Here is a 55250-nt window from a genome sequence, read left to right as displayed (position 1 = left end):
GAGCCTGACACAGCACACCGTCAACCAGCGCGACGAAGTACGTCAGATCGCACGACCACGGATTCTGATGTGGGACCGGCCGAGCGCCTGACCGATGTGGCGTGGCGACCCCGCCCGCCGGGGTCCGAATCGCGCGGTTTCGATCACCCTCCGACGCGCCGTACTCGCGCGTAGCGATTTGACTCGTAAGAATCACACCGTCTGACCACCTCGCGCGTCCCGGATCTCCACTGAGCTGGGTCGCCGCGCTGTACCGTACCTGCGGACCTTCAACCGCACGACGACGACGTGAATGGAGTCGGTGTTGTTTTCTCGTATCGCCATCGTGAACCGAGGTGAGGCCGCGATGCGGCTCATCCACGCCGTTCGGGGCCTGTCGGAGGAGACCCGGCAGCCCATCGAGGTCATCGCACTGCACACCGACGTGGATCGCAACGCCACGTTCGTGCGCGAGGCGGACGTCGCCTACGACCTGGGACCCGCGGCGTCGCGCCCGTACCTGAACATGAAGGTGCTGGAGCACGCGCTGTTGGAGACCGGTGCCGACGCGGCGTGGGTCGGCTGGGGATTCGTGGCCGAGGACCCGCTGTTCGCCGAACTGTGCGATCGGATCGGCGTCACCTTCGTCGGGCCGTCGGCCGAGGCGATGCGCAAACTCGGCGACAAGATCGGCGCGAAGCTGATCGCCGAGGAGGTCGGCGTGCCCGTGGCGGCGTGGAGCCGCGGCGGGGTGGACACCCTGGACGAGGCGGTGGCCGCGGCCGGCCAGATCGGTTACCCGTTGATGCTGAAGGCGACCGCCGGCGGCGGTGGCCGCGGCATCCGCAAGGTCACCAACGACGCCGACCTGCGCGACGCCTACACCCGCACCCGCGAGGAGGCCGAGCGCGCCTTCGGCAGCGGTGTGGTGTTCCTGGAACGGCTCGTGACCGGCGCGCGGCACGTCGAGGTCCAGGTCATCGCCGACGGTCAGGGCACCGCCTGGGCGCTGGGCGTGCGTGACTGCTCGGTCCAGCGACGCAACCAGAAGATCATCGAGGAATCGGCGTCGCCGGTCCTGCCCGCCGACCGGGTCGCCGAGCTCAAGGCCTCGGCGGAGCGGCTCGCCATCGCCGTCGGTTACCGCGGCGCGGCCACCGTCGAGTTCCTCTACCACCCGGGCGAGAACCTGCTGGCGTTCCTCGAGGTCAACACCCGTCTGCAGGTGGAGCACCCGATCACCGAGGCGACCACCGGCTTCGACCTGGTGCGCGCGCAGCTGCACGTGGCGTCCGGTGGGCGCCTCGAAGGCGAGCCGCCGAGCGAGCGCGGCCACGCCATCGAGGCCCGCCTCAACGCCGAGGATCCCGACCGCGACTTCGCCCCCGCCCCGGGCCGCATCGACCTGCTCGAGCTGCCCGCCGGACCGGGCATCCGCGTCGACACCGGCGTCAGCGAGGGTGACACCATCCCCGCAGACTTCGACTCGATGATCGCCAAGATCATCGCCTACGGCCGCGACCGCGACGAGGCGCTCGGCCGACTGCGTCGGGCCATCCGCGAGACCCGCGTGATCATCGCCGGCGGCGCGACCAACAAGAGTTTCGTGCTCGAACTGCTCGACCAGCCCGAGGTGATCGACGGCAGCGCGGACACCGGCTGGATCGACCGCGTGCGCGCCGACGGTGGACTGGTCGCCAACCGGCACTCCGCGATCGCGCTGATCGCCGCGGCGATCGACGCCTACGAGGAGGAAGAACTCGTCGAGCGGCAGCGCCTGATGTCGACCGCCTCGGGTGGTCGTCCGCAGGTTCAGCACGAGAGCGGTCGACCCCTGGACCTGAAGCTCCGCGGCGTCGCCTACCGCGTCCGGGTCGCCGCCATCGGGGCACACCGGTTCCGTGTCACCGTCGAGGCGCCGGGGGAGACCCGCACCGTCGATGTCGACCTCGAGCGCTTCGACGACCACGCCGCGCAGCTCATCGTGAACCGGGTCCGCTACCGCCTGGTCACCGACACCCACGGGCCCGTCCACCTCGTCGACGTCGACGGCGTCACCCATCGCGTCAGCCGTGACGAGGGCGGCGTGGTGCGGTCGCCCGCGCCCGCACTGGTCGTCGCCACGCCACTGCAGGCCGGTGACGAGGTCGAGGCCGGCGCCCCGATCCTGGTCCTGGAGAGCATGAAGATGGAAACGGTGCTGCGCGCACCGGTGCGCTCGCGGGTCAAGGAATGTGCGGTGTCGGTCGGCACCCAGGTCGAGACCGGGGCCACCCTGATGCGGCTCGAGCCGCTCGCCGACGACGAGGACGAGGTCGTCGAAGAGGTGGGTACCAGCATCGACCTCGAGTTGCCGGAGGATCCCCAGCTCGATCCCACCGAACGCACCACGCGCAGCCAGGAGGACCTCCGTAGTCAGCTCCTCGGCTTCGACGTCGACCCCAACGACCGGACGCGCCTGCTCGACGAATATCTCTCCGTGCGACGGGCGGCGATCGACAGCGGCCGCCGTCCGCTGGCCGACGAGCTCGAACTGGTCACCGTGTTCGCCGACCTCGCCGAACTGAGCCAGAACCGGCCATCGAGTCAGGAGGTCGGCGTCGAGCACGTACACAGCGCACGCGAGAACTTCCACACCTACCTGCAGAGCCTCGACGTGGAGCGGGACGGACTCCCGGCGGCGTTCCACGACCAGCTGGGCCGCGCGCTCGGTCACTACGGCGTCACCGATCTCGACCGCACCCCCGAACTCGAAGCCGGGGTGTTCCGCATCTTCCTCGCGCTGCAGAACCCCAACGACTCGGCCTCGATGATCAGCGCGCTGCTGCTCGAGTGGCTCGACGAGCCGACGCCCCGCGACGAACTGCGCGAGGCGGTGGGCACCGCCCTCGACCGCCTCGTCGCCGCCACCCAGGTTCGCTTCCCGGCGGTCGCCGACCTCGCGCGCGGTGTCATCTACGCCTGGTACGGCCAGCCGCTCCTGCTGCGCGACCGCGCACGCGTCTACAGCAACGTGCGCAAGCAGCTGAAGTATCTCGACGAGAACCCCGATGCCGCCGACCGCACGAGCCGTATCGACGACATGGTGCGCAGCACCGAGCCGCTCGTCCGGCTGCTCGGCCAGCGCATCGAACGGCACGCCGACAACACGGTCATGCTCGAGGTGCTGACCCGGCGTTACTACGGCAACCGGGGTCTCGCCGACATCCGGATCCGCCAGGCCGGTGGCGCGACCTTCGTCGTCGCCGAGCGCGACGCCGGGAACGTCGCGTCGGCCGCGGTGGGCTTCGACGCCCTGCCCGCGACCATCGGTGGACTCGGCGAACTCGCCCGCGACACCGCCGCCGTCGATGCCGACATCTATCTCGCGTGGGAGCAGCAACCCGACGACTTCGATGTCCTCGCCGGGACGCTGCACGACATCGTCGCCACCAGTTCGCTTCCGCCGCAGGTGCATCGGGTCACCATCACGGTCGCCGGCAGCGCCGACGCGCGAATGCATCACCACGTCACGTTCCGGCCGTCGGCGACCGGTATGGCCGAGGAGCGCCTGATCCGTGGTCTGCACCCCTACATCGCGCAGCGCATGCAGATGGAACGCCTGCGCAAGTTCGACCTCACCAGGTTGCCGTCGTCGGACGACGAGGAGGTCTACCTCTTCCGTTGTGTCGCAAGGGAGAACCCGTCGGACCGCCGGCTCGTCGCCTTCGCCCAGGTCCGCGACCTGACCGCGTTGCGCGAGCAGGACGGCCGGTTGCTCACGCTGCCGACCGCCGAAGCCGCGCTCGCGTCGTGCGTCGACTCGATCCGGCGTGCGCAGCGCGGTTCGACCAACCTGTCGAGCGCCAACCGGATCATCATGTACGTGTGGCCGCCGATCGACGTCGACGCCGACATCCTCGACCTGATCGCCGATCACATCCGCGGCACGACACAGGGAGTCGGCCTCGAAGAGGTCCAGCTCATCGCGCGTCGCCGTGACCGCGACACCGGCGAGCTGAGCAAGGTCTCGGTCCACTTCTCCGTCAACCCCACCGGTGGATTCGACGTCCGGGTCCTCGACCCGACCGACGAGCCGATCGAACCGGTCGACGAGTACCGCCAGAAGGTCCTGCGCGCGGCGAAGCGCAACACCGTCTACCCGTACGAACTGGCCGCGATCCTCGGCGATTTCACCGAGTACGACCTCGACGCCGAGCAGCGTCTCGTGCAGGTCGACCGTCCCAAGGGCCGCAACTCGGCTGCGATCGTCGCCGGTGTGGTCACCACGCCCACCGAGAAGTACCCGCGGGGCGTGACCCGCGTGGTCCTGCTCGGCGACCCGACGAAATCGCTGGGCGCGCTTGCGGAACCGGAGTGCAGTCGGCTGGTCGCCGCGCTCGACCTCGCCGAACAGATGCAGGTCCCGCTCGAGTGGTACGCACTGTCCTCGGGCGCGCGGATCTCCATGGATTCCGGTACGGAGAACATGGACTGGATCGCCCGCGCGCTGAAGCGGATCGTCGAGTTCACCCAGGCCGGTGGCGAGATCAACATCGTCGTGGCCGGCATCAACGTCGGCGGGCAGCCGTACTGGAACGCCGAGGCGACGATGCTCATGCACACCAAGGGTGTTCTGGTGATGACACCGGAATCGGCGATGGTGCTCACCGGCAAGCAGTCGCTCGACTTCTCCGGCGGTGTGTCGGCCGAGGACAACTTCGGCATCGGTGGCTACGACCGCGTGATGGGACCCAACGGGCAGGCGCAGTACTGGGCGCCGAACCTCGGCGCCGCCCGCGATCTCCTGATGGCCCACTACGATCACACGTACGTGGCGCCGGGCGAGCAGACGCCGCGTCGGGCGATCACGAGCGACCCCGTCGACCGCGACATCTCCGACTACCCACACGTCTTGGCGGGCAGTGATTTCACCACGGTCGGGCAGATCTTCTCGACGGCCTACAACCCGGACCGCAAGAAGCCGTTCGACATCCGCACGGTCATCCGGGCCGTCGCCGACCAGGATCATCCGGTCCTGGAGCGCTGGGCGGGTATGGCCGACGCGGAGACCGCGGTCGTCTGTGACCTGCACATGGGCGGAATCCCGGTGTGCCTGTTGGGCATCGAGTCACGCGAGGTGCAGCGCCGCGGTTACACGCCGACCGACGGCCCCGACACCTACACGGCCGGCACGCTGTTCCCGCAGTCGTCGAAGAAGGCGGCGCGCGCGATCAACGTGGCGAGCGGCAACCGACCGCTCGTGGTGCTCGCGAACCTCTCCGGGTTCGACGGGTCGCCGGAGTCGCTGCGCAAGCTCCAGCTGGAGTACGGCGCGGAGATCGGTCGCGCCATCGTCAACTTCGAGGGCCCCATCGTGTTCTGCGTGATCTCGCGGTATCACGGCGGAGCGTTCGTGGTGTTCTCGAAGGCGTTGAACCCCAACATGACCGTGCTCGCGATCGACGGTTCGTTCGCGTCGGTGCTCGGTGGTGCCCCCGCGGCCGCGGTGGTCTTCGCCGGCGACGTGGCCAAGCGGGTCGGCGCCGACGCGCGGGTGCGTGAACTGGAGGCCGAGACCGCGCAGGCCACCGGCCCCGAGCGCTCGCGGCTCAACGCCGAACTGGCCGACCTGCGCCAGTCGGTGCGGGCGGAGAAGATCAGCGAGATCGCCGCGGAGTTCGACTCGGTGCACAGCATCCGCCGCGCCGTCGAGGTCGGTTCGGTCGATGCGGTCATCCAGGCCGAGGAGCTCCGGCCCCAGATCATCGGCGCCATCGAGAAGTCGCCGGCGTGGGGCAAGCAGGATTCCGAGGTGGTCAGCTCGTAGCGTCCCTGCCTCCTGGGGTGCGCCGAGCCGCGCACCCCAGGAGGGAGCGGGGTCAACCGCGCTCGGCGATCTCCTTGATCGCGGCGAGGGTGGCCGGGATGCCCGCCAGCGCGGCATCGCGACGCTGCTCGAGTTGGGTGTCCGCATCGTCGCCGTACCGCTGCGCGAACAGCTCGAAGCCGGCGGGTTGCACAGCCCACGACTCGGTCAGCGTCGTGCCGTCGCCGTCGGGGGTGATCGTGTACGACCAGCGGACCGCGTTCTCGTTCACCATCCACGCGAACTCGCGGGGTTCCTCCGCGACGACGACCAGCGATCGCGTCTCCCACACGCGGTCGGGGGTCTCGTTGCGGCCGTGAAAGTAGGCGCCGACCTCGGGCCCGGTCGCCGGTTCCGCCCACCAGCACGCCTTGCAGATCGGGCTCCACTCGCCGGTGCGACCGATGTCGGTCACCAGATCCCACACCTGGTGCGGCGTGGCGGCGATGCGAACGGACTCGGAGTGGGTGAATCGAGCTGTGCGGTCGTCGTGGCTGGTCGTCATGGGCCCTTCCTGAGATTCGCGTGTGCATCGATCCTATGCAGGGGTCACGGGACCAAATCCGAGCGTCGTGGTGTTGTGCACGGTGACGCCTCCGATGCACCGTCGATCGACGGAGCCGGAGCGCGTCGGCAGGAGGAGAACGTGAGCAACACCTACCGCAAGACCCCCGAGGCGTTGAGCCGCCTCACCGACGTCCAGTACCGCGTCACCCAGCGTGACGGCACCGAGCGCGCCTTCGACAACGAGTACTGGGACAACCACGAGCCCGGCATCTACGTCGACGTCGTGTCGGGACAGCCCCTGTTCTCGTCGACCGACAAGTTCGACAGCGGGACCGGATGGCCGAGCTTCACCCGGCCCATCGATCAGGACGCCGTGGCGACGAAGGTCGATCGGAGCCTGTTCATGCGGCGTGTCGAAGTGCGGTCCGCGGGAGCCGACAGCCACCTGGGACACCTCTTCGACGACGGGCCCCGCGACGCGGGAGGCCAGCGATACTGCATGAACTCGGCCGCGCTGCGGTTCATCCCGGCCGCCGAGCTCGAGGCCGAGGGGTACGGCGAGTACGCCGTCCTGTTCACCGGCACGAACAGCGCCGATTCCCGCACCACCGACACTCACGAGGAGAACGCATGACGACCGACACCGGCCAGATCACCGTCCGTCCCGGCACCGAGACCGCGGTCCTCGCGGGCGGATGCTTCTGGGGCATGGAAGACCTGATCCGCAAGCAGCCCGGAGTTCTGGGCACCCGGGTCGGTTACACGGGCGGGCAGAACGACCACGCCACCTACCGCAACCACCCCGGGCATGCCGAAGCCGTGGAGATCGTGTTCGACCCGACGCAGACGACGTATCGCGACATCCTCGCGTTCTTCTTCCAGATCCACGACCCGTCGACGCGCAACCGGCAGGGGAACGATGTCGGCACGAGCTACCGCTCGGCGATCTTCCCGGTGACACCGGAGCAGGAGCGGGTCGCCCGGGACACCATCGCCGATGTCGACGCGTCGGGACTGTGGCCCGGCAAGGCGGTCACGACGATCGAGGAGCTGGGCCCGTTCTGGGAGGCCGAGCCCGAGCACCAGGACTACCTGCTCAACTTCCCGAACGGCTACACCTGCCACTTCCCGCGTCCGGGATGGGTGTTGCCGAAGCGGGATGCGGCGTCGACGCGGTGACGCGCATGACCGGCTGAGAGCACCGGCGCCCGTCGGCGGTCGTCCGACAACGATCGTCGACGGGTTCGTCGGCGTATGCTGATGCGATGTAGCACTCTGCTACACATGCGCGGGAGGTCTGCGATGAGCACCGGTACGGACAAGGTGACCCGGCTGTCTGCCGCATTGGTGACCGATGCCGCCCGGGAGGGCGCGCGCGAGCAGCGGTCGGCGCGGCAGCAACTCGAACACTGGGCCCGTCTCGGCCGCAGCGTCTCGCAGCGCACCACCGCGTCGCGTCGGCGGGTCGAGGCCGCGCTGGCGGGCGACTTGCCGGGAGAGGTGTTGACCGCCGAGGAAGCCGTCGTCTACGACGCCGAGATCGACGCGCACCTCGAAGCGCGACTCGCCACCGACGACCACGTGGTTCGTCGTGCATCGGAGGGGTTCTCCTCGGTCGTCGTCGATGACGACGGACGGCTAGTCGAACACCGTCCCGACGGGACGACGGTCATCCTCGGCCGGTGACACCGCGGCTCGACCTGGTCGTCGGGTGTAATGGCGCGGGGAAGTCGACGCTGGTCGAGCATCATCTGCAGCCCTTGCTGCACACGCCCTTCGTGAACGCCGACCTGATCGCCCGGCAGAAGTGGCCCGACGCCGCGGAAGCGCATTCCTACGACGCCGCCCGGTTGGCGGCGGCCACCCGGGACAACCTCATCGAGACCGGCACCTCGTTCATCGCCGAGACGGTCTTTTCGCATCCATCCAAACTGGAACTCATCGAACGTGCGCACGCCGCCGGCTACCGAGTGGTGCTCCACGTCGTGATGATCCCCGAGGATCTCGCGGTTCATCGCGTCCGGTTGCGCGTCGACAGCGGTGGGCACGCGGTCCCGGAGGTCAAGATCCGCGAGCGGTTCCGGCGCCTGTGGCCGCTCGTCCGCACGGCCATCCTCCGTAGCGAGCAGGCAACCGTGTACGCCAACGAGCGACCGACCACGCGCATCGTCGCGCGGTACGTCGACGGTATGGTCGCGGGCATGCCCGACTGGCCGGACTGGACGCCGGATGCGCTGACGCGTTCGGAGCCACGATGACTTCCCACGATCGAGCGACCGGGCTTCTCGTCGTCGGCGCCGTCAACGTCGATCTCGTCGTGGAGACCGACCGATTGCCGGGTCCCGGTGAGACGGTCGTCGGTCCGACGGTGACTCGGCACGGCGGCGGGAAGGGCGCGAACGCCGCCGTCGCCGCCGCGCGTGCGGGTGCCGAGGTGCGTTACTGCGGCGCAGTGGGTTCCGACGACATGGGTGCGGGCGCACTCGACGAACTGCGGGACGAGGGTGTCGACGTCACCGACGTGGCCGCGCTCGAGGATGTGTCCACCGGTATGGCGCTCATCGTCGTCGACCCTCGCGGCGAGAACCAGATCGCGGTGGGCGCCGGTGCGAATGGCCTGCTGACCGCGGACGTCGTCCGTACTGCGGTTCGGCGGGCGGCCGGCTGGGCCGGGTGTGTGCTCGTCAGCACCGAGATCCCGGTCGACGCCGTCGACGCGGCGGTCACGACGGCGGCCGAGCGGGGTCTCCGATGCGTCGTCAACCCTGCCCCCGTGCCGGCGTCGATGGTCGACCTGATGGGGTCGGCGCCGGTGTTCACGCCCAACTCGTCGGAACTTCGTGACCTGCACGCGTTGATCGACGACGGTCGGGACGCCCCGGAGGTGCCGGCGGCCGAGCGGGCAGTGGCGGTGGCCTCACGTACGGGTGCACCCGTACTCGTGACCCTCGGTGCCGAGGGTGTGCTGATCGCGAACCCGTCCGGCGACGTGCTCACCGTCCCCGCTGGGCACGTCGACGAGGTCGTCGACACGACCGGAGCGGGCGACACCTTCAACGGCGTGTTCGCGGCGTCGCTCGCCGCTGGTTCGACGGTCCTCGAGGCGGCGAAGCGGGGTGTCGCGGCGGCGTCGCTGTCGGTCGGCGCCGTCGGCGCCCGGACCGGGATGCCGGGCGACGCGGAGATCCGCCGCGCGGTGTGAGGCACACCCGTCGACCGGGCGGTCAGCGCGTGGCGGGTCTCGGTCGCTTCATGAATCGGTGATGGTCGTCGCTGGGCAGGAAGTAGTCGCCCTGCCCGCCGGCTCGCAGGAGGGGTCGTGCCCCGGCCGTGTCGAAGGTCTGGTCCTCGCGCAGCAGTCCGGTCGCGATGTGGATCTTGACGACCTCGCCCAGGACCATCCAGGTGTCGACGAGTTCGTCTGCGGCCGTGCGCAACTGGAACGACTGGGTGACGCGGCACTCGAAACCGACCGGGCTCTCGGCAACCCGCGGCGCGGCCACGAGGTCGGAGGCCAGCGGGGTGAGTCCCGCGGCCTCGAACTCGTCCTCACCGGCAGGGATCGCCGCCGAGGTGGCGTTCATCTGTTCGCCGAGATCGTCGGTGGCGAGGTTCCACACGAACTCTCCGGACTCCCTCGCGTTGGCGACGGTGTCCTTGTAACCGACGCTGGCAAAGCCGACGATCGGCGGGGTGTAGTTGAACAGGTTGAAGAAACTGTAGGGCGCGAGGTTGCGCACCCCGTCGGCGGTCACGGTGGAGATCCAGCCGATGGGTCGCGGCGCGACGATCGCGTTGACCGGGTCGTGCGACAGCCGATGGCCCTGCGACGGTTCGTAAGAGTGGTAGATCGTCACCGTCGCAACGGTACGTCAGCGGCCCGACGTGCCGCCGCCTGCGTAAGGTGAGGTGCGATCGACCACTGCGCACTTCGACGATCGGGAAAGCTGTGACTCTCTCCTCCGGCCCTGACCTGCGGACTTTCGCCAACATCCGGGATCTGGGCGGCATGCGGGTCGCCGGCGGCGGCATCACGGCCGCCAACGTGCTGATCCGCAGCGACGCCCCCTATCCCGACGACGAGGACCCGGTGGGCATGCCGTGGCCGCCGGCGACCGTCGTCGACCTGCGCGACCCCACGGAGCTGGGCCGGATGGCCGTCACGTGGCCGGCGAATGTGCGGGTGGTGCATCGTCCGGTGTCGTCGGGCGCCCGCGTCGACCGGCTCGCCGACACCGCTCTCGTCGACATCTACACCGCCATGATGCGGACGGGCGGCCACCGGCTGACCGCCGCGCTGAACGAGTTCGACCTCGACGGGGCGACTCTGGTGCACTGCGCGGCCGGCAAGGATCGCACCGGCGTGATCATCGCGATCGCGCTGCTCCTGGCGGGTGTCGACGAAGAAGCCGTGATCGCCGACTACCACCTGACCGAGGCCGGTATCGCGGGCGTGTTCGCGCGTCTGCGGTCCCGCAAGCGGATTCCGGCGGGCACCACCCTGGAGGCCCCCATCCTGCGCACGCCGCGGGAGGCCATCGAACTGGTCGTCGCCGACGTGACCGGCGCCCGCGGTGGCGCCTGGGGATGGTTCGAGGCGCAGGGCGGCGACGTCGAGCACTTCCGGCGGTGGGTCGAGAAGTTCGTACGCGCCGAGGCGGGGGAGGCCGCGCGTGGCTGACGAGAACATCTCGGAGACGGCGCAGTTCGCCCCGGACGTCGTGGCGGCCGTGCTGGCACACATGAACGACGACCACGCCGACGACTCACTGCTGATCTGCCGCACCCTCGGCGGCCGCCCGGACGCGACCGCCGCCGTGATGACCGGGTTCGACCACGAGGCAGCGACTTTCGACGTCTCCGTCCCCGACGGGGTGGTCGGCGTGCGCCTCGCCTGGGATCGACCGGTCCGCGATCGCGCCGACGTTCGCGTCGCGGTCGTCGCGATGTTCCGTGCGGCGCAGGAGCGTTCGGGCGCCCCGTCCTAGGCAGGCGTCGGGACGCGTCACGTACTCCCGCGAGCGATCAATTCCACCGGCAACCGGCGGGATTCGACGTCGCGTCCGATGGTGAGGTCGAGGAGACCGCGCACCGCGGTCTCGCCGATCTCCCGTGCCGGAGACCGGACCGTCGTCAACGGGACGGGAAGCTGGGCGGCCACCGGGATGTCGTTGTAACCGATCAGGGCGAGGTCATCGGGGATGCGCAGGCCGAGGTCGCGTGCCACGCCGAGGACTCCCACCGCGATCGTGTCCGACACCGCGAAGATCGCCCGTGGGCGGTCGGGACGGTCGAGCAGTGCCGCGCCGGCCGCGGTGCCGCCGTCGACCTCGAAGTTCGACGTGACGATGCGGTCGTCCGGGAGCGTGATCCCGGCGTCGTGCAGCTCGGCGGTGAATCCGCGGAGGCGGTCGGTCGCCGTGGTGGCGTGACCGGGACCGGCGATGACGGCGAGGTCGGTGTGTCCCCGATCCAGGAGATGGCGGGCGGCGATGCGCCCGCCGCGCTCGTCGTCGCCGCCGACGAAGGGGAGTCCGGCATCGGCGTGCCGGGTGAGCGTGAGCAACGGCAGGTCGCCGATCCGCAGGGACTCGACGAAGTCGCGACCCGGCCGGTGCAGTCCGCTCAACAGCAGGCCGTCGACCTGCCGGCCTACGAGGAGTTCGATGGCGCGCCGCTGGGCGGCCTCGTCGTCGGGCGGGCTCGACAACAGCACCGAGTACCCCGCGCGGGTGGCGGCCTGCTCGATTCCCTGGTACGTCGTGGCGACCACGCCATCGGTCAGCCGCGTCATCACGACCCCGATCGTGGTCGTCTTGCGGGTTCGCAGACTGGCCGCCCACACGTTCCGCTGATAACCGAGCTGGTCGGCGACCTCCCGTACCCTCAGCGCCGACGCCGACCAGCCGTCGGCCGGCTCGGGCTGACGGAGCACCCGCGACGCCGTGGACACGTGCACGCCGGCACGCCGCGCGATCTCTTTCAGCGTGGGCGCGCGCTGACCACCGACCACGCTGTTCCTCCCTCTGTCCGGTGTCCTCTGTCCGGTGCCCTCTGTCCGGTGCCGCGGCCCGGGTTCGTGCATTGACCGACGACGGCAGAACACCTACCTTAGGCGATGCAAACGTTCGTGCAAACGTTCTCGCGGCGGCGTGGGTCCGCCCGGTCGCCCGACTCTCGACGGAGGTCTTCGATGTCCCGCCCCAGTACGGTGCCCCAGCTCTTCGCCCTGGACTCGTTGCTCGATGCCGACGAGATCGCCATCCGCGAGAACGTGCGGGACTTCGCCGCGTCGAAGTTGCGCCCGCACATCGCCGACTGGTTCTCCGAAGCCCAGCTGCCCGTCCGCGAGATCGCCCGCGAACTCGGTGAGCTCGGCGCGCTGGGCATGCACCTGGACGGTTACGGCTGTCCCGGGATGAGCGCGATGTCGTACGGGCTGGCCTGCCTGGAACTCGAGGCCGTCGACTCCGGAATCCGGAGTCTGGTGTCGGTGCAGGGGTCGCTCGCGATGTTCTCCATCCACCACTGGGGGTCGGAGGAGCAGAAGAACGAGTGGCTGCCGCGGATGGCGGCGGGCGAGGCGATCGGCTGTTTCGGCCTGACCGAGCCCGACTTCGGCTCGAACCCGTCAGGCATGCGCACCCACGCCAAGCGCGACGGCGAGGACTGGGTGCTCAACGGGACGAAGATGTGGATCACCAACGGTTCGATCGCCGACGTCGCCGTGGTGTGGGCGCAGACCGATCTCGCCGACAGTCCCGGCGGCATCCGCGGATTCGTGGTCCCCACCGACACGCCGGGCTTCTCGGCGCCGGAGATCACCAAAAAGATGTCGTTGCGCGCCTCGGTCACCTCGGAGCTCGTCTTCGACGATGTCCGGCTCCCCGCGTCGGCGATGCTGCCCGGCGCGGAAGGCCTGCGCGGTCCGCTGACCGCGCTCGGCGAGGCGCGATTCGGCATCATCTTCGGGGCGATCGGCGCCGCTCGCGACTGCCTCGAGGTCGCCATCGACTACGCGCAGTCGCGCGAGGTGTTCGACAAGCCGCTGGCCGGATACCAGATCACCCAGACCAAGATCGCCGACATGGCGCTCGAGGTGGGCAAGGGCCACCTGCTGGCTTATCACCTCGGCCGGTTGAAGGACCGCGGCGAACTCACCCCCGAGCAGGTCAGCGTCGGCAAACTGAACAACACCAGGGAAGCGATCGCGATCGCTCGCGAATGCCGAACGATCTTGGGGGCGAACGGCATCACCCTCGAGTACCCGGTGATCCGGCACGCCAACAACCTGGAGTCGGTGCTCACCTACGAGGGGACCTCCGAGGTCCACCAGCTCACCATCGGCCGCGCACTCACCGGAGCGTCGGCGTTCCGCTGAGGGAGACCCGATCGCTCGCACGGGATCGGACGGCTGCCGCCGGGCGCCCACGGGGAATCGAACACTGGGCTAGGTTTGGTTCAGCACGCCGAGAAACGCGCGTCCGCGGTCGTTGCGTTCCGGGTCGGGCGTCGGAAGGAGCTCGACCATGACCGATCGGTCTGACGAGGACGTCCACCGCAAGATCGCGGAGCTGGCGCGTGAGCTGCACGGAGACGACTCCGACGAGCAGGTCGCCAAGACGATCGTCGAGAACGCACTGGTCGACATTCCCGGCGTCGAGTACGCGGGACTCACGGTCTCCACCCGGCGGAGATCGATCGAATCGTTCGGATCGACGCACGACGTCGCCGATGTGCACGACCGGATTCAGGCGGAACTCGGTGAAGGGCCCTGTATTTCGGCGGCGATCGGTGACCGGGTCGTTCGCGTCGACGACCTCGAGAAGGAGACGCGCTGGCCCGGGTACCGGCGCCGGGCGCTGGCCGAGACGCCGATCCGGTCGGTGCTGTCGTTCCAGCTCTTCGCCGACACCACCACCATCGGTGCGCTGAACCTCTTCGCCGACCGACCGCGGGCCTTCGATCTCCATGCCGAGGACATCGGCGTGATCTTCGCGACGCACGCCGCACTCGCCTGGAACAAGGTGAAGAAGGACAAACAGTTCCACAGCGCCTTGGCCAACCGGGATGTCATCGGTCAGGCCAAGGGCATGCTGATGGAAAGGTTCGACATCGACGCGGTCGCCGCGTTCGACCTGTTGAAGCAGCTGTCGCAGGAATCGAACACGAAGCTGGTCGAGGTGGCCCGTCTGGTCACCACCAACCGGTGACCCTTCGAGGCTCCGCGCACCTCAGGGGGGGCGTTACTCGGGGACGGTGAACTCCATCGTGCTCGGACCGACCCGATCCTGGGTCAACGCGCGCCCGGCGTCCTCGATCGTCTCGAAAACCTTGACATAGGGCGCCATTCCGCAGAGTTCCAACGGACGGGTAACGGTGCGACCACCGACGACCACGACCGGGATGAAACGGCGGCCGGCGTCGTCGATGAACGAACGCAGGAGCACCAGCCCGACGGTTCCGAAGAAGTTCAATCCGGAGAAGTCGAGGACGATGCCGTCGACGGATCCGCTGCTCACACGGTCGAGCGCGGCGGCGAAATCGGCTGCCGAGTCGCGATCGACGCTGCCCGAGAAGCCCTGTACGCAATAGGAATTCGGTGAGACGAACTGGGGCTGATGTGCCTTCGCCTCGGGTTCCTGAGTGGGATCGAATGCTGACCGAAAAGTGGTCGAGGAAGTGAGACTCATGGTGTTCTCGTTTCAGTAAGATGCGTCGTGTGGCCGACCGTCACCTCTTGGGTGGAAAGCGTTGCTACTCCGACGAATTGAAGCGGAGCAACCCAAGTTCACGAATGTCTGTGTGCAGAATCGACCGTGATGGTGGGAAGCGATGAGGCCCTGGGCGCCTGTCACTTGGAACGCAGCTTCTACCTGAACCGCATTACCCACCCTACGTTGCCGACGCAGTAGGTACAAGGTTGTGCCGAGTTCGGCAGATTTTGTGCGATGCCTTCCTGCCACACGGCCACTCTGACCAGCCCCGGTCCGGCGCAGCTGGACGCAGTCGGGCGACCGTGGTTGGCTGGACTCGGATATGCGTCGAAACCGGTGCGCACATCATTCCTGTTTCGGATGCGACACGAGGTCTGCGCATCGAATCTCGAGCTGTATGCGAAGTCTGGTGGTGAGAATGGCGTCGGGTGACCGGGGCGATCACGACGACTACAGCGATGTCCTGCCGTCTCTCCGCGCGATGCGCGACGAGGTGGACGACGATCGCCGTACCCGGCTGCGAGAGGATGTCATCGCGCGGTGTCTGCCACTGGCAGACCATGTCGCCAGGCGCTTTTCCGAACGCGGCGAGCCCATCGACGATCTGCGTCAGGTGGCGCGGATCGGGCTCATGCACGCTGTCGACCGTTTCGACGTCGAGCGCGGCAACAACTTCCTCGCCTTCGCGGTGCCGACCGTCATGGGTGAGGTGAAGCGCTACTTCCGCGACAGCACCTGGTCCATCCGGGTGCCTCGCCGGGCGCAAGAGGCCTCACTCAACATCGCCAAGGCGAGTGAGGAGTTGTTGCAGTCGCTCGGACGGTCGCCGCGCCCGAGTGAGATCGCCCAACACCTCGACCTGCCCGTCAGCGAGGTGATCGAGGGGATGGTCGCGCGGTCGGCCTACACCGCGAGTTCGATCGACGCCGAAGCCGGCTCCTCGACCGACGGCTGGACTCTGGCCGACACACTCGGCGACGAGGACTCGCGCCTGGAGCTGGTCGAGGAATTCGTGACGCTGCAGCCGGCACTGGAACGGCTCACCGAACGGGAGCGCACGATTCTCACGCTTCGATTCTTCAAATCGATGTCGCAGAGTGAGATCGCACGCGAGGTGGGCATCTCGCAGATGCATGTGTCGCGATTGCTGACGCGCATCATCGAGACCTTGCGCGCAGAGGTCGTCGTCGAGGGTCCGGACGGCGACGACGTGCAGGCCGATGCCGGGCGTGCCGCCACCAAGGGCCGCGGCACGCCTCCGGGCGTCACGGCTTGAGGATGACCTTGACCATGCCGTCCTTCTTCTGCTGGAAGGTCTCGTAGGCCTGCGGGGCCTCCTCGAGCGGCAGTTCGTGGGTGGCGAAGGTGTCCACGCCCAGCGGATCGTCGTCGGTGAGCAGCGGCATGATGTCGTCGACCCACCTCTTGACGTTCGCCTGACCCATGTGGAGCCGGATCTGCTTGTCGAACATGGTCAGCATGGGGAGCGGGTCGGCCGCGCCGCCGTAGACCCCGGAGAGCGAGATCGTCCCGCCGCGCTTGACGATGTCGATCGCGGAGTACAACGCACCCAGCCGGTCGGTGCCCATCTCGGACATCGCCTTGCGGGCCACCGCATCCGGTAGCAGTCCGACCACGCTCTGCAGCGCCTTGTTGATCGGTGATCCGTGAGCCTCCATGCCGACGGCGTCGATGACGGAATCGGTGCCCAGGCCGCCGGTCAGGTCGCGGATGGCATCGCCGACGTTGTCGACTGCGTCGAAGTTCACCGTCTCGATGCCGCGGGCCTCGGCCCGTGCCAGCCGTTCGGGCACGCGATCGACGCCGATCACCCGCGCGCCCTGGTGGGCGGCGATACGGGCGGCCATGTCGCCGATGGGGCCGAGACCCAGCACGGTGACGGTTCCGCCCCGCGGGATCTCGGCGTAGGCCACGGCCTGCCAAGCCGTCGGCAGCACGTCCGACAGGTACACATAGCGCGAGTCGGGCTTCTCCAGCGGCACCTTGATGTGTGTGAACTGGGCCTGGGGCACGCGGAGATACTCGGCTTGCCCGCCGGGCACCGACCCGTAGAGCTGCGTGTACCCGAACAGTGCCGCGCCCGTCCCCTGGTCGGTGACGCGGGTCGTCTCGCACTGCGTCATGAGGCCGTCATGACAGAAAAGGCATGTGCCACAGGAGATCTGGAATGGAATCACCACCCGGTCGCCGACGCGGAGATCGCCGGTGTCCTTGCCGACCTCTTCGACGATCCCCATCGGCTCGTGTCCGAGGATGTCACCGGCCTGCATGAACGGGCCGAGCACTTCGTACAGGTGCAGGTCGGATCCGCAGATGTTGGTCGAGGTGATCTTGATGATGGCGTCGGTGGGCTCGATGATCTTCGGGTCGGGCACGGTGTCGACCGACACCTGTCGTTTGCCCTGCCAGGTCACTGCACGCATGCTCAGGCCTTTCCATCGTTGTGTCGACGACCGTCGTCCTGCATCTCTTCCAGGCGGTCGTCGCGTCCTCGCTCCCGCTTGCCGGCGTGTTCCACCGGGAAGTCGTGGAAGCGCTCCTCGTACCGTTCGGCTTCCTCGGCGGTCGTCTCCGGCTGGATCGGGTCCTGATGGGCCCGATCGCCGTCCCTGGCCGCGCGACGTCGAAGCAGGACGCGGCTGCTGATGAGCAGGCCGATCGCCAACAGCCCGACCAGGACGGCGCCGATCGCCAGCCACACGGTCGCATCGCGGTCGCCTGCTCCGGCGGCGATCGCGAGGCCTGCGAGCACCAGCATGAGTCCGAGGCAGACGAAGCCGAGGAGGCCGATGGCCTTCAGTCCTCGTGACTTTCGTGCCGGGCGGCGGGCGATGGCCTCTCGTGAGGCGACTTCTCGTTCGGGTGTCAGATCTGGCATGGTGCACTCCCTGCGCTGTCTGGTGGTGGTTCGGTGGTCAGCGGCTGGGCAACCGACCTCGGTGCGCTCGGTGTACCGCTACAGGCCGGAGATGAAACGTCGACGTGCCGACACCTTCGTCGGAAATGGGACGTACCGAGACGTGCATCTCATCGAATCCGACCGCCGGCCGGAGCTCTGCTACCGTGTCGAGACGTGTTGGGGGCACTGACGGGCGCGGCCACTCCATTCGAGCCGCGGTTTGGAACACGGAATCACGGGGCACTCATGACCAGACCAGCCGAGATCGGCACCACCAATCAACGGGCGAAGAAGACTCATTTGATGACCGATTCCGATGCGACCTCCCAGCTATCGATCGCCGGCGGTACGCCGACGGTGCTGCGGGTGCCGGCCGCCACCGATCGTCTCGCACTCGTGCGCGCCCTGGTCGAGACCGCTCTCTACGTCGATGACTGGGCGCTCGACGACGTGATCGACGCGAAGGTGGCCGTGGACGAGATCTGCTCGCAGATCATCTCCGCCGCCGCCGACGGATCGTCGATCGAGCTCACTCTGTACCTGTCATCGCAGGGCGTGATCGGCGAGATCCGTGGCGAACTCCTCGGGGACGTGACCCTCAAGCAGTCGACGTTCGGATGGCGGATCGTGCAGACCGTCACCGACACCCACACGATCACCTACGACGAACCGGGCCCGGACGCCGCGTCCCGAGGCGTCGTCATCGCGTTCTCGAAATTCCGCCGCTGACCGGTCGCCAGTCATCGCCGGCGGCGTCGTAGGCGGCCAGGCCGCGTTCGGCGAAGGCCCGCAACCATCCCTCCATGGGCCACGTGCCCCAGCGCCGGTGGAAGACCCGGGCGTTGCGGAGGATGTCCTCGAGATGCTCGACGGGCGGCTTCGAGACCGGGTGGTGCTGGTGATAAGCGTGCGCTCCGCCGACCCAGGCGATCCGGAATCCGTTGTCGCGCGCGCACATCGCGAAGTCCGTGTCTTCACCCCCGTAACCGCGGTAACCGGGGTGGAAGCCGCCGAGGGCGAGCCAGTCGCAGGTCCGCACGGCGAACGACAACGACCAGAACAGCATCAGTTCCGACGACAGCTGGGTCTGCCCGCATCCCGGTGACGGGCGTGCCGGATGTGGATCGGTGAATCGGGGGAGTTCGCGGGCGTCGAAGGTCGGCTGGTCACACGGCAGATAGGTGACCGGACCGCAGTAGAGGAGAGTCAGGTCCGGCGTGGCCGCGCAGGACCGCAGGTAGCGTTCGAGCATGTCCGGGCCGGGTATGCAGTCGACGTCGAGGAACACCAGGATCGACGCTCCCGCCGCGATCGCGGCCGCCGCCCCCGCGTTGCGCGCGTCGGCGAGTTGCAGAGTGCTCGGGTCGTCGTTGCGGAAGTGGATGACACGCACCGGATGTCCCGCGACGACCGTGGCGATCACCGGATCGTCCATCGCCACGATGAGGTGTATGTCGGGCCGGTGGGTCGAATGGGCGAATGCATCGAGCTGGCGTCGCAGGTGGAGGTGTCGCCCCGACACGATCGTGATGACCGCGACCACCTCGGGGGAGCCGGTCATCGGTGCGCGACCGCTTCGATGGCCCGCGCGGCCCGCTCGGCGGCACCCTCGGTCTGCCAGCGCGACCACGCCGGCGCCGAGTCCCCGACGGTGTCGAGGATCGACCGCCAGCTCTCGGCGTCCGGCCACGACGACGTGACGAGTGCGAGTTCGGAGCGTGCGAGCGTGTTGCCGGTTGCCCGCTGTTCGGCGAACGGTCGGTCCTCGGGGATCACCACCGCTGGCCGGCCGGCTGCGGCGGCATCGGCGACGCTCCCCTGACCTGCGCCGATGACGGTGACCCGGGCGCTGCACAGGAACGGCCACGGGTCGTCGACCCAGGTTCCGAAGGCCGGACCGAGCCCGACGACGGTGCGGCCCGGAAGCTCGTCGGCGAGGGTGGTCGCGGGGTGAGGTCCACCGGGTTTCCCGCCGGCACCGGTCAGGACGAGGACGTCGGTGGCGAACGTGGGGTGCGAGACGGGGAGTCGCCCGTCGAAACGGGAGATTCCGCCGGTGAAGACCGTCTTCGGCAGATGCTCTCGAAGCCAGTCCGGCTGATAGAGCTCTGCGGGCCAGGGCGCGATGATCGCATCGGCAGCCCGGTAGGCGAGCTGATGCGGTAGGTCGTCACGAATGCCGGGCTGCGCCGTCACGATCACCGGTACGCCGAGCAGCCGGAGGAACAGGGTCACCTCCACCGACACGTCGACGACGACGGCCGCCGGGGTGCGTTCCGCGACGAACTCGGCCAGTTGCGCCATACGCGTCCGCAGACCGCCGTCGTGTCGTGGCGCCCAGTGCAACAGACCGCCCGCGTCGACGTCGCGCGGCTCCGGCTCGGCGTCGTCGCGCTCGAGGGTGATCACCTCGCTGAACGCCGGATCGGACAGCGGGGCGCTGGTCAGCGCGACGACATCGGTGCCGATGCGGCCGGCGATGGCGGTGGCACGCGAACAGTGGCCGCGTCCCTGATGATGCACGTAGTAGCCGATCACACCGGTACCTCCCGAGCGAGCGGCTCGGTGCCGGTGAGCGGACGTCCGGCGACCAGATCGGCGTAGATGTCGGTGTACCGGTTGATCATCGCGGTGTCGGAGCAATGATCCTCGGCGCGGCGTCGCACGAGATCCCGGTCGATGGTGAGCGCCTCCTGCGCGGCGAGGGCCATCGCGTCGACGTCGCCCGGCGGCACCAGGACGCCCGCGTCGTCGCCGACGATCTCCGGGATGCCGCCGCGGGCGAAGCACGCCACCGGGGTTCCGCAGGCGAGCGATTCCGCGACCACGAGGCCGTACGGCTCGTCCCAGACCGGGGTGACCAGCGTCGCGCCGCACGAACCGACCAGGCGGGCCAGGTCGTGCTGGTGGAGGTGACCCTCGTAGTGGACGAGGTCGCCGAGCGATGGCGCGATGTGCTGCTCGAAGTAACGCGCATCGCTGATCGGGCCGGCCAGCCGGAGCCGGCGACCGGCACGGTGCGCGGCCTCGATGGCGAGGTGAGCGCCCTTCTCCGGGACGAAGCGACCGAACCAGACCAGGTCGTCCCCACCTGGACCGGCAGGCCAGCGATCCAGCTGAACTCCGTTGTGCACCACCGGTATCTCGCCGATCACATGCGACCACGACCGCGCTGTGTGCCTGCTGACCGCCACGCAGCGGGTGTCGGGTGCGAGGGCCAGCGCCGACTCGAGCCACGGCGTGGGCGGGGTGTGCAGCGTCGTGACCATCGGCGTCCGCACCGCCGGACCCATGGCAACCGGGAGATAGTGCAGGCTGTGGTTGTGGATCACGTCGTATTCACCCGGGTTGCGGGTGAACGAGAGCATCAGCGACAGATACGAGTGATGATCCTGCAGCGCTTCGAGCTGGGGCATCGACACGTCCGAGCGTGCGGCCGCGGAAGGTTCGAACAGCTCCGCGCGCAGGCGATCCGAGTCGACCGGGAGGTCGCTGCCCGCGCCCGCGAACAGCGTGACCTCGTGGCCGGCGAGTGTCAGGGCGCGCGTGAGATGCCAGACATGGGCCTCGAGTCCGCCGGCGAAGGGCTGTGCGATCGGATAGCGGCTCGACGCGACGATGGCGATCTTCAGGGTGTCACGCATCCATGATCCGGGTGTAGAGGGCGGCGTGGTCGTCGGCGAGAGACCGGCGCTGTGCGCGCCGCTCCGGCCACAGGGCTGCCGACGGCCGGGCCGTATAGGCCTGTGCCAGAGCCGAAACCAGCGAGTCCGGATCGAAACGGTCCTCGGTGAACTCGTACGACAGGCAGTCCTGTTGCTGGTGGTAGTAGCCGCAACTCGGTGCGATGACGGTGGTGCCGAGATCGTGGCAGGCCTCGAGCCAGCCCGAGTGGGTGCCGAATCGGTACGGAAGTACCGATACCGACAGGCCCCGCAGGTAGTCCCACAGCTCGTCGTCGGTGAAGTAGTCGTGGACCCGCACGCGCGCATATGGATGCCGGGACAGCGCCAGCGCGGTCGTGCCGAAGTCGGGGTTGTAGGCGTGTGTGCCCGGGACGAACACTTCCTCGTGCAGGTTGATCGCGACGGTCATGTCCGGGTAGTCGGCGGCCGCTTCGAGCAGGGTCATGATCACCGGCAACGGGTCCATGTTGGCGCGGATGCTCTTGGCATGGACGCCCACGACGAACTCGTCGGTGTGCGGTCTGCGCGCGGCGAACCGTCCCGGCGGGACGACATGGGGATGGGGGAGCACGGTCGCCTCGCGCTGCCAGCGGCGTGCGATCTCATCGGCCGCACCGGGGGTCAGCGTGATGACCTCGTCGGCTGCGGGCACCAGGATGTCCAGGACCGCTTCGTGATGGCCCGGCTCGGGGTGGTGCGGATTGCGCAGATCGTGCAGCGTGTACACGAGCGGTTTGCCGTGTGTGCGCAGTTCGTCGACCACCGCGGACATCACCGCCGGCTCGATGGCGTCGAACCCGAAATGGAGGTGGAAGACGTCGAACTCGTCGTGGTGCCGCGCGATCCAGGCGGGATCGAGCATCAGCGGAGGCCACCAGCCCCCCGGAACCGTCGCGCCGTCGGCGGGCTCCGGATCGGGCAGGCGCACCACCGAGACCGGCCCGGTCTCGAGGTTGCTGACCGTTCCGTTGAGCGGGGACAGGTGGCGGACGTACACATGGGACTGCGGGACCGACGCGACGCGCACACGCGCGACGCCGGTGCCCGTCCGCGCGCGCAGACCGGTCGACATCGCCGTCCGGCCTCGTGTCGTGCTCGCCCCCGCCGTCTCGAGGGTTGCTGTTCCGCTGGGCTGCCCACTGCTCACTGCCACATCCGTTCACTCGGGTCCGAACGGCTGTCTACTCAACCGGGCCTACGCGATCGCGGCTTCGCGAGCCGCAGGGACCACCGCCGATCTCCGGCGAGTCGTCATGCGGTCTCTGATACCCCAGATCGCCTGCGACGAAACCGCCGCGGGGCGATGAACGAACGGTGTGGTGATCAGTGTGAGTTCGAGTGCGGAGAGCTCTGGTTGTCCGTCTGGTGGGCGTTGAGCAGCAGGTGGTCGAAGGACTGCCGCACCGGGTCCGGCAACACCACGTACTTGTGAACGCCGGTGACGATCGACCGAGCGAGCTCGTTCACCTTGACGTTCGCCGTCTGGGACCGCCACCGCATGACCTCGAATGCACGATCGGCGCTCACGCCGTAGGCCAGCGAGATCATGCCCTTGGCCTGTTCGATGACTCCCTGATGCTCCCGGAACCGCGCGACGTGCTCGTCGACGCGGTCCTTGACGGCCTTCTCCTCGATCGCCGTCAGGTCGAGGTAGAAGCCCTCCGCGCCGATGACCGTGCCGGACTCGTCGGTGAGTTGCTGCGAGACGACAGCGACATGACGGACCTGACCCTCGGTGTCGACGATGCGATGCCGGCTCGAGAACGGAATCCGCCGGTCGAGCATGGTCGCGAGCAGTTCCTCGAACGACTGCCTGTCGTCCGGGTGCTTGTGCCCGGCGATCAACTCCGTCGTCGGAGTCACCTCACCGGGCCGATAGCCGTGCATCTCGGCGACCTCGTCGGACCACTCCCACTCCTGGGTGTCGAACAAGAACCGGAAGCTGCCGACGTGACTGATGCGGGACTCGCCGGCGGTGTGATCGTTGGCGTCTGTCACCCTCACCCCTACAAACCACAAATCAACAAGGAAGCCAGCGGTCTCGGGCGAAAAATGAGCTTACCTGGCCGTCGCGCCGGGCGGGAATCGACCTGGTCGTGTCACCGATGCCGGACTCGCGGAGATCGTTTCGGGTCGGTGTCACCCGGGTATCTGCGAGCCGCTCGGGCCGGCGGCATCGAGGCGCCGACCGCAACGGGCACCGATCCCGGTTACGACGAGGAGGACGAGAATGAGCACCGAGAACGCGGGTGACAGCGCGACGGCGGCAACCGAGGGCATCAACCCCGATCTGACGTCGACGGCCGGTTTCGAGGACCTCGACGAGGACCGACTCGGGCAGGACCCGCTCGAGGAGGGCATGGATCCGCCGGAGGACTGGTCGGCCAGTGACCGGACCGGCACGACGGCGCGGGAACAGCGCGAGGGGGAGTCCCTCGACGAGAAGCTCGACCAGGAGATTCCGGACGAGCACCCCTGACGCTCACCGACCCGGGGCGCGTGGCGATGTTTCCGCGCGCGTCCGCGCGGGCAAACGTCGGACATGAGTGACGAGAACCCCGAGCACGTGGCGAAGACGATCCCGTACCCCGGTGAGACCGATGAGATGGGTGACCGACCGCGGGACGAGATGCGCGAGTACCGCGGTCGCGATCTGCTGGCGGGCAAGACCGCGCTCATCACGGGTGGTGACTCGGGTATCGGTCGGGCGGTCGCGGTCGCCTTCGCGAAGGAGGGCGCCGACGTCGCCATCGCCTATCTGGAAGAGGACAACGACGCCCGGCACACCGTCGAACTCATCGAGGCGCAGGGACGGCAGGCCCGTGCCTACCGCGGCGACCTCGCCGATCCGGCGCACTGTGCCGATGTCGTGAAGCGGACCGTCGACGAGCTCGGGGCGTTGGACATCCTGGTGAACAACGTCGCCTATCAGGAGATCGTCGACGACTTCATGGAGTTGACGCCGGAGCAGTGGCGGCGGACGTTCGACGTCAACATCGACAGCTTCTTCCACACCACCCGCGCGGCGGTCCCGCATCTGACCGGCGGCGGCGCCATCATCAACACGTCGTCGATCAACGGCTTGCGCGGCAACGACAGCCTCATCGACTATTCGGCGACCAAGGGGGCTGTTCTCGCGCTGACCTATTCCCTGGCGCAGGCACTGATGGAGCGGAAGATCCGGGTGAACTGCGTGGCCCCGGGACCGGTGTGGACACCGCTCATCCCGGCCACGATGCCCGCCGACGCGGTCAAGGACTTCGGCACGCAGGCGCCGATGGGACGCGCCGCCCAGCCCGACGAGATCGCACCGTCGTATGTGTTCTTCGCGGCCGAACAGCTGTCGTCGTACTACACCGGCGAGGTGTTGGCGCCGATCGGCGGTGAGACGCTACCGGGGTGATCCCCGAGGTCAGGGCACCGGAAGCGGTGCCAGGCTGTTCCCGCGTGGCAGCGAACCGCAGTTGCTGTGCGTCGGCGCGCCCGCGAACCTCTCCGTGAGGTACTGCAGGGCGAGGGGCTCGAACGGCAGGAACGCCTCCTGATGCGTCAGGCCGTTGAGCTGTCGATAGGTGATGTCGACGCCGCGCGAGCAGTATTCGTCCGCCAGGCCGATGACATCGCCGGTGATCATGAGGGTGTCGCCGATCGCGTTGTAATGACCGACCGCGAGGAGCATCTTCGTCGACGGAGTGCCCGAACGGCCCATGATGTTGTCGTTGATCGCCCGCACCACCTGCGGCACATCGAGCAAACCGGTGTACGGCGGCTTGACCATGTCCGCGCTCGTGAGGCCCGCATACTTCGACGCGAACTCGGAGATGCACTCGTCGCTGACGTCCTGGGCGACCTGCAGGCCCCGCGCCGACAGGAAGGTCGAGGTGTCGAGACGGTACGTGCGCTGATAGGCGACCACCAGCGCGGGGATGACGCCCGCCCACTTCGCGCTGCCGTTGATGTAGGGCAGGTTGTGCGCGAGGTCGACGGGGAGACCGCCCGCGGCCGCACCCACGATGTTGAGTTCGGGGGCGTACCGCGGCGCGACCTCGGCTCCGAACTGCGTGGGGATCGACCCGCCGGAGTAACCGACCAGGCCGACCGGGGTCGATCGCGGCAGCCGCAGGAACGATTGGGCGGCGCGGACGCCGTCGAGAGCGGCGTATCCCGACTGCCGGCCGATGGTCCACTGCAGCTTCTCGCCCTCGTAGTCGGGGACCACGACGGTGTAACCGGCAGCGAGATAGCCTGCGATGACGCCCTGTTCGGCGGTTGCGGTGCCGTTGGTGTACCCGCCGCTGAGGGTGTACGACGGGTCGCACTGGGACCCGAGCGCGTCGTACGCCATGTGGTAGGAGACCAGGCGGGCGGGACCCGGGGTCAGCGGCCGGAGCACGGTCGCCACCGTCACCACGCTCGCGCCGAACTGGTCGGTGGTGCGGTAGAGCACCTGCGAGCCGGTGATCGGTGTGGACATCGTGGGTGTCCGGAACTGCATGGGACGGCTGCGGAGCACCGCGCCGGGTGCCACCCCGGCCAGCGACGCGTCGTAGGAGTAGAACGGATCGGCCGACGGCAACGGTGAACCCGGGCCGGGTGCCGCCTGCGCGGGAGGCGCGCTCGCGAGCACTCCGGCGATCACGCCGAGGACAAGACCGATGACACCCACGCGCAGCCAACTCGTGCGCAGCCCGAACGACATGGCTCATCTAAACATCGAACGGGCCGGCATGGGGCGACTTGACCTGTGGGCCACGGACCCCGGGCCCCGTCTGCAGAGCGACGCTCATGCGGCGATCTTGGCCAATGCGGGCTCGAGGGCGTCGACAGCCCACGGAACCGAGTAGACCGTCGGCGTCCCGAATGCCGAGGCGGTGTCGTTGGTCAGGAACACCGTCGCGCCGGATCGGACCGCGGGCAACGAGTCCCATCCCGGGATGGTCCCGAAGACCTCGGGTCCGCCGACCAGCGGCCAGAAGATCAGCAGATCAGAGCCGAGCAGATCCACTCGTTCACTCGATACGACGACGCGCTGACCGTTGTCCGACAGCCCGGTGACAGCGGGGTCCAGCCGCAGGCCGACCTCCGCGAGCAGCTTGGCGGAAGGATCGTTGTCGGAGGTGACCACACCGAACTGCCGCTCGGGTGTCAGCTGACCGAAGGTTGCCGTCTTGTCCTGTGCCGCAGGGTATTTCTTCTTGATCGCGTCGATCTTCTCCTCGACCTCCGTCTGCGCCTGCGACGCCTGGTCCTCCTTGTCGAAGATCTTGCCCGCGGTGCTCAACACCTGCTGCCAGGTGTCGTTGACCGTCTCGGTGCTCATCACCGGGATTGTCGGCGCCACCTTCGCGAGGACGTCGTACGCCGCTCGATCGGGCAGGTATCCCGCGAGGATCAGATCCGGCTCGAACTCGGCGACCTCGGCGACGCCCGGCGAGGCGCCGACATCGACCGGGATGACGGTGGACTCGTGCGGCGGGGTCCATGCGAACCGGTTGTCCGGACCCGAGTATCCGGCGGAGACGAACTCGGCGGTGATCGGGACGTCGAGCTTGATCAACGAGTCGGTCCAGGCGGTCGCACCGGTGAGGGTGACCACCCGCTTCGGGACGCCGTCGATCACTGTCGATCCGTACTGGTGGTCGACGGTGGTCGTCGCCGTGGCCTCCGCGGAGTCCGCGCCGGAGTTCCCGTCGTCCCCGGACGAACATCCCAGGGCGAACACGAGTACGGCGATGAGCATGAACGGGACGGCGAGATACCGCTTCGGTTGCATGGTGGTTAGGTTAGGGTAACCAACCATTTCTGATCAACCGTGGGCATCTGCCGTGGGTTGGGCAGACGCCGCCGAGATCGCGACTGCGGTACAGGGTTTCCTGAATACAGGAAATTCTGTACTGTCATGTCCCATGGAATCGGCGGCGGTGGCTCAGCGTGACGCATTGACGAGGTTCGGGTACGCGTTGTCGGACTCCACGCGTACCCAGGTGCTGCTCCGGCTGCGCTCGGGTGGGGCCTTCCCGTCCGAACTCGCGGACACCATCGGGGTCTCGCGTCAGGTGTTGTCCAATCACCTGGCCTGCTTGCGCGGATGTGGCCTCGTCGTCGCAGTGCCGGAGGGTCGTCGAACCCGATACGAGCTGGCGGACAGCAAGATCGGGCATGCATTGGATGATCTCCTCGGGTTGGTCCTGGCGGTCGATCCGGCATGCTGTCCCGCATCAGGCGAGGAAGGCTGCTGCTGATGGCCGCCGAACCGGGCTCCCTGTCGGTGCGGCGGCCCGGCCCGGGCGCCGCGCGACGGACGTTGTTGCAGCGCCGTATTCGCTGGTTCGTCGCGGCGACCATCGCCTACAACGTGATCGAGGCCGTGATCGCGATCAGCGAGGGGATGCGTGTCTCCTCGGGTGCCCTGATCGGGTTCGGTCTGGACTCCGTCATCGAGGTGTCCTCCGCGGCTGCGGTTGCGTGGCAGTTCGCCGGTTCCGACCCGGAGCGGCGGGAGAAAATGGCGCTGCGGATCATCGCGATCTCGTTCTTCGCCCTGGCGGCATACGTCGGCGTCGACTCGGTCCGTTCGCTGGTCGGTCTCGGCGACGAGGCGCGGCACTCGTCGATCGGTATCGCGCTGGCCGCGGTGAGTCTGCTCGTGATGCCGCTGCTGTCGTGGGCCGAACGTCGAACCGGCCGCGAGCTCGGCTCGCTGAGCGCTGTGGCCGACTCCAAGCAGACGCTGCTCTGCACCTATCTGTCGGCGGTGCTGCTGGTCGGGTTGGCCCTCAACGGATTGCTCGGCTGGTCGTGGGCAGATCCGGTTGCTGCCCTGGTCATCTCGGTGATAGCGGTCCGGGAGGGGATCAACGCGTGGCGCGGCGACGCGTGCTGCGTCCCCGCGATCGGTGTCGACGGCGGCCGTCCGGCGGCCTGCGACTGCTGTTCCGCTGAGAGTTCCGGTCGGGTCACCGAAGCCGGTGCCCGCGCGTCTGGCTGCTGACGCCGCGGTCGCAGGGGGCCGGGACGCCACGGTCGGACGGGGCTTAAACATGGGATGTTAGGTTGTTTCGGTGTCCGGACAGATCACCCCACCGCGCAGGACCAGCGAGCTCGTCGTGCAACGGATGCAGGAGCTGATCACCGACGGCACCTGGCCGCTCGGCGAGCGGATTCCTGCCGAGCCCGAACTCGTGGCGCAGTTCGGCGTGGGCCGGAACACGATTCGGGAGGCCGCCCGGGCGCTCGAACACGCCGGCATGCTGGAGCCGCGGCGCGGCGACGGAACCTATGTGCGTGGTCGGAGCCCGCTCGCCGGTGCCATCGCCCGACGCTCTGCGCCGTCGGAGCTCCGGGATCTGCTCGAAGTGCGTCGCGCGCTCGAGAGCGAGGCGGCGGCCGGTGCGGCCGGTCGGGCCGACGCAGCCGACGTGGAACGGCTGCGCATGCTGCTGGCGCGCACCGAGGCTGCGCTGGCCGACGGCGACCTCGATCGATACACCGAGGCGGACATCGCCTTTCACGCCGAGATCGTCGTCGCCTCGCGCAACGCGCTGCTCATCGAGATGTATGACGGAATCGCCGAGGTGATCGCCCGAACGCACCCGTCGGTGGTGCGAGGTCCGCTGGCCGAACAGACGCACCCGCGTGGCCATCGCGACGTCGTCGACGCCATCGAGCGCGGCGACGCCGGTGCGGCGCGCGCGGCCGTGTACGCCTACGTCGACTTCACCGAGGTGCCGGAGTGAGCGGACAGGCCCTGTCCGCCCACGAGAAGACCGGCGTCGGGGTGATCGTCACCGCCGTCGGGGTGATGCTCGTCGCCGCCAATCTGCGGCCGGCCGTCGTGGCCGTCGGGCCCCTCATCGGCACGATCTCCGACGACGCCGGATTCAGCAGTGCGGTCGCCGGTCTGCTCACCGCGCTGCCGGTGCTCTTCTTCGGGATCTCCGCGCCGGTCGCGCCGCGCCTCGCCAACCGCTTCGGCATCGAGCGGGTCATCTTCGGCGCGTTGCTCGTGCTGATCGTCGGCATCCTCGTGCGCCTGATCCCGTCCGCGGCGGCCCTCTTCGCCGGCTCGGCCGTCATCGGAGCAGCCATCGGGACCTGCAACGTCGTGCTGCCGGCGTTGATCAAGCGAGACTTCGCCCATCGCTCCGGGCTGCTGACGGGCCTCTACTCGATGACGCTGTCCGGCGGGGCCGCGGTGGCATCCGGGGTGAGTGTTCCCATCAACGACGCGCTGGGCGGGAACTGGCGCCTCGCTCTCGCGACGTGGGCGCTCCTCGCCCTGGTCGCCGTGGTCGTCTGGATTCCGCAGCTGCCGATGGTTCATCGGGTGACCTCGGCCGGGCAGGCGACGTCGTTGCTGAAGAACCCGATCGCGTGGGCGATCACGGTGTTCATGGGAACGCAGTCGTTGATCTTCTACACGTTCGTGGCCTGGTTGCCGCAGTACCTCGTCGAGACCGGGATGTCGCCGCTGCGGGCGGGCGCCGTGCTGGCGTCGGCGCAGGTGGTCGCCCTGATCATGTCGCTGCTCGCGCCGATCGTCGCCGGTCGCTTCGCCGATCAGCGTGCCGTGACCCTGTCGGTGATCACCGTCTGCGCCGTCGGTTTCGTGGGTCTGCTGAGCACCGACGTGTGGCCGGGGTTCTGGGCGGCCTGCGTGATGGTCGGGCCGGGCTCGTCGATCAGCCTGGCCCTCCTCTTCATGGTGTTGCGCAGCTCGGGGTCCGAGCAGACGGGCCAGGTGTCCGGGATGGCGCAGTCCGTCGGCTATCTGGCGGCGGCGGCCGGTCCGATCGTCATCGGCGCGATCCATGACGTCACCGGGTCGTGGACGCTGGCGATGGCGGTCCTGGGCCTCGTCCTGGTGCCGCAGGCCCTGTCCGTCCTCGGCGCCGCCAAGGACGTCAAGATGACCGGGTGAGCGCCGGCCGTCGTCGGGAGGGGATGGGAAACAGCGCATTCCCGGTACCGGTCAGCACTGACCGCTAATCTGTGGCGCATGCATTGCGTGGTCGTGGGCGGGGGACTCGCCGGTCTGGCGTCGGCGGTGTGGCTCGCCGAAGCAGGTCAACGGGTCACCGTCCTCGAACGACGCGGTTCTCTCGGTGGTCGCACCATCTCGATGCCGCTGCACGTCGTCGACGATGTCCCCGACAACGGCCAGCATGTGTTCGCCAGCGGATACGAGCACCTCATGCGTTACCTGGACAGCGTCGGCACTCGCGAGCATGTCGCCTTTCCGGGACACATGACCGTCCGGATGCCCGGCGGAGCGACCCGCAGGTCGGGCTTTGCGGGCCTGTCCGGGCTCCGGGCGGCGCTCGGCGATCTGCCGGGAGTGACCGGTCTTGACCGGTTGCGGACCGTGCGTGCCCAGATCACGCTGATACGCCAGGCTTTTCGGCAGCCCGACTGGCTCGACGACGTCACCGCCGACGAGTGGTTCCGCCGTATCGGGATGCCGCAGTCGGCACGGGATGCGCTGTGGGACGGCATCGTCATCGGCCTGACCGGTGACAAGCCGGACATCTCCTCGGCCAAGGTCCCGGCGGATCTGCTGGTGACGGGTGCCCGGCGGGCGCGGGAGACGCGGACGCCGATCTCCATCGGTTACCCCACCGTCGACCTCGACACCTTGTTCATCCACGGTGCCGAGAAGCGCTTCGCCGATGCCGGTGTGGAGGTCCGCCACCGCGCGGTGGTGTCGTCGATAGACGTGACCGACGGGACCGTGACCGGTGTGACCCTCGCCGGCGGCGAGAAGGTCGCCGCCGACGCCGTCATCTGCGCGGTGCCGGTGTGGGATGTGAAGGGACTCCTCGATCAGGTCCCGGGACACGACCGGATCTACCGCGCCGTCGAGAACCTGACCCCGGTGCCCATCGTGAGTGTGAACCTCTATCTCGACCGCTCGATCGGGATGGCCGACTGGGGCGAGATCCTGTACGGCGGTGAGGGTGTGCTGGAACAGGTGTGGGACCGCCAGCGCATGCACGGGCGCGAACCGCGCGACAATCACTTCTATTCGACGACGGTGTCGGCGTCGTATGACCTGATCTCGAAGACGAACGCCGAGATCACCGAGATCCAGATGGACATGTTGCGTCGGTACTTTCCGCAGGCGGCCGACGCCGAGGTCGTCCACAGCCACGTGGTCCGGATGCCGAAATCGACTTTCGCACAACGACCCGGAACCGCGGGCCTGCGCCCAGACCAGCGCACCGAGGTCGGCGGACTCGCGCTCGCCGGAGACTGGACCCGTACCGACTGGACCACGACGATGGAGGGTGCGTGCCAGAGTGCCGCCCGGGCCGTCGAGGTGATCCTGGAGTACGCCCGGCGCGGCTGAGTCGATGACGGTGTCCGCCCCGCATACCAGCATGGTTGCGGGGCATCGTTGTTGCTGGCAGGGTGCAGATATACGGACGAACCCGGCATGCGTGAAGACCGATCGCGCCGCCGACGCCGTACGAGATCGCGACGCATGGTCGTCCGACGATCGCACAACACAATCACCTTGCCTGCCGCCGAGGCACATTCTGCTTCGAGAGCGGCCGCCGGATGAGGGAAAGGATCGAACAGATCGTGGGAACTCACACAGCAACACGAACTCCAGAGGCCGGGCATTCCGCGAACACGAGTGTCGACGTCTACCGCACCCGGCTCGCCCGGCGGAGTCAGATCGAGCCGCGCCCGCACAACACGGTGTGGGGCAGCATGGGCAATCCCGGGCCCCTGTCGGCGCCCGAGCTCCGACGCTACGCCGACCGTGGATATCACACGGAGACAAACATTCTCGCCGACGCCGACATCGCTGCCTGTCTCCGCGAGGTGGAGTCGATCACCGAGCGACTGGGCGACGACGAGCGGGTGATCCGCGAATCGTCCAACGGTGACGTCCGATCGCTCTTCGCGGTGCATCGGCTCAGCGACGTCATCGCCGAGATCTGTTCGCGGGAAGCCATTGTCGGGGTTGCCCGGCAGATCCTCGACGACGACGTGACGATCCATCAGAGCCGGATCAACTTGAAGCCGGGTTTCGCCGGCGGACCGTTCTACTGGCACTCGGACTTCGAGACATGGCACGCCGAGGACGGCATGCCCGCGCCGCGCGCACTGAGCGTGTCGCTGGCACTGACCCCGAACTACTCGACCAACGGTCCACTGATGATCATTCCCGGTTCCCACCGCCGGTTCGTCAGTTGTGTGGGCTCGACACCCGGTGACTACCATCGTGAATCGCTCACCTCGTACCGGCCGCCCGTCGGGACGCCGGAGGAAGAGGACGTCGCGAGCCTCGCCGACGAGCTCGGCATCGACACGATCACCGGACCGGCCGGGTCGGCGCTCTACTTCGACTCCAATTGCCTGCACGCGTCCGGTGGGAACATCACGCCCTACCCGCGCAGCAACCTGTTCGTGGTCTTCAACGCGAAGTCGAACGCGCTGCAGGAACCGTACGGTGGGACGCCACCACGACCGGACCACTTGGCGCACAGGTGACTTGGGCTGCTCCCTGAGGAGCGAGCTCACCAAACCCTTCGTGGCTCGTCGCTAGCGCTCCTCGCACCTCAGGGAGCAGAAAGGCCGTGTATTGCTCTGTTCCCTGAGGAGCGAGCTTGCGAGCGTCTCGAAGGGTCAGAACCCGGTCGACGAACCCAGGTCGGGGGCCGGCCCGGCGAATAGGTGCTCACCGTCGAACCTCGCGGGCAGGCCCGCTGCCAGGTAGGTGCCGATGCCAGGCTGGTCCAGCTCGGCGAACAGCGGATTACGCTGCAGAACACCTGATTCGACGACCTCGCCGAAGGTGCGGTACCGCTCCCAGAGGACGGACGAGTTGGCCAGCTCGGCCTCGACCTCGGCGGTGGTGTGCCGCGCGAACCACGCGGCGAACAGCGGTGTGAGCACACCGCGGTGGAGGAACCGGTCGTCCTCTCTGCCGAAGTCCGCGTCGAGTGCCCGTTCGACGGCCGCGACCGCGTCACCGGTGCCGGTCATCTCGACGAGGCCGCGGAAGTGACGGGGTGTGAGGGCGACGAGCATGAACCGACCACCGTCGGCGGCCACGAAATCGGTGCCGTACGTGCCGTAGACGTCGTTCCCGGTGGCCGGTCGGCTGCCGCCACCCAGCTGGGGCTCGGTGAGGTATCCGAGCGTCCCGGCGATGGCGAGGGCGGTGTCCTCGAGTGGCAGGGTGATCTGTGCCCCGGCACCGGTCTGGTCCCGGCGCCGGACGGCGGCCGTGATAGCCAGTGCGGCATAGAGACCGCACGCGATGTCCCATGCCGGCAACGCGTGGTTGACGACGCCGGCGTAATCGGTGGGTCCGGTGATCGCCGGGAATCCCAGCCCCGCGTTGACCGTGTAGTCGACGCCCGGAGTGCCGTCGGTGCGGCCGAGCAGCTCCAGTGTGATGACGTCGGAGCGTCGGGCGGACAGCGTCTCGTGGCTCATCCACGACCGCCCGCCCGCATTGGTGACGAGGATTCCGCCGCCCGGTCCGCTGTCGGTGACGAGGTCCTGGATGGCATTCTGGCCCTGGGGATCACGGAAGTCGACGGTGACGGACTTCTTGCCGCGATTGAGCCCGGTCCAATAGATCGAGGTGCCCTCGCCGGTGACCGGCCACCGGTGGATATCGGCGGCGCCGCCGATCGGGTCGACGCGGATCACCTCGGCGCCGAGCTGGGAGAGGGTCAGGCCGCACAGCGGTGAGGCGACGAAGCTCGACACCTCCACGATGCGGAGGCCTTCGAGCGGGCGGGGGATCGGGCTCATGTGAAGAGACTCCTCGGGGAGAGACGGCTGTGCGCGACAGGGTGTCAGGCCATCAGGACGCGGTAACGCCAGTCGAGGACGTCGCGGTCCTCGTCACCGTGCGCGACGACCTTGGAGTGCAGGTGCAGGATCCCGCCGCCGGCGGCGAGCGGGGTGGCTTCTGCGACAGTGATCTCGGAGCTGAGGGTGTCGCCCTCGTGGACCGGACCGGTGTGGTCGCACGAGTCCCAGCCCAGAACGGTCACCAGATTCGGAAGCGCCCGATTGGCCTGGGAGAGAGCGAGTCCGATGGTGTGCCCGCCGTAGACCAGACGACCACCGGCGGCCGCACCGGCCACCCGCTCATCGTGGTGTGTGGCCGCGATGTTCAGTGAGAGCCGGGCGAGTTCGGGTGCGCTGGACACCACGTCGGCACTGGAGGTGAAGACGCGGCCAGCCAGCTCAGGTGAAAAGTGCTCTCCGCGCACGGACGTCCGGTAGGTCTCGAGGTCCCACTCGGGGATGGACGGTGGCGCGTCGGTCCCAGGTCCGATGGTGCCCAGGTCGTCCGCGTGCACGGTCCGCTCGGGGTCGGCATCGGGGGACAACGGCAGCATCGCGCAGCGGTGGAAGTCGAGAACGGTGGCGCCGTGCTGATCGGTCGTCACCATGTGCAACGCGGCCAGACCGGTGGGGGCACGACCGGGTCTGGGCGTGTTCTCGCGCAACCCGACCACCTCGGTGACGGTCGTCAGCGTGTCGCCGATCCGGGGGTGGCTCAGGAACCGCAGGCCGCGGTAGAAGAGGTTTGCCTTGACATGATGTGTGGCCAGGGTGGATTGACCGATCGCGATGTCGGTGACCAGCCCGGGATGTGCGAGAGTGCCGCCGCCGGTCACCCGTGTGGACAACTGCGCGTCGAGTGCGAGGCGCAGACGATCGCCGAGGATCATCTGATGTGACGCGGCGAGGCCGTCGGTCAGCGTGAGCGACGGGGCGTCGTCGAAAATCTGCCCGTGTGCGAGGTCGTCGAAGTGCGGGCCGCCCACGGTGATCGGCTCAGACATCGATTCCGCTCTTTGCCAGAACGCGTCGCGCGGAGACGGCCAGCGCCTCGTCGAGCATCCGGCCGTCGAGCTCGGCAGCGCCCGCTCCCGCGGCGGCCGCCTTCTCGAGCGCGTCGAGCACGCGTCGCGCGTCCTCGATGGCCGCGTCGTCGGGTGTGAAGATCTCGATGGCACTGGCGAGCTGGGCCGGGTGGATCACCCAGGTGCCGTCGAAGCCGAGGTCGCGGACCCAGCGTTTGGAACCTCGGAAGTCCTCGTCATCGGCGATGGTCAGGTGCGGTCCGTCGATGACGTCCACGCCGGCCGCGCGCGCGGCGAGCAGCACCGAGTCCTGGACGACGTGCCAGGTGTGCATGGGCAGGCCGGGGCTGCGTCCCAGGGAGGCGGCGAGATCGGCGTAACCGATCAGGACGGCGTCGAGCCGCTTCGTCGCCGCGCAGATCGCACCCGCGTCACGGATGCCGCGAGGTGACTCGAGTAGCGCTTGCAGTCGGACCGGCGCTCGGCCGAGCTGTTCGTCGGCGGACCGGAGATCCGCGGGCGAGTCGGCCTTCGGCAGCACCACCGAGGTCAGATTCGGCATCTGGGCGCACGCGGCGAGGTCGGCGGCAGCCCACTGTGTGTCGATGGCGTTGATGCGCAACGAGATCGCACGATCGGCGCCGAACTCGGCGACCAGGTCGGCGGCCGCCGCGCGAGCCGAGTTCTTGTTCTCCGGGGTCACCGCGTCTTCGAGGTCGAGGACCACCTCGTCGGCGATCGAGGCCAGCGCCTTGCGGGCCTTGCGGTCGTCGGAGGCCGGTGCCACCAGAACGGCTCGTCGTCTCTGCACTGTTGCTCCAGGGGGTCGGATTCAAATGTGCGGCCAAATCATGCCCTCACGGTTCTATCAGACTTCAGTGGCCGTTGTGAAGCTTGACAGCGATCCGCAGTGGCCACAAAATGGCCGTACAAATTGAGTCCCCACGCAGATCGCAGGTGAACCCCCTCATGAGCACCCTCTCCGCCGAAGAGTCCTTCCTCGTCGAGACCGTCCGGTCGTTCGTCGACCGGGAGGTCAAGCCGTCCGTGCAGGAGGTGGAGCACGCCAACACCTACCCCGAGAAGTGGATCGAGCAGATGAAACAGATCGGGATCTACGGGCTCGCCGTGCCCGAGGAGTTCGGCGGCTCACCGGTGTCGATGCCGTGCTACGCACGCGTCACCCAGGAACTCGCGCGGGGATGGATGAGTCTGGCGGGCGCGATGGGAGGGCACACCGTCGTGGCGAAACTGCTGACGTTGTTCGGTACCGAGGAGCAGAAGCGGACCTATCTGCCCCGGATGGCCACCGGTGAGATGCGGGCGACCATGGCGCTCACGGAGCCGGGCGGCGGCTCGGATCTGCAGGCGATGTCGACGGTCGCCAAAGAAGACGGTGACGAGCTGGTCATCAGCGGCTCCAAGACGTGGATCAGCAACGCCCGACGTTCGGGGCTCATCGCGTTGATGTGCAAGACCGATCCCTCGGCGACCCCGCGACACAAGGGCATCTCGATCGTGCTGGTGGAACACGGTCCGGGACTGACCGTCTCGCGCGACCTGCCCAAGCTGGGCTACAAGGGTGTCGAGAGCTGCGAGCTGTCCTTCGACGGGTATCGCGCACCGAAATCGGCGATCCTCGGTGACGTCCCCGGCAAGGGTTTCGGTCAGATGATGAAAGGCCTGGAAACGGGTCGAATTCAGGTGGCATGTCGCGCACTCGGTGTCGCGACGGCGGCGCTGGAGGACTCACTGGCCTACGCGCAGCAGCGCGAGTCCTTCGGGCAACCGATCTGGAAGCATCAGTCGATCGGCAATTATCTCGCCGACATGGCAACCAAACTCACCGCTGCTCGTCAGCTGACGTGGCATGCGGCCGAGCAGTTCGACAGGGGTGAGCGCTGTGACATGGAAGCGGGCATGGCGAAGCTCTATGCGTCGGAGGTGGCGATGGAGATCGCCCTGAACGCCGTCCGTATCCATGGGGGTTACGGTTACTCGACGGAGTTCGACGTCGAGCGGTACTTCCGCGACGCGCCGCTGATGATCGTCGGTGAAGGCACCAACGAGATCCAGCGCAATGTGATCGCGGCGCAACTGGTCTCGCGCGGGGGGATCTGAGGCGGACGACGCCGTGTGAGTCGATCGGAGCGGAGGCGGTGGGATGAGTGGGTGACGCGGGCCAGTCCGAGCCGGCGTACAAGACGCTGGCAAACGAACTGCGATCGCAGATCGTCGCGGGCAAGTACGCCGGCGGCGTGCGGCTGCCGACCGAATCCGAACTGTCCCAGGAGTACGCGCTCAGCCGGCAGACCGTCCGTCGGGCCTTCCTGGAGCTGGTGACCGAGGGGGCGGTGTACCGCGTACCCGGTCGCGGGACGTTCGCGACCGAGAACGCGGGCCAGTACCTGCGCCAACTGGGTTCGATCGAGGACCTGATGAACCTGTCCACCGACACCGAGATGCAGGTGCTCGAATCGCCCGCGCGCCGTGTCGATCTCGAGGCCGCGGGCCGGTTGCGGCTGGACACCGACGTGGTGTACCGCATCGTCTTCCAGCGCTTTCACGACGGTGTCCCGTTCGTCGTGACGACGGTGTCGTGGCCGGAGCCGGTGGCACGTCTGGTGATCGACGCACCCGAGGTCGAGCAGGGCGCGATCAGCGACCACACGATGATCGGTCTGCTCGAACCGCACCTCGTCGATCCGATCGAGGAATGCGCGCAATCGATCACGGCCACGACCGCCGACGCCACGACCGCGGACCGGCTCGGTTGTCCGGTGGGACACACCGTCTTGCGGGTCGACCGGTTGTACACCGATTCCCGCGGGCGGGCAGTCGAACTCGCGGTCAGCCACTTCCTGCCGGAGCACTACACCTACCGGGTGACGCTGCGGCGCAGTGGGATCTGAGAGCTCGCTTCGCTCGCACCTCAGGGAACGGGATCCCGTCAGTGCCGAGCCGGAAGCGGCTGCTCCTCGGGCACATTCGACGATCCACGGCGCGCCGGGATGGTGAGTGTGATGGCCATGCCGACGAACGCCGCGGCGGCCGCCACCAGGAAACACCACGTGAACGTCGATTCGTCCGGTACCTCGGTGCCGCCGAGCGAGATGGTGGCACTGGCCAGGATCAGGGCCATGACAGCCGATGCGATCGTGGTACCGAGCGAACGCATGAGGCCGTTGAGTCCCACGGCCGCACCGGCCTCGGTCGCCGGCACCGACCCCATGATCAGGGTCGGCATCGCCGCGTAGCCGACACCCACGCCGATCGCGCACACGATCGAGGCCAGCATCAATTTCCAGGCGGCGTCCATGAGGAAGAACGCGAGCAGGTAACCGCATCCCAGGATGGCGGCGCCGATGGCGAGCGTGATCTTGGCGCCGATCCGGTTGATGAGGATGCCCGAGACGGGTGCGAAGATCATCATCATCAGACCGCCCGGTGCCATCCACAGGCCCGCGGCCAGGAGGGACTGTCCCAGACCGTATCCGGTGGCCTCCGGTAGGCGCAGGAGCATCGGCAGGACGATGGACTGCGCCATCATTCCGAAGCCGATGGCCGCGGCGGCGATGTTCGTCAGCAGGACCGCGGGGCGTGCGGTGGTCCGCAGATCGACCAGCGGATCCCGTTGGCGGAGTTCGAAGACTCCCCACACGAGTAGCACGGCGATGCCGCCCAGTCCGAGTCCGAGGGTGCGTCCCGAGGTCCAGCCCCAGTCGTTGGCCTTCGACACCGCGATGAGGAACGCCGAGAGTCCCACGGCCAGGCCGATGGCGCCCGGGACGTCGATGCGCCCGCCCACCGCGTCGTTCACGCGAGGTACCAGCACGAGAACCGCCACGCTGATGAGCACGCCCAGACCGGTCGCCACGTAGAACAGGGCGTGCCAGTCCCAGGTCTGCACGATCCAGGCCGCCAGCGGCAGGCCGATCGCGCCGCCGACGCCGAGGGTCGCGCTCATGGCGGCCACGGCCATCGAGGTGATCCGGGGTGGGGTGATCTCGCGGATCAGGCTCATGCCGACGGGGATGAACCCCATCGCCAGGCCCTGTACGCCGCGGCCGATGATGAGCGGAACCAGGGTGTCGCCGAGTGCGCAGATCAACGACCCGAGCGTGAGCAGGACCGCGCTGACGAACAGCACGCGCTGCTTGCCGAACATGTCGCCCAGTCGCCCGGCGATCGGCATGGCGACGGCCGCGGCGAGCAGGGTGGCGGTGATGATCCACGACGCGTTGCCGATCGATGTCCCGAGCAGCCGGGGCAGGTCCGGCTGGATCGGGATGATGAGCGTCTGCATCAGCGACGCGACGAGGCCGCCGAAACAGAGCACCACCACACTGCCGACGGCGCCGGCAGGGGCCTTGTCGACGGCTTCGGCGGCGTCACGGGTGAGTCCCGGCGTGGCACCTCGTACTCGGCTCATGGGAGACCTCCTTCGAGGTATGCAGCATACATATGTAACGTACACATGCAAATCGGACAGTAGATTGTGTCCGTCGAGGGATGGAGGACGAATGTCGGAGGAGCATGCGCCGTGGCAGTCGGCGGTGCATCGTGATCTGGCGCAAGAGCTGCTGCGGATGTCACGGCGTCGCAGCCTCGTCCATCCGGCCGCCGGACTGGAACGATCGGCGTTCGCCATCCTGTGGGTGCTCTCCGATGGCAGGCCACGCACTCTGAGAGAGCTCACCGCCGAGCTCGGCCTCGAGCAGTCGACCGTCAACCGCCAGGTCAACGCGGCCATCAAACACGGTTACGTCGAGCGCTTCGAGGTCGAGAACTCACTGTCGAAGCTGATCCGCCCCACCGAGGAGGGCAGCAAGGCCTTCCGGCGGGACGGGCTGCTGCGCGCCCAACGGCTCGAGCAGGTCTTCGCCGACCTCGATCCGGGCACGCCGCAGGCTCTCCTGCACGAACTACGGGCCTTCAACGACGCCTACGAACGCACCCAGCACCGGCACGGCACCACCGACAGCGTCGACCCCTACAAGAAGGGTCTGGGGTGACCGTGGGCGGGACATACGCGGTGACCGGATCGGCGTCGGGCATGGGGGCGGCGGTGGCGCGGTCGCTGCGGGCCGAGGGTCACACGGTCATCGGCGTCGACCGGCAAGACGCGGATGTCGTCGCCGACCTGTCGACGCCGGAGGGTCGCCACACGGCGGCGGCAGAGGTCATGGCCAGGGCGGGCGGCACGCTCGACGGTGCGGTCCTGGCCGCTGGGATGGGCCCGGCCAAGGGGCGCGAGCGGACGATCGTCGAAGTCAACGTCCTCGGTGTCACGGAGCTGCTGACTGCGTGGCGCCCGGCGCTGGCTGCTGTGGACAACGCGAAAGTCGTTGTCTTCGGCTCGAATTCGACGACGGTCACGCCGCTGGTGCCGGGTGGTGCGGTGCGCAGGCTGGTCAACGGTGACGCCGAGGGGGCCACCCGCGTGATCCGCCGCCGACGGGGTGTCACCGGGCCGGTCGCCTACGCGTCGTCGAAGATCGCGGTGACCCACTGGTGCCGACTGCACGGAACCGCACCCGAGTGGGCGGGAGAAGGAATCCGGATCAACGTCATCGCACCCGGACCGGTGATGACCCCACTGCTGCAAGCCCAGCTCGACGGCCCGCAGGCCGACAGCGTGAGATCCTTCCCGGTCCCGGTGCGCGAGTTCGGGACGCCGGAGCAGCTCGCCGCGTGGGTGATGCTCATGCTGTCGCCCGCGGCCGACTTCATGGCGGGCGCGGTTATCACCGTCGACGGCGGCACCGAGGCCCTGATGCGGGCCCGGTCCTGGCCGAGGCCGCTTCCGGTCCAGGGGATCCCGAAGCTGCTGTGGGCGATGTATCGCGCCCCCAAGAAGGGCCAGGTCGCGCGGTACCGGGAAGCCGCCGCGGACGACGGGCGTCCGGCGGCGTCCTCGGATGGAGTCGTCTACTGAGGCCGGTGGAAGAGCGCGAGTTGCGCCCCGGCCGCGGTCAGCCCGACTCCGGCCGCCACCGCAGCCGCTTGTCCCGACGTCAGTTTGGTGTCGATGCCGAGTGCACGATCCACACTGAAACGTCCCGGACCGATGGCCGCGAGGGCGATGGCCGCAACCGACAGGTTGGCGACGTATTCCCACCCCTCCGACGTGATGAAGAATCCGTTGGGCTGGTGCACCGAGCGGGCGGCGACCGCCATCGTGCCGACGATGGCGGCCGAGGCGAGGGGAGTGCCCGCACCCGCGACGACGGCGGCACCCGAACCGATCTCGACGACGGCCGAGGCCTGGGCCTGCAGTTTGGGCTGCTTGAACCCGATCGAACCGAACCATCCGGCGGTTCCGGCCAGGCTGCGAGCGTGTTTGACCCCGTGGGCGATCATCGTCCCGCCGATTGCAGCGCGCAGGAGCAGCTGTGCGGCAGTGTGATTCGAGGTCGGTCGCGGGGTTGTGAACAGGCGCGCCACTTCGGGATCCTTCCGGCGATGGGTAAGCCACCGGCGGCAGCTTCGGCGAGAACTACAAGCAATTATCTAACTATATACCTCAGCCGCGCCGGACGGCTCGTCCGGTCTCACAGTCCCGCCCGTTCGAGCGCTTCGTCGAATTCCTCTGAGGCCTGCTTCTCGCTCTTGCCGTCGGCGAGCGCCTCGCGGTAGACGGCGAACAGTTCGGCGCCGTGTTCGGCGTAGGCCCGCGTCCAGCGTTCGGCGTCGACACGCCAGTAGCCGATGACGTCGTAGGACCGGCGGTCCCAGCGAAGGTCCCCGCGTAGGTGCTTGCGCACCGCGCGCGACTCCGCGGCCTCGCCGGCGAACCAGCAGTAGGCGCCTGAGGTCGGCAGGTCGAGGCCGCAGACGGTGTCGGCGAGCCGGCTCGGGGTGCGGGAGTTCCCGCCCACGAGGGTGATCAGCTCGACGTCGCGCTCGGGCAGGTACGACAGTTCGGTCGGAGCGGGCACCTCGACCACGGCGGTGACCCCGTCGGTCGAGGGCAGTTCGTCGAGGATCCGGGCCAGGGCGGGGAGTCCGGCGAGGTCGGCGGCGAGGACCAGGCGCTCGACGCCGGCGGGTGGTGCGTACCAGCTCCGGGCGTGCGTCATCACCACGTCGTGCCCTGCTTCGGCGCGCTGCGCCCACAGCGTCGCGGGTCCGGCGGCGTGGATGACGAAGTCGACGACCATCGTGCCGGCGGAGTGGTCGACCGAACGGATCGAGTAGTTCCGGCCATCGGGGGCCGGCTCGATGTCGTAGTAGGCCCACGTGCCGTCGCGACATTCCATATCCGGTGTGACACGCTCGGGTTCGTGTGGGAAGTAGATGCCCACGGCTTCGTCGGCGCCGCCCGGTAGGCCGAGTCCTGGCAGATCGGTCACGTCGAAGACGATGCGACGCAGATTGGGCGTCAGGTCGGCGACGTCGGCAACGCGTGCTCTGGAATAGCCCATGAGGTAACCCTAACCTGACTGTGGCCGAACCTGACTTGGGGCTGGACCCGGGTTACTAGGATATGCAACCATCTGAGGAGCCTGTCGGTGTGGAGAGGAGTTCGTCCGTGTCGGAACCATCGGTCTTGACGGAGAAGAACGGGTCGGCGCGGTCGCTGGTCCTGAACCGTCCGAAGTCCATCAACGCGATCGATCACGAGATGGTCGGCTCGATGGCCGAGCACCTCGAGGCCTGGGCGGCCGATGACGCGGTCGAGGCCGTCGTGCTCTCGGGAGCCGGCGAGCGTGGGCTCTGCGCCGGTGGTGACATCGTCGCCATCCATCGCGATGCGGCCGCGCTGAGCGGGAATCCGGGGTCGACCGACACCGAGGCCGAGCAGTCGCCGTCGGCGAAGTTCTGGTTCGACGAGTACCGGCTGAATGCGCTGATCTCGGGCTATCCCAAGACGTACGTCGCCATCATGGACGGCATCGTGATGGGCGGCGGTGTCGGGGTGTCCGCGCACGGCGACGTCCGCGTCGTCACCGAGCGCACGAAGCTCGCGATGCCCGAGGTGGGCATCGGGTTCGTGCCCGATGTCGGTGGCACACATCTTCTCTCACGCGTTCCGGACGGACTCGGAACCTATGCCGGTCTCACCGCCGGCCACCTGCGCGGCGCCGATGCCCTCGCGATGGGTCTGGCCGATCATTTCGTGCCATCGGAGTCGCTGCCGGCGTTCCTCGCCGCGATCGGCGAGTCGGGAGTCGAGGCGGCACTGTCCGCGCACGCCGTCGACGCGCCGGCCTCCGAACTCGCCGAACACCGTGAGTGGATCGCGGAAGCGTTTGCGGCCGACTCTGTCCCGGAGATCATCGAACGATGCCGCGCGGTGGGTTCGCCGTTCGCCGACAAGACCGCCGACGCGATCGCCGCGAAGAGCCCGACCGCGCTGGCGGTCACGCTGCGGTCGCTGCGCGAGGCGGCCGGTGACGCGACCCTCGAGGACTCGCTCGTGCGCGAATTCCGCGTCTCGGTGCGCTGCCTGCTGCATCCTGACATGGCCGAGGGGATCCGAGCCCAGGTCATCGACAAGGACCGCAACCCGAAGTGGGCTGCGTTCTCCGAGGACGCCGTGGACGCGTTCTTCGCGCCGCTGCCGGGCGACCTCACGTTCCCGACCGTCTAAACCGAGACCTTCCCCGGGTGGGGGTCAGCCCGTAACATCCCGCCCGTCATCGAACCGAAAGAGGACTCACCGTGACCGAACACCAGACCATCGTCGTCGAGACCAGCGGCCGGGTGGGCATCATCACCCTCAACCGCCCGAAAGCGCTGAACGCGCTCAACACCGAGTTGATGAACGAAGTGGTCGGCGCCGTCAAGGAGTTCGACGTCGACCAGGGGATCGGCGCCATCGTGATCACCGGTTCGGAGAAGGCGTTCGCCGCGGGCGCCGACATCAAGGAGATGTCATCGAAGTCCTACGCGGATGTGGTGAACGAGCAGTTCTTCGGCGCCTGGGATGAGCTGTCGCGGGCGCGTACGCCGATCATCGCCGCGGTGACCGGCTACGCCCTCGGCGGCGGCTGCGAACTCGCGATGCTGTGCGACACCATCATCGCCGGCGACAACGCCGTCTTCGGTCAGCCCGAGATCAACCTCGGCGTCATCCCCGGCATCGGTGGTTCGCAGCGCCTCACCCGCGCCGTCGGCAAGGCCAAGGCGATGGACATGGTGCTCACCGGCCGGCAGATGAAGGTCGACGAGGCCGAGCGTCTGGGCCTGGTCTCGCGGGTGGTGCCCAAGGAGGACTGCCGCGCCGCCGCGATCGAGGTCGCCGAGGTCATCGCCTCGAAGTCGCTGATCGCCGCCGCGGCCGCCAAGGACGCGGTCAACCGTGCCTTCGAGTCGAGCCTGGTGGAGGGTGTCCGCGCCGAGCGCGCGCTGTTCTACTCGACGTTCGCGACCGACGACCAGACCGAGGGCATGGCCGCCTTCGTCGAGAAGCGGGACCCGAACTTCACCCACCGCTGATCCGAAACATTCGCAAACCCACCCTTTTTCGGTATTTCCACCCCCTATGTGGTGGGTGGAAATACCGAAAAAGGGTGGGTTTGCGGCGTTCAGGAGAGGGTACGCAACACCGCCAGGGCCCGGTCGACGAGTGGGGTTCGGCGCCCGTCCGGGAACGCCACGGCCAGTTCGACCTCCTCGGGGGCATCGAGCGGCCGGTACACGACGCCGGGTACGCCGAGCGCCGAGGTGGGTTCGGGGACCAGGGCCACCCCCACCCCGGCGGCGACCAGTGTCAGGAGCGTCGACGTCTCCTCGACCTCGTGCCGGATGTTCGGGACGAAACCCGCGCGTCCGGCGGCGGCCGACAGGACGCCGTGCATGAGCGACTTCCCGCCGCCCGCATGCACGACGAAGTCGTCACCGGCCAGCAGTGCGAAGTCCACGGTCGCATCCGGTGCGCCGTGGGCGAGCCGATGATCGTGAGGCAGTGCCACGATGAGGCGGTCGCGGCGGATCGATTCGACCTGCAGGCCGGTCGTGTCCATCGGGACGCGCAACAACGCGAGGTCGATGTCCCCGGACGCGAGCGCGGCGATCTGGGCGGGTGCCAGCATCTCGCCGCGCACGCTGACGTCCACGTCGGGTAGTTCGACACTCAGGGCGCGCACCAGCGCGGGCAGCAGCGAATAGGTCGCCGAACCCACGCACCCGATCGCGAGGTTGCCCTGGCGTCCGTCGGCGATCCGTTGCGCCTGCCGTGTGGCGGCGTCGACCGAGTCCAGGATCGCTTCCACTCGCTGCAGGTAGTCCGCACCCGCGGGGGTCAGTTCGACGCGACGCGTCGACCGGACCAGCAGCGCGACCCCGAGCTCGTCCTCGAGTTGGCGGATCTGCTGCGACAGCGGTGGTTGGGCCATGTGGAGTCGCTGCGCGGCCCGGCCGAAGTGCAATTCCTCGGCGACGGCGCGAAAGTACCGCAGATGGCGGAGCTCCATACCGCCAGTGTAGTCGTTTGATATCTATTGCATATCAAACTCTGCGATACGAGTACTTCTCCATATCGACGACAGTTCCTAAGGTGGAGCGCATGGCTCCTCTCACCATGGACGCGGGTTCCGATGTCGTCGTCTGTTCGCCGCTGCGTACCCCGGTCGGGCGCATGGGTGGTGCGCTGGCATCGGTTCCCGTCACCCGGCTGGCGACCGACCTGCTTCGCGTACTCGCGGAACGCACCGGGCTCGGCGAGGGCGATGTCGATGACGTGATCCTCGGGCAGGGTTACGCCAACGGAGAGTCACCGGCGCTCGGCCGGATCGCGGCGCTGGATGCCGGCCTCGGTGTCGGAGTACCCGGAATGCAGGTCGATCGTCGCTGTGGTTCCGGCCTGCAGGCGATCCTGACCGGCGCCGCAGCCGTGGCGACCGGGGGTGCCCGCCTCGTCGTCGCCGGCGGTGCCGAGTCGATGTCGACCGTCGAGCACTACGCGCTCGGCCTCCGGTCGGGGATCAAACAGGGCGGCGTCGAACTCCGCGACCGTCTCGATCGCGGGCGTCTGACGGCCGGCGGCGAGTCGCACCCGGTTCCGGGCGGGATGATCGAGACCGCCGAGAACCTGCGTGCGAGATACGGCATCTCGCGGACCGAGCAGGACGCCCTGGCGGCCCGTTCGCACGAACGGGCGATCGCGGCTCACGACAGCGGACATTTCACCGACGAACTGGTGCCGGTCACCATCCCGGGACGGCGGGGCCGGCCGGACACCGTCGTCGATCGCGACGAGCACCCGCGGGCCGACGCGACCGCGGAATCACTCGCCGCCCTGCGTCCGATCCGAGTCGGCATCGACCCCGACTCGACGGTCACGGCCGGGAACGCGTCCGGCCAGAACGACGGCGCGGCCATGTGCGTGGTCACCACGCGCGCAGAGGCAGAGCATCGCGGGATCGAACCCCTTCTGGCGCTGCGCTCCTGGGCGGTCACCGGGTGTGAGCCCGCGACCATGGGCATCGGTCCGGTCGGGGCCACCGCCGCCGCACTCGAACGCGCCGGCCTCACGCTCGACGAGATCGACCTCATCGAACTCAACGAGGCATTCGCCGCCCAGGTGCTCGCCTGCCTCGCCGAGTGGAAGATCGACCCGACCGACGAACGGCTCAACCCCAACGGATCCGGCATCTCCCTCGGCCATCCCATCGGTGCCACCGGTGCGCGCATCCTCGCCACCGCGGCCTACGAAGCCCGCCGCCGCGACTCCCGGTACGTCCTGGAGACGATGTGCATCGGTGGCGGACAGGGTCTCGCGGCGATCTTCGAGGCGATCCGATGAGCGTGCAGGTCCATGCCGTCGTCACCGGGCGACCCGACGGGCCGGCGGTCGTGCTGTCCAATTCACTGGGGTCGACGCACCGGATGTGGGACGCCCAGATCGCCGCGCTCGAAGAGCGGTTCCGGGTCGTACTCTACGACACCCGAGGGCACGGCGATTCGCCTGTGCCACAGGGCCCGTACTCGATCGACGAGCTGGCCGACGACGTGATCGCCCTGCTGGACCGCCTCGACATCGAACGCGCACACCTCGTCGGCCTCTCGCTCGGCGGGATGACCATGATGCGCGTCGCCGCGCGTGATCCCGAACGCGTGGACCGCCTGGCCCTGCTGTGCACCGCGGCGTACCTGCCGCCCGCACAGGGCTGGACCGACCGTGCCGCGCTCGTGCGCGCCGACGGCACCTCGGCGGTCGCCGCGGCCGTGGTCCAGCGGTGGTTCACCCCCGGATACCTCGCCGCGAACACCGAGGCGCGACAGGGGTACGAAGCCATGGTCGCCGCCACCCCGGCCGAGGGATACGCGGCCTGTTGCGAGGCGGTCGCCCTGATGGATCAGCGGCCCGACCTGCCGTCGATCATCGCGCCCACGCTCGCCATCGCCGGCGCCGACGACCCGGCCACCCCGCCGGATCTGTTGCGCGAGATAGCCGACGCCGTGCCGCACGGTCGACTGCTCGTCGTCCCGGAATCGGCTCATCTGGCCAATGCGCAGCAACCCGACATCATCACTCCCGCACTGATCGAACACCTGGAGCAGCCATGAGCACTCTCGACAGCTCGGCCACGACGACGGTCGTCGACCGTCCCGGCGGCCCGACCAAACTCGCGGCGTCGGCGGCACACGCGGTGGCCGACATCCCCGACGGCGCGAGCATCGCGGTGGGCGGCTTCGGGCTGGCCGGCATCCCCGGCTTCCTCATCGACGCGCTCCTCGAGCAGGGTGCGGCGAACCTGACCATCGTCTCCAACAACTGCGGAACCGACGGCGCTGGCCTGGGATTGCTGCTGGAGGCCCGTCGCATCGACCGGGTCGTCGCGTCCTACATCGGGGAGAACAAGGAGTTCGGGCGCCAATTCCTGTCCGGCGAGGTCACCGTCGAACTGACCCCGCAGGGCACGCTTGCCGAACGCATGCGCGCCGGCGGAAGCGGGATCGGGGCGTTCTTCACCCCCACCGGGGTCGGCACGCTCGTCGCCGAGGGCGGGCTGCCCTGGCGCTACCACTCCGACGGCACCATCGCGGAGGCGTCGCCGCCCAAGGAGGTCCGGACCTTCCACGGTCGCGAGATGGTGCTCGAGGAGTCGATCGTCACCGACTACGCACTCATCCGGGCCGCGGTGGTCGACACCGACGGAAACTGCCGATTCCACGCTGCCGCACGCAATTTCAACCCGCCGGCAGCAATGGCCGGGCGCATCACGATCGTCGAGGCGGAGAAGGTGGTCGAGGTCGGCGAACTCGGACCCGACGAGATCCATCTGCCGGGCATCTTCGTGCAGCGGATCGTCGAACTCGCCCCGGACCAAGTTGCGCGCAAGGGGATCGAGAAGCGCACCGTCCGTGAACGTCCCACCGCATCGCCGTCAGCCTAGGAGTGTCGACATGACCTGGACCCGTACCGAGATGGCCGCCCGCGCCGCCCGTGAACTCACCCCCGGCGACTACGTCAACCTGGGAATCGGGCTGCCCACCATGATTCCCGACCTCATGCCCGACAACTCCGGTGTCCACCTGCACGCCGAGAACGGCATCCTCGGCGTCGGACCGTTTCCCTACGACGACGAGGTCGACCCCGACCTCATCAACGCCGGCAAGCAGACCGTGTCGGTGTTGCCCGGAGCGTCGTACTTCGATTCGGCGACGAGTTTCGCGATGATCCGCGGCGGTCACGTCGACGTCGCGGTCCTCGGTGGCATGCAGGTCGCGATGAACGGCGACCTCGCCAACTGGATGGTGCCGGGTGCACTCGTCAAGGGCATCGGCGGCGCCATGGACCTCGTCAACGGTGCAGGCCGGGTCATCGTGCTGATGGACCATGTCACCAAGAATGGTGAACCCAAGCTGCTCGAGGGCTGCGCTCTCCCGCTGACCGGGCGCGCCGTGGTGAGCCGGGTCATCACCGATCTCGGCGTGTTCGACATCGCCGGAACGGGATTCGACGTCGTGGAGTTCGCCCCGGGCGTCGACCTGGGGATCGTCGAGGCCAAGACCGGTGCACCCGTCACCGACCGGACGGCGGGCTACGCAGCGGCCGGGGTGTAGATCGCCTAGATGGTGATGCCGAGGTGCTCCCGCCAGCCGCCGGCGACGGTGATCTCCTGGGCTTCCATGTCCACCGGCTCGCGGCGGCAGACCATACTCAACGAGTGAGATCCGTTCTCCAACTGGACCACTGAGAGCTCGAGCTCTTCCGGTTCGCGGGGAAGCAGGTCACGGTACAGGTCGGCGTACGTCACTTCGTACAGTTCACCCGGCACGTGCCAGCCCTCGTCGCCGTCGGCGGTGCACAGCCCTGGGAACTCGTCGTTGAACGAGTAGAACCGGTACTTCGCCGCTGTCCGCGTCGGGCCTCGGAACGTCGCGTTGACCAGCGCATCGTTCAACGGCCCGCCGCGCATCGCCTGTCCGTTGACGAACATGCAGACAGTGTTCTGTTCCCGACTCATTCGTGGTTTCCTTCCGGATGGGTGTGGTCGTGCGGACCGGCGGATTCGGTTGCCCGGATCGCATGTACGCGTTGGGCTTCCCGTGCGCGCGTGAGGTCGCCGCTGGACAGGTCCTGCAACAGCTGATGATGTTGGGCGATGGGGTCGATACCGGGTTGCTGTACGTAGTCATCCGACGGATACAGGAATGTCTGCCGTTCGATGTATCTCGAGGTGAAGGCGCTGAAGGCAGCACGGTTGATCGCGTTGTGCAGGTCGAGGTGTGCCATCGCGAACTGCGGGCTGCCGACACCGTGCTGGTGGTAGGCGTCTCGGAGTGGTTCCAGCAGCTCGTAGAGCGATTGCCAGTCGACGGTGCCGGCCTTCTCGGTGAGCAGTTCGGCTGCCACCTGATCGAAGGCGATGCGTATCTTGTGCAGTTCGGCACGGGTCTCGTCGTCGACCGCGGCGACGATCATCTGTCCTCGGCGTACCCGCACCACCAGACCGTCGCTGACCAGGCGTTGGAGCGCTTCCCGGATGGGGGTTCGACTGATCCCCAGTTCCTGCCCGATCTGCTCCTCGACCAACCGGATCCCCCCGACGAGCTCGCCGGTCGTGATCTTCTGTCGCAGATAGAGATACACCCGCTCCCGGGCATCGGTCGCCTCGTAACCGAGGGACGATCCCAGCATGATGTCGCCACCGTTCATCTGAAGAGCTCCTTGATCAGCGCCGCCCGGCAGGCGTTGGTAGTACGTTGCATGTAGACGCCCGACATCACCGGCATACCAGCTGACAGCGCGATTCGTTGCAGTTCGGACACGCGATTGTTCAGGTCGAACAGGCTTGCCTCCAGTTGGAACATCGTGTCGAGGTCGAAGCCGAACGGCTGCTCTTCGGACTCGTCGGTCTCACCCCAGGTCGTCGTGTTCACCACGACGAGGCGCCGGAGACCCGACAGGGCCGCGTGCAGATCGCCGGCGGCCACGACTCGCGCGCGGTAGGTCTCCGGCCAGTGTGACAGCTGTTCCGGCCGCCGGGCCGCACCGACGATCTCGGCATCAGGCCAGAGCCGCATCACGGCGGCTGCCACCGAGTTCGACGAGCCACCCGATCCCAGGATGACGATGTGCGATGGCGGGGTCCCGCCCGAGAGTGCTTGCAGCGCAGCCTCTGCTGCAAAGGTGTTCGTGTTCACGCCGACCGAACCACCGCCATGCCGGACGACCGTGTCGATGACCTCGGTGAGCTTCGCACTGTGCGTGACGGCATCGACCTGCGTGGCGACTTGCTGCTTCCACGGGCTGAGCACCAACGCGAGATGCCAATCAGGATCGTCGAACAGGACTTTCGGTTCGTCTGCGTCGGAGACGCCACCGATCGTCAGTCGTTCTGCTGCCAGTGCGTCGTGCAGCAGGCTCCCGCGGACCGCCCGGGCGGCCGTCGTTCCCACCCCCGACAACCTGACCGCGTCCGAGGCGCCCAAGTGTGCGTCGGCGGAGGCGGCCGCACGGAATTCGGCGATGCAGTTGGCGACCGCCTCGGCGCGGATGGCGTGACCGTCGGTCATGATCGACCCTGCCCGACGGCACCGACCACTGCGCGAGGTGCCACTGCGCGGGCGGGGGACACCTGCCGCCCGTGGCGTTCCCGGGTGAGTTCTCCCTGCGCGTAGATCTCCTGACCCCGTAGATAGGTCGCCTGGATCTCGCCGACGACCGTCCATCCGTCGTACGGCGTGACATTGTGACGGGAATGCAGGGCGTCGGCCGAGAGCTTGTGTTCCTTCGCCGGGTCGACCAACACTAAGTCGGCGTCGAAACCGGGTGAGAGCTGGCCCTTTTGGGCCATCGACCACCGTCGTGCCGGGGTGTACGAGCACAAGCGGGCGATGTCCTCATACGTCATCCGGCCCTCGGCGCTCGCGGTGAGCATCAGGGGCAGCATGGTCTCGACCCCGATGAACCCGCCGAAGGCCTTCCACACATCGGTTTCGGCCTGCTCGTCGCATGTGTGCGGGGCGTGATCGGTGGCGATCATGTCGATCGAGCCGTTGGCGATCCCGTCCCACAGGGCGGTGACATCGGAGCGTGGGCGAATGGGGGGATTGAGTTTGATCAGGTTGCCGTAGGTCTCGTATGCGGTGTCATCCAGGAGCAGGTGGGAGACCAGCACCTCGGCAGTCAGCTCGTGCCCTTCTGCGCGCAGGGCCCGCACACGTCGCAACCCCGCGGCCGTCGAGAGGTGGTGGATGTGGAGTTTCGTTCCCGCCGCCGATGCGAGCGTCGCGATCCGGGTGACGGCCTCGACCTCGATGAAGTCGGGACGACTCAGCAGGTGCGCGCGTGGGTCGGTCCGTCCGCTGGCACGGAGACGCTCGCCGAGCAATCGCAGGATGTGGTCGTTCTCGGCGTGGACGCCCACCACGAGATCGGCTGCATGGGCCGCCTCGAGTCCCCGGAAGATCGCATCGTCGGTGGGACAACGGTTGTCGCCAGTCGTTTGCCCCATGAAGAGCTTGAGACCCATGGCGCCCAGCTCGGCCATCCCGGCTATGTCAGCCGAGTTGTCCTGGCCGATCATCCCGTAGAGGCCGAAGTCCACGTTCGCCTTCGGACTCACCATGTCCAGCTTCGACCGGAAGAGTTCAGCAGTTGTCACCGGGGGGTAGGTGTTGGGCATGTCGACGACGGTCGTGACGCCGCCGGCAGCGGCGGCCCGTGTCCCGGTGTAGAAATCCTCCTTCTCGGTCATTCCCGGCTCTCGCAGGTGGACGTGCACATCGATCAGACCGGGGAAGACCAGCAACCCCGTGGCGTCGACAACGCGTGCTGCGGGCGTGACGAGATCCTGACCGACCGCGACGACCTTGCCGTCGCGGATACGGATGTCCACCTGGGCGCGGCCATCGTGGGAGATGACCGTGCCTCCTGTGACGACGATGTCACCGGTGTTGTCGTACATGTGTTTCCTCCGGGTTGTGTGCGAGATTGGTGCGGGCGCGACGAGTGTCGGGATCAGGCGGTGAAGGTGAGGGCCGGATCGTCCTGGTGAACCTGCTGAATGATGCTGAGGTCGAACAGGTCCTCGACGGACAGGTTCATACCGCCCTTGGCGACGGCCCGGGCACTCTCTTCGGCCTGTGCCTCGGTGATGGAGATGGGTTGGCGGTGCGCTCCGTAGTCGGTGATCAAGTCGTTGCCCACGATCGCGGCGGCGTACTCCTTCGCCGGGTCGAGCCCGAGATCTTTTCCGTACTGGTTCACGGTGAGGTCGGTGGCGTACTGCGGTTCGGCGAGAACATCGAGCCATCCCCGGATCTCGGCCCGCAGGAAGCCCACGAGCGCATCGCGGTTGGTTTCGATGTTCTCGGTCGTGGTGATGTACGTCTGGCCCACCTGGGGGTATCCGGCATCGGTCAGGGTCAGCGTCGTGACCTCGAAACCCTTCTGCTGCAGATCGATCACCTGGTTGTTGAGGAATCCGAGATAGGCGTCGAACTCTCCTGCCGTTATCCCGATCGGGTTGCCCTGGACCGGGATCGTACGGAATCGGCTCTCGTCGAGACCGACCGACTTGATGAAGTTCTCCCAGATCGGTTGTGCCGACGACGCCACGCCGATCGTCTTCCCGTAGATGTCGTCGACCGACGCTATCGGGTTGTCGGCCATCGACAGCAGGCATCGGGCGTTCTTCGGGTACAGCGCACCGATGATCTTCAACGGCGCGCCCTTGTCGATCGCGGCACCCACCAGCGCAACCTGCGACACCCCGATCAGGGCGCGGTCCAGGACGTCGGATTCGATGGGCGGCGCAGTCGGCCCACCGGGGATGAGCTCGACGCCACTGAAACCCTCCTCGATGAAGTAACCCTTGCTGTCGGCGACGTACGCGCCGGCGAACTGTGAGTTGGGAACGAATGCCAGGCGTTGCGACGCAATGCCGAGTCCGCTCGCGCCGCCGTCTCCGCTGCTGCACGCGGCCAAGACCGGGGCCGCTGCCGCCAGACCTGCCAGGGTGGCTGCACCGCCGAGGAACCTTCGCCGGCTGAATCCGTTGTTCACTGGTTGCTTCCTTTGTGTCGTGGGAATCCGAGAGTCGGGGGTGATTCGAACGAGGTGTGACAGATCGTCACTGCGACAGGGACAATCGCGCGTTGACCGCCTTCTCGGCGATTCCGGCGATGTTGTACAGGGCGATACACGTGACCGTCAGGATGGCCACCGCCGCCCAGAGCCGGTCGAACTCGAAGGTGTTGGCGTCGCTCAGCATCTGGCCGCCCAGTCCTTCGCCCGAGGCCAGCCACTCGCCCAGGAGCGCGCCGATCACACTTGTGGTCACCGCGATGCGCGCGGCCATGATCCACGTCGGAACAGCGTGCGGTAGAGAGACTTTGCGAAAGATCGCCCACGGCGATCCGCCGAATGCGCGGCACATCAGTACATCGGATTTCGGGGCCGTGTGAATCCCCTGGATCATGAGGAGCAGGGCCGGAACGAACACCACGACGGCTCCGATGACAGCCACGCCCAGGGTCTCCCGCCCGAAGATCAACACGAGAATGGGTGCGAACGTGATGGTGGGGATCGTGCTGAGTGCCGTGACCGTCGGCAGGAACATGTCCTCCAGGATCCTGGTGAAGTAGAAGACCAGGGTGACCGACGCGGCCGCCCCCATACCCAACAGGTAGCTGAGCGCGGCGTTGCCGAGGGTGTGAGTCAGGCTCTGCAGGATCGAGTTCCGGTGCTCGGCGGCCGCATCATCGGTGATGAGATACTGCCAGATGTCGAGTGGTGTCTTGGCCACGAACGGGCTGACGTCGATGACTGCGATGAAGGCGGTCCAGATCGCCAGGATAGCTACGACCGACACAGTGAAGGTCACGAGACTGCCGGCGACTCGATGCGCAACACCACGGGACCGGCTCTGCCGCGGAGCCGCAGGCGGTTTCGGTGTGACCGGGGATGGCGTACTTTTCACTGTGATCGTCACGTCAGACCTCGATTCGTGCTGGGAGCCCATGGGGTGGCGAGGCGTTCGACGACCGCCAGGAGGATGAACAGGACGCCGGTGAGCAGCGCCGCGATGGCTGCGAGCGCCCAACTCCGGGTGACGTCGCTGCCCTGCTGGGCCACGACCAGGGCAGCTCCCAGACCGCGTTGCTGACCCATGAGCTCACCGACGATCGCGCCCAGAAACGCGGCGGGGATCGCGATCTTCAACGCCGTCAGCATCCGGGGGAGGGCAGAGAGCAACTGTGCCTTGCGAAGCACCATCATGCGGTCTCCGCCGTAGGCGCGGATGACGTTCTCGGTGGTCTTGTCGCTGCTCTTGAGGCCGCTCACGG

At 68.0% G+C, this 55250-nt stretch carries 58 protein-coding genes (2 of these 58 running past the window's edge); 31 read left to right on the top strand and 27 right to left on the bottom strand.

Annotation, left to right across the window (positions count from 1 at the left end; genetic code table 11):
- Together AC3B6C_RS04150 and AC3B6C_RS04145 are read left to right on the top strand one after the other, a co-directional pair.
- Positions 1 to 91, top strand: partial view of a MaoC/PaaZ C-terminal domain-containing protein gene (locus AC3B6C_RS04150; RefSeq protein ID WP_488375079.1) — the 3' portion only. The gene continues 383 nt to the left of window position 1, outside the view; the window shows 91 of its 474 coding nt (coding positions 384-474); its start codon lies off the left edge, out of view; its stop codon occupies positions 89 to 91.
- A gap of 201 nt (positions 92 to 292) precedes the next feature.
- Positions 293 to 5788 carry an ATP-binding protein gene (locus tag AC3B6C_RS04145; RefSeq protein ID WP_055474509.1) on the top strand — a complete coding sequence of 1832 codons (5496 nt, stop codon included), beginning with the start codon at positions 293 to 295 and terminating at the stop codon, positions 5786 to 5788.
- Positions 5789 to 5840: 52 nt separating this feature from the next.
- Here the strand turns inward: AC3B6C_RS04145 and AC3B6C_RS04140 are convergent, their stop codons facing one another.
- Positions 5841 to 6332, bottom strand: a complete 492-nt coding sequence (locus AC3B6C_RS04140; RefSeq protein WP_488375077.1) for an SRPBCC family protein — start codon at positions 6330 to 6332, stop codon at positions 5841 to 5843.
- A gap of 141 nt (positions 6333 to 6473) precedes the next feature.
- Between AC3B6C_RS04140 and msrB the strand changes: the two genes are divergently transcribed.
- The 5 genes from msrB to AC3B6C_RS04115 all read left to right on the top strand — a co-directional run bounded on the left by msrB (position 6474) and on the right by AC3B6C_RS04115 (position 9536).
- On the top strand, positions 6474 to 6968 hold the full coding sequence (msrB, locus tag AC3B6C_RS04135; RefSeq protein WP_488375075.1) for a peptide-methionine (R)-S-oxide reductase MsrB: 495 nt from the start codon (positions 6474 to 6476) through the stop codon (positions 6966 to 6968).
- On the top strand, positions 6965 to 7513 hold the full coding sequence (msrA, locus tag AC3B6C_RS04130; RefSeq protein WP_014928190.1) for a peptide-methionine (S)-S-oxide reductase MsrA: 549 nt from the start codon (positions 6965 to 6967) through the stop codon (positions 7511 to 7513). Before msrB ends, msrA begins: the two co-directional genes overlap by 4 nt.
- A 123-nt stretch (positions 7514 to 7636) precedes the next feature.
- Positions 7637 to 8020, top strand: a complete 384-nt coding sequence (locus tag AC3B6C_RS04125) for a TA system antitoxin ParD family protein (RefSeq protein WP_010842694.1) — start codon at positions 7637 to 7639, stop codon at positions 8018 to 8020.
- The gene (locus AC3B6C_RS04120) at positions 8017 to 8592 is read left to right on the top strand and encodes an ATPase (protein ID WP_010842695.1); all 576 of its coding nucleotides are present in this window, start codon (positions 8017 to 8019) and stop codon (positions 8590 to 8592) included. Before AC3B6C_RS04125 ends, AC3B6C_RS04120 begins: the two co-directional genes overlap by 4 nt.
- Positions 8589 to 9536 carry a PfkB family carbohydrate kinase gene (locus tag AC3B6C_RS04115; protein ID WP_488375074.1) on the top strand — a complete coding sequence of 316 codons (948 nt, stop codon included), beginning with the start codon at positions 8589 to 8591 and terminating at the stop codon, positions 9534 to 9536. The genes AC3B6C_RS04120 and AC3B6C_RS04115 overlap by 4 nt, the downstream gene beginning before the upstream one ends.
- A 22-nt stretch (positions 9537 to 9558) precedes the next feature.
- On the opposite strand, the gene AC3B6C_RS04110 is transcribed toward AC3B6C_RS04115, so the two are convergent.
- Entirely contained in the window at positions 9559 to 10191 is a 633-nt protein-coding gene (locus AC3B6C_RS04110; RefSeq protein ID WP_010842697.1) for a flavin reductase family protein, read from the bottom strand.
- A 92-nt stretch (positions 10192 to 10283) separates the two neighbouring features.
- On the opposite strand from AC3B6C_RS04110, the gene AC3B6C_RS04105 reads away from it, so the two are divergent.
- A complete protein-coding gene (locus AC3B6C_RS04105) occupies positions 10284 to 11015 on the top strand; it encodes a tyrosine-protein phosphatase (protein ID WP_084817176.1) in 732 nt (243 codons plus the stop codon).
- Entirely contained in the window at positions 11008 to 11322 is a 315-nt protein-coding gene (locus tag AC3B6C_RS04100; RefSeq protein ID WP_010842699.1) for a DUF2470 domain-containing protein, read from the top strand. The genes AC3B6C_RS04105 and AC3B6C_RS04100 overlap by 8 nt, the downstream gene beginning before the upstream one ends.
- Before the next feature lie 17 nt (positions 11323 to 11339).
- On the opposite strand, the gene AC3B6C_RS04095 is transcribed toward AC3B6C_RS04100, so the two are convergent.
- Complete coding sequence (locus AC3B6C_RS04095; protein WP_488375072.1) at positions 11340 to 12347, bottom strand: LacI family DNA-binding transcriptional regulator; 1008 nt, start codon at positions 12345 to 12347, stop codon at positions 11340 to 11342.
- 180 nt (positions 12348 to 12527) lie between these two features.
- Here AC3B6C_RS04095 and AC3B6C_RS04090 point away from each other — a divergent pair, with 180 nt between their 5' ends.
- The gene (locus tag AC3B6C_RS04090) at positions 12528 to 13715 is read left to right on the top strand and encodes an acyl-CoA dehydrogenase family protein (RefSeq protein ID WP_055474502.1); all 1188 of its coding nucleotides are present in this window, start codon (positions 12528 to 12530) and stop codon (positions 13713 to 13715) included.
- 148 nt (positions 13716 to 13863) lie between these two features.
- The gene (locus AC3B6C_RS04085) at positions 13864 to 14547 is read left to right on the top strand and encodes a GAF and ANTAR domain-containing protein (protein WP_010842702.1); all 684 of its coding nucleotides are present in this window, start codon (positions 13864 to 13866) and stop codon (positions 14545 to 14547) included.
- 33 nt (positions 14548 to 14580) lie between these two features.
- Here AC3B6C_RS04085 and AC3B6C_RS04080 read toward each other — a convergent pair whose 3' ends face one another.
- Positions 14581 to 15027 (bottom strand): STAS domain-containing protein, encoded by a 447-nt coding sequence (locus tag AC3B6C_RS04080; protein WP_035717369.1) that lies wholly within the window; start codon positions 15025 to 15027, stop codon positions 14581 to 14583.
- A 442-nt stretch (positions 15028 to 15469) separates the two neighbouring features.
- Here AC3B6C_RS04080 and AC3B6C_RS04075 point away from each other — a divergent pair, with 442 nt between their 5' ends.
- Positions 15470 to 16327 (top strand): SigB/SigF/SigG family RNA polymerase sigma factor, encoded by an 858-nt coding sequence (locus tag AC3B6C_RS04075; RefSeq protein ID WP_055474499.1) that lies wholly within the window; start codon positions 15470 to 15472, stop codon positions 16325 to 16327.
- Here AC3B6C_RS04075 and AC3B6C_RS04070 read toward each other — a convergent pair.
- Positions 16317 to 17495 (bottom strand): zinc-dependent alcohol dehydrogenase, encoded by a 1179-nt coding sequence (locus AC3B6C_RS04070; RefSeq protein ID WP_488375071.1) that lies wholly within the window; start codon positions 17493 to 17495, stop codon positions 16317 to 16319. The two genes, AC3B6C_RS04075 and AC3B6C_RS04070, sit on opposite strands and share 11 nt — an antisense overlap.
- A 2-nt stretch (positions 17496 to 17497) precedes the next feature.
- Positions 17498 to 17950, bottom strand: coding sequence for a hypothetical protein (locus AC3B6C_RS04065; protein WP_014928177.1), 453 nt, complete (start codon positions 17948 to 17950; stop codon positions 17498 to 17500).
- Between the two features lie 324 nt (positions 17951 to 18274).
- Here AC3B6C_RS04065 and AC3B6C_RS04060 point away from each other — a divergent pair, with 324 nt between their 5' ends.
- Positions 18275 to 18700, top strand: a complete 426-nt coding sequence (locus tag AC3B6C_RS04060) for an anti-sigma factor (RefSeq protein ID WP_014928176.1) — start codon at positions 18275 to 18277, stop codon at positions 18698 to 18700.
- On the opposite strand, the gene AC3B6C_RS04055 is transcribed toward AC3B6C_RS04060, so the two are convergent.
- The 5 genes from AC3B6C_RS04055 to AC3B6C_RS04035 form a co-directional block, all read right to left on the bottom strand.
- A complete protein-coding gene (locus AC3B6C_RS04055) occupies positions 18672 to 19532 on the bottom strand; it encodes a glycosyltransferase family 2 protein (RefSeq protein ID WP_488375070.1) in 861 nt (286 codons plus the stop codon). The two genes, AC3B6C_RS04060 and AC3B6C_RS04055, sit on opposite strands and share 29 nt — an antisense overlap.
- Positions 19529 to 20509: a hypothetical protein gene (locus AC3B6C_RS04050; protein ID WP_488375069.1), complete on the bottom strand. Its 981-nt coding sequence runs from the start codon at positions 20507 to 20509 to the stop codon at positions 19529 to 19531. The genes AC3B6C_RS04055 and AC3B6C_RS04050 overlap by 4 nt, the downstream gene beginning before the upstream one ends.
- Entirely contained in the window at positions 20506 to 21615 is a 1110-nt protein-coding gene (locus AC3B6C_RS04045; RefSeq protein WP_488375068.1) for a glycosyltransferase family 4 protein, read from the bottom strand. Before AC3B6C_RS04045 ends, AC3B6C_RS04050 begins: the two co-directional genes overlap by 4 nt.
- Positions 21608 to 22729, bottom strand: a complete 1122-nt coding sequence (locus AC3B6C_RS04040; RefSeq protein ID WP_488376217.1) for a glycosyltransferase family protein — start codon at positions 22727 to 22729, stop codon at positions 21608 to 21610. The genes AC3B6C_RS04045 and AC3B6C_RS04040 overlap by 8 nt, the downstream gene beginning before the upstream one ends.
- A gap of 251 nt (positions 22730 to 22980) precedes the next feature.
- The gene (locus tag AC3B6C_RS04035; protein ID WP_014928171.1) at positions 22981 to 23655 is read right to left on the bottom strand and encodes a PAS and ANTAR domain-containing protein; all 675 of its coding nucleotides are present in this window, start codon (positions 23653 to 23655) and stop codon (positions 22981 to 22983) included.
- Positions 23656 to 23887: 232 nt separating this feature from the next.
- Between AC3B6C_RS04035 and AC3B6C_RS04030 the strand changes: the two genes are divergently transcribed.
- Positions 23888 to 24136 carry a hypothetical protein gene (locus AC3B6C_RS04030; protein WP_014928170.1) on the top strand — a complete coding sequence of 83 codons (249 nt, stop codon included), beginning with the start codon at positions 23888 to 23890 and terminating at the stop codon, positions 24134 to 24136.
- Between the two features lie 63 nt (positions 24137 to 24199).
- Complete coding sequence (locus AC3B6C_RS04025; RefSeq protein WP_488375067.1) at positions 24200 to 25060, top strand: SDR family oxidoreductase; 861 nt, start codon at positions 24200 to 24202, stop codon at positions 25058 to 25060.
- A 9-nt stretch (positions 25061 to 25069) separates the two neighbouring features.
- Here AC3B6C_RS04025 and AC3B6C_RS04020 read toward each other — a convergent pair whose 3' ends face one another.
- Together AC3B6C_RS04020 and AC3B6C_RS04015 are read right to left on the bottom strand one after the other, a co-directional pair.
- Positions 25070 to 26356, bottom strand: coding sequence for a lipase family protein (locus AC3B6C_RS04020; protein WP_488375066.1), 1287 nt, complete (start codon positions 26354 to 26356; stop codon positions 25070 to 25072).
- Positions 26357 to 26440: 84 nt separating this feature from the next.
- Entirely contained in the window at positions 26441 to 27430 is a 990-nt protein-coding gene (locus AC3B6C_RS04015; RefSeq protein WP_488375065.1) for an ABC transporter substrate-binding protein, read from the bottom strand.
- Positions 27431 to 27563: 133 nt separating this feature from the next.
- Between AC3B6C_RS04015 and AC3B6C_RS04010 the strand changes: the two genes are divergently transcribed.
- The 6 genes from AC3B6C_RS04010 to thpD all read left to right on the top strand — a co-directional run bounded on the left by AC3B6C_RS04010 (position 27564) and on the right by thpD (position 33159).
- Positions 27564 to 27899 carry an ArsR/SmtB family transcription factor gene (locus tag AC3B6C_RS04010; protein ID WP_014928166.1) on the top strand — a complete coding sequence of 112 codons (336 nt, stop codon included), beginning with the start codon at positions 27564 to 27566 and terminating at the stop codon, positions 27897 to 27899.
- Entirely contained in the window at positions 27899 to 28648 is a 750-nt protein-coding gene (locus AC3B6C_RS04005) for a cation efflux transmembrane domain-containing protein (RefSeq protein WP_488375064.1), read from the top strand. Before AC3B6C_RS04010 ends, AC3B6C_RS04005 begins: the two co-directional genes overlap by 1 nt.
- Positions 28649 to 28718: 70 nt before the next feature.
- A complete protein-coding gene (locus tag AC3B6C_RS04000; RefSeq protein WP_014928164.1) occupies positions 28719 to 29393 on the top strand; it encodes a FadR/GntR family transcriptional regulator in 675 nt (224 codons plus the stop codon).
- Positions 29390 to 30577 (top strand): CynX/NimT family MFS transporter, encoded by a 1188-nt coding sequence (locus tag AC3B6C_RS03995; RefSeq protein ID WP_488375063.1) that lies wholly within the window; start codon positions 29390 to 29392, stop codon positions 30575 to 30577. The genes AC3B6C_RS04000 and AC3B6C_RS03995 overlap by 4 nt, the downstream gene beginning before the upstream one ends.
- A 78-nt stretch (positions 30578 to 30655) precedes the next feature.
- Positions 30656 to 32005, top strand: a complete 1350-nt coding sequence (gene hpnE, locus AC3B6C_RS03990) for a hydroxysqualene dehydroxylase HpnE (protein WP_488375062.1) — start codon at positions 30656 to 30658, stop codon at positions 32003 to 32005.
- A gap of 236 nt (positions 32006 to 32241) precedes the next feature.
- Complete coding sequence (gene thpD / locus AC3B6C_RS03985; protein ID WP_488375061.1) at positions 32242 to 33159, top strand: ectoine hydroxylase; 918 nt, start codon at positions 32242 to 32244, stop codon at positions 33157 to 33159.
- Between the two features lie 135 nt (positions 33160 to 33294).
- Here thpD and AC3B6C_RS03980 read toward each other — a convergent pair whose 3' ends face one another.
- From AC3B6C_RS03980 to AC3B6C_RS03970, 3 genes are read right to left on the bottom strand one after another with little or no spacing between them, the layout of a single operon-like run.
- Positions 33295 to 34434, bottom strand: a complete 1140-nt coding sequence (locus AC3B6C_RS03980; RefSeq protein WP_488375060.1) for a CoA transferase — start codon at positions 34432 to 34434, stop codon at positions 33295 to 33297.
- Between the two features lie 44 nt (positions 34435 to 34478).
- Positions 34479 to 35480: a MaoC family dehydratase gene (locus AC3B6C_RS03975; RefSeq protein WP_488375059.1), complete on the bottom strand. Its 1002-nt coding sequence runs from the start codon at positions 35478 to 35480 to the stop codon at positions 34479 to 34481.
- A complete protein-coding gene (locus tag AC3B6C_RS03970; protein WP_488376216.1) occupies positions 35473 to 36288 on the bottom strand; it encodes an HpcH/HpaI aldolase/citrate lyase family protein in 816 nt (271 codons plus the stop codon). Before AC3B6C_RS03970 ends, AC3B6C_RS03975 begins: the two co-directional genes overlap by 8 nt.
- A gap of 182 nt (positions 36289 to 36470) precedes the next feature.
- On the opposite strand from AC3B6C_RS03970, the gene AC3B6C_RS03965 reads away from it, so the two are divergent.
- Positions 36471 to 37622: an acyl-CoA dehydrogenase family protein gene (locus AC3B6C_RS03965; RefSeq protein ID WP_055474481.1), complete on the top strand. Its 1152-nt coding sequence runs from the start codon at positions 36471 to 36473 to the stop codon at positions 37620 to 37622.
- A gap of 47 nt (positions 37623 to 37669) precedes the next feature.
- Entirely contained in the window at positions 37670 to 38413 is a 744-nt protein-coding gene (locus tag AC3B6C_RS03960; protein WP_010842727.1) for a GntR family transcriptional regulator, read from the top strand.
- Positions 38414 to 38451: 38 nt separating this feature from the next.
- Here the strand turns inward: AC3B6C_RS03960 and AC3B6C_RS03955 are convergent, their stop codons facing one another.
- A complete protein-coding gene (locus AC3B6C_RS03955; RefSeq protein ID WP_014928156.1) occupies positions 38452 to 39933 on the bottom strand; it encodes an MFS transporter in 1482 nt (493 codons plus the stop codon).
- A 91-nt stretch (positions 39934 to 40024) separates the two neighbouring features.
- On the opposite strand from AC3B6C_RS03955, the gene AC3B6C_RS03950 reads away from it, so the two are divergent.
- Positions 40025 to 40516, top strand: coding sequence for a MarR family winged helix-turn-helix transcriptional regulator (locus tag AC3B6C_RS03950; protein ID WP_488375057.1), 492 nt, complete (start codon positions 40025 to 40027; stop codon positions 40514 to 40516).
- Positions 40513 to 41439, top strand: coding sequence for an SDR family oxidoreductase (locus AC3B6C_RS03945; protein WP_488375056.1), 927 nt, complete (start codon positions 40513 to 40515; stop codon positions 41437 to 41439). Before AC3B6C_RS03950 ends, AC3B6C_RS03945 begins: the two co-directional genes overlap by 4 nt.
- On the opposite strand, the gene AC3B6C_RS03940 is transcribed toward AC3B6C_RS03945, so the two are convergent.
- The gene (locus tag AC3B6C_RS03940) at positions 41433 to 41948 is read right to left on the bottom strand and encodes a DoxX family protein (protein WP_010842731.1); all 516 of its coding nucleotides are present in this window, start codon (positions 41946 to 41948) and stop codon (positions 41433 to 41435) included. The genes AC3B6C_RS03945 and AC3B6C_RS03940 overlap by 7 nt on opposite strands.
- 107 nt (positions 41949 to 42055) lie before the next feature.
- The gene (locus AC3B6C_RS03935; RefSeq protein WP_055474479.1) at positions 42056 to 42928 is read right to left on the bottom strand and encodes a siderophore-interacting protein; all 873 of its coding nucleotides are present in this window, start codon (positions 42926 to 42928) and stop codon (positions 42056 to 42058) included.
- A 62-nt stretch (positions 42929 to 42990) separates the two neighbouring features.
- On the opposite strand from AC3B6C_RS03935, the gene AC3B6C_RS03930 reads away from it, so the two are divergent.
- Together AC3B6C_RS03930 and AC3B6C_RS03925 are read left to right on the top strand one after the other, a co-directional pair.
- On the top strand, positions 42991 to 44097 hold the full coding sequence (locus AC3B6C_RS03930) for an enoyl-CoA hydratase/isomerase family protein (RefSeq protein ID WP_488375054.1): 1107 nt from the start codon (positions 42991 to 42993) through the stop codon (positions 44095 to 44097).
- Positions 44098 to 44168: 71 nt separating this feature from the next.
- Positions 44169 to 44945, top strand: a complete 777-nt coding sequence (locus tag AC3B6C_RS03925; protein ID WP_014928151.1) for an enoyl-CoA hydratase — start codon at positions 44169 to 44171, stop codon at positions 44943 to 44945.
- Between the two features lie 89 nt (positions 44946 to 45034).
- Here the strand turns inward: AC3B6C_RS03925 and AC3B6C_RS03920 are convergent, their stop codons facing one another.
- A complete protein-coding gene (locus AC3B6C_RS03920) occupies positions 45035 to 45922 on the bottom strand; it encodes a LysR substrate-binding domain-containing protein (RefSeq protein WP_010842735.1) in 888 nt (295 codons plus the stop codon).
- Between the two features lie 92 nt (positions 45923 to 46014).
- Between AC3B6C_RS03920 and AC3B6C_RS03915 the strand changes: the two genes are divergently transcribed.
- The 4 genes from AC3B6C_RS03915 to AC3B6C_RS03900 are packed head-to-tail and all read left to right on the top strand — an operon-like array spanning position 46015 to position 49517.
- Positions 46015 to 47253 (top strand): acetyl-CoA C-acetyltransferase, encoded by a 1239-nt coding sequence (locus tag AC3B6C_RS03915; RefSeq protein WP_488375053.1) that lies wholly within the window; start codon positions 46015 to 46017, stop codon positions 47251 to 47253.
- A complete protein-coding gene (gene pcaD, locus AC3B6C_RS03910; RefSeq protein ID WP_488375051.1) occupies positions 47250 to 48017 on the top strand; it encodes a 3-oxoadipate enol-lactonase in 768 nt (255 codons plus the stop codon). Before AC3B6C_RS03915 ends, pcaD begins: the two co-directional genes overlap by 4 nt.
- Positions 48014 to 48847, top strand: a complete 834-nt coding sequence (locus AC3B6C_RS03905; RefSeq protein ID WP_488375050.1) for a CoA transferase subunit A — start codon at positions 48014 to 48016, stop codon at positions 48845 to 48847. The genes pcaD and AC3B6C_RS03905 overlap by 4 nt, the downstream gene beginning before the upstream one ends.
- A gap of 10 nt (positions 48848 to 48857) precedes the next feature.
- Positions 48858 to 49517, top strand: coding sequence for a 3-oxoacid CoA-transferase subunit B (locus tag AC3B6C_RS03900; RefSeq protein WP_488375049.1), 660 nt, complete (start codon positions 48858 to 48860; stop codon positions 49515 to 49517).
- A gap of 5 nt (positions 49518 to 49522) precedes the next feature.
- On the opposite strand, the gene AC3B6C_RS03895 is transcribed toward AC3B6C_RS03900, so the two are convergent.
- The 7 genes from AC3B6C_RS03895 to AC3B6C_RS03865 form a co-directional block, all read right to left on the bottom strand.
- The gene (locus tag AC3B6C_RS03895) at positions 49523 to 49894 is read right to left on the bottom strand and encodes an allophanate hydrolase-related protein (RefSeq protein WP_488375047.1); all 372 of its coding nucleotides are present in this window, start codon (positions 49892 to 49894) and stop codon (positions 49523 to 49525) included.
- A gap of 23 nt (positions 49895 to 49917) precedes the next feature.
- A complete protein-coding gene (locus AC3B6C_RS03890; RefSeq protein ID WP_488375046.1) occupies positions 49918 to 50613 on the bottom strand; it encodes a GntR family transcriptional regulator in 696 nt (231 codons plus the stop codon).
- Positions 50610 to 51473 carry a hypothetical protein gene (locus AC3B6C_RS03885; protein WP_488375044.1) on the bottom strand — a complete coding sequence of 288 codons (864 nt, stop codon included), beginning with the start codon at positions 51471 to 51473 and terminating at the stop codon, positions 50610 to 50612. Before AC3B6C_RS03885 ends, AC3B6C_RS03890 begins: the two co-directional genes overlap by 4 nt.
- Positions 51470 to 52867 carry an allantoinase AllB gene (gene allB / locus AC3B6C_RS03880; RefSeq protein WP_488375042.1) on the bottom strand — a complete coding sequence of 466 codons (1398 nt, stop codon included), beginning with the start codon at positions 52865 to 52867 and terminating at the stop codon, positions 51470 to 51472. The genes AC3B6C_RS03885 and allB overlap by 4 nt, the downstream gene beginning before the upstream one ends.
- A 53-nt stretch (positions 52868 to 52920) precedes the next feature.
- A complete protein-coding gene (locus AC3B6C_RS03875) occupies positions 52921 to 53967 on the bottom strand; it encodes an ABC transporter substrate-binding protein (protein WP_488375041.1) in 1047 nt (348 codons plus the stop codon).
- 67 nt (positions 53968 to 54034) lie between these two features.
- Positions 54035 to 54787, bottom strand: coding sequence for an ABC transporter permease (locus AC3B6C_RS03870; RefSeq protein ID WP_488375040.1), 753 nt, complete (start codon positions 54785 to 54787; stop codon positions 54035 to 54037).
- A gap of 104 nt (positions 54788 to 54891) precedes the next feature.
- Positions 54892 to 55250, bottom strand: partial view of an ABC transporter permease gene (locus tag AC3B6C_RS03865; RefSeq protein ID WP_488375039.1) — the 3' portion only. It continues 400 nt past the right edge of the window; the window shows 359 of its 759 coding nt (coding positions 401-759); its start codon lies off the right edge, out of view; the stop codon is at positions 54892 to 54894.

It is taken from the genome of Gordonia sp. 11cp (genome assembly GCF_057767225.1).
This window is presented reverse-complemented; position numbering and strand designations above follow the sequence as displayed.

What these genes read in the sequence shown, in the direction of transcription:
- AC3B6C_RS03920 (WP_010842735.1), bottom strand. Translation starts at nt 45,922, where the DNA reads ATGGAGCTCCGCCATCTGCGGTACTTTCGCGCCGTCGCCGAGGAATTG.
- AC3B6C_RS04070 (WP_488375071.1), bottom strand. Translation starts at nt 17,495, where the DNA reads ATGCGTGCAGTGACCTGGCAGGGCAAACGACAGGTGTCGGTCGACACC.
- AC3B6C_RS03900 (WP_488375049.1), top strand. Translation starts at nt 48,858, where the DNA reads ATGACCTGGACCCGTACCGAGATGGCCGCCCGCGCCGCCCGTGAACTC.
- AC3B6C_RS03895 (WP_488375047.1), bottom strand. Translation starts at nt 49,894, where the DNA reads ATGTTCGTCAACGGACAGGCGATGCGCGGCGGGCCGTTGAACGATGCG.
- AC3B6C_RS04055 (WP_488375070.1), bottom strand. Translation starts at nt 19,532, where the DNA reads ATGACCGGCTCCCCCGAGGTGGTCGCGGTCATCACGATCGTGTCGGGG.
- AC3B6C_RS04065 (WP_014928177.1), bottom strand. Translation starts at nt 17,950, where the DNA reads ATGCCAGATCTGACACCCGAACGAGAAGTCGCCTCACGAGAGGCCATC.
- AC3B6C_RS04030 (WP_014928170.1), top strand. Translation starts at nt 23,888, where the DNA reads ATGAGCACCGAGAACGCGGGTGACAGCGCGACGGCGGCAACCGAGGGC.
- AC3B6C_RS04015 (WP_488375065.1), bottom strand. Translation starts at nt 27,430, where the DNA reads ATGCAACCGAAGCGGTATCTCGCCGTCCCGTTCATGCTCATCGCCGTA.
- AC3B6C_RS04040 (WP_488376217.1), bottom strand. Translation starts at nt 22,729, where the DNA reads ATGTCGACCGGTCTGCGCGCGCGGACGGGCACCGGCGTCGCGCGTGTG.
- msrA (WP_014928190.1), top strand. Translation starts at nt 6,965, where the DNA reads ATGACGACCGACACCGGCCAGATCACCGTCCGTCCCGGCACCGAGACC.
- allB (WP_488375042.1), bottom strand. Translation starts at nt 52,867, where the DNA reads ATGTACGACAACACCGGTGACATCGTCGTCACAGGAGGCACGGTCATC.
- AC3B6C_RS04140 (WP_488375077.1), bottom strand. Translation starts at nt 6,332, where the DNA reads ATGACGACCAGCCACGACGACCGCACAGCTCGATTCACCCACTCCGAG.
- AC3B6C_RS04115 (WP_488375074.1), top strand. Translation starts at nt 8,589, where the DNA reads ATGACTTCCCACGATCGAGCGACCGGGCTTCTCGTCGTCGGCGCCGTC.
- AC3B6C_RS03965 (WP_055474481.1), top strand. Translation starts at nt 36,471, where the DNA reads ATGAGCACCCTCTCCGCCGAAGAGTCCTTCCTCGTCGAGACCGTCCGG.
- AC3B6C_RS04080 (WP_035717369.1), bottom strand. Translation starts at nt 15,027, where the DNA reads ATGAGTCTCACTTCCTCGACCACTTTTCGGTCAGCATTCGATCCCACT.
- AC3B6C_RS04090 (WP_055474502.1), top strand. Translation starts at nt 12,528, where the DNA reads ATGTCCCGCCCCAGTACGGTGCCCCAGCTCTTCGCCCTGGACTCGTTG.
- AC3B6C_RS03935 (WP_055474479.1), bottom strand. Translation starts at nt 42,928, where the DNA reads ATGGGCTATTCCAGAGCACGCGTTGCCGACGTCGCCGACCTGACGCCC.
- AC3B6C_RS03955 (WP_014928156.1), bottom strand. Translation starts at nt 39,933, where the DNA reads ATGAGCCGAGTACGAGGTGCCACGCCGGGACTCACCCGTGACGCCGCC.
- AC3B6C_RS04020 (WP_488375066.1), bottom strand. Translation starts at nt 26,356, where the DNA reads ATGTCGTTCGGGCTGCGCACGAGTTGGCTGCGCGTGGGTGTCATCGGT.
- AC3B6C_RS04075 (WP_055474499.1), top strand. Translation starts at nt 15,470, where the DNA reads ATGGCGTCGGGTGACCGGGGCGATCACGACGACTACAGCGATGTCCTG.
- AC3B6C_RS03980 (WP_488375060.1), bottom strand. Translation starts at nt 34,434, where the DNA reads ATGAGCCCGATCCCCCGCCCGCTCGAAGGCCTCCGCATCGTGGAGGTG.
- AC3B6C_RS04060 (WP_014928176.1), top strand. Translation starts at nt 18,275, where the DNA reads ATGACCGATTCCGATGCGACCTCCCAGCTATCGATCGCCGGCGGTACG.
- AC3B6C_RS03885 (WP_488375044.1), bottom strand. Translation starts at nt 51,473, where the DNA reads ATGACCGACGGTCACGCCATCCGCGCCGAGGCGGTCGCCAACTGCATC.
- AC3B6C_RS03905 (WP_488375050.1), top strand. Translation starts at nt 48,014, where the DNA reads ATGAGCACTCTCGACAGCTCGGCCACGACGACGGTCGTCGACCGTCCC.
- AC3B6C_RS04025 (WP_488375067.1), top strand. Translation starts at nt 24,200, where the DNA reads ATGAGTGACGAGAACCCCGAGCACGTGGCGAAGACGATCCCGTACCCC.
- AC3B6C_RS03915 (WP_488375053.1), top strand. Translation starts at nt 46,015, where the DNA reads ATGGCTCCTCTCACCATGGACGCGGGTTCCGATGTCGTCGTCTGTTCG.
- hpnE (WP_488375062.1), top strand. Translation starts at nt 30,656, where the DNA reads ATGCATTGCGTGGTCGTGGGCGGGGGACTCGCCGGTCTGGCGTCGGCG.
- AC3B6C_RS04045 (WP_488375068.1), bottom strand. Translation starts at nt 21,615, where the DNA reads ATGCGTGACACCCTGAAGATCGCCATCGTCGCGTCGAGCCGCTATCCG.
- AC3B6C_RS03930 (WP_488375054.1), top strand. Translation starts at nt 42,991, where the DNA reads ATGCAACCATCTGAGGAGCCTGTCGGTGTGGAGAGGAGTTCGTCCGTG.
- AC3B6C_RS04010 (WP_014928166.1), top strand. Translation starts at nt 27,564, where the DNA reads ATGGAATCGGCGGCGGTGGCTCAGCGTGACGCATTGACGAGGTTCGGG.
- AC3B6C_RS03950 (WP_488375057.1), top strand. Translation starts at nt 40,025, where the DNA reads ATGTCGGAGGAGCATGCGCCGTGGCAGTCGGCGGTGCATCGTGATCTG.
- pcaD (WP_488375051.1), top strand. Translation starts at nt 47,250, where the DNA reads ATGAGCGTGCAGGTCCATGCCGTCGTCACCGGGCGACCCGACGGGCCG.
- AC3B6C_RS04085 (WP_010842702.1), top strand. Translation starts at nt 13,864, where the DNA reads ATGACCGATCGGTCTGACGAGGACGTCCACCGCAAGATCGCGGAGCTG.
- AC3B6C_RS04145 (WP_055474509.1), top strand. Translation starts at nt 293, where the DNA reads ATGGAGTCGGTGTTGTTTTCTCGTATCGCCATCGTGAACCGAGGTGAG.
- AC3B6C_RS04125 (WP_010842694.1), top strand. Translation starts at nt 7,637, where the DNA reads ATGAGCACCGGTACGGACAAGGTGACCCGGCTGTCTGCCGCATTGGTG.
- AC3B6C_RS03890 (WP_488375046.1), bottom strand. Translation starts at nt 50,613, where the DNA reads ATGAACGGTGGCGACATCATGCTGGGATCGTCCCTCGGTTACGAGGCG.
- AC3B6C_RS03975 (WP_488375059.1), bottom strand. Translation starts at nt 35,480, where the DNA reads ATGTCTGAGCCGATCACCGTGGGCGGCCCGCACTTCGACGACCTCGCA.
- AC3B6C_RS04005 (WP_488375064.1), top strand. Translation starts at nt 27,899, where the DNA reads ATGGCCGCCGAACCGGGCTCCCTGTCGGTGCGGCGGCCCGGCCCGGGC.